This window comes from Cellulomonas sp. (assembly GCF_015234515.1).
Classification (GTDB): Bacteria; Actinomycetota; Actinomycetes; order Actinomycetales; family Cellulomonadaceae; genus Cellulomonas.
The window spans coordinates 1-47,714 of the sequence record NZ_JADGMY010000007.1; the positions used below are offsets into that span (position 1 = coordinate 1).

58 protein-coding genes and 1 pseudogene are annotated in these 47,714 nt (G+C 71.2%); 3 read left to right on the plus strand and 56 right to left on the minus strand.

Going from position 1 to position 47,714, the window contains the following annotated elements:
* Positions 1-82 precede the first annotated feature (82 nt).
* Positions 83-439, minus strand: a complete 357-nt coding sequence (locus IR158_RS01615) for a holo-ACP synthase (protein ID WP_291808608.1) — start codon at positions 437-439, stop codon at positions 83-85.
* 25 nt (positions 440-464) lie between these two features.
* Positions 465-2,321, minus strand: coding sequence for a glutamine--fructose-6-phosphate transaminase (isomerizing) (glmS, locus tag IR158_RS01620; RefSeq protein ID WP_291808609.1), 1,857 nt, complete (start codon positions 2,319-2,321; stop codon positions 465-467).
* A 66-nt stretch (positions 2,322-2,387) separates the two neighbouring features.
* Between glmS and coaA the strand changes: the two genes are divergently transcribed.
* The gene (coaA, locus tag IR158_RS01625; protein WP_291808610.1) at positions 2,388-3,353 is read left to right on the plus strand and encodes a type I pantothenate kinase; all 966 of its coding nucleotides are present in this window, start codon (positions 2,388-2,390) and stop codon (positions 3,351-3,353) included.
* Positions 3,354-3,377: 24 nt separating this feature from the next.
* Here coaA and IR158_RS01630 read toward each other — a convergent pair whose 3' ends face one another.
* The 8 genes from IR158_RS01630 to IR158_RS01665 all read right to left on the minus strand — a co-directional run bounded on the left by IR158_RS01630 (position 3,378) and on the right by IR158_RS01665 (position 10,880).
* Positions 3,378-3,923, minus strand: a complete 546-nt coding sequence (locus IR158_RS01630) for a hypothetical protein (protein WP_291808613.1) — start codon at positions 3,921-3,923, stop codon at positions 3,378-3,380.
* 210 nt (positions 3,924-4,133) lie between these two features.
* Positions 4,134-4,850, minus strand: coding sequence for a DedA family protein (locus tag IR158_RS01635; protein ID WP_291808615.1), 717 nt, complete (start codon positions 4,848-4,850; stop codon positions 4,134-4,136).
* A gap of 91 nt (positions 4,851-4,941) precedes the next feature.
* Positions 4,942-5,736, minus strand: a complete 795-nt coding sequence (locus IR158_RS01640; RefSeq protein WP_291808618.1) for a glutamine amidotransferase — start codon at positions 5,734-5,736, stop codon at positions 4,942-4,944.
* The gene (locus tag IR158_RS01645; protein ID WP_291808620.1) at positions 5,733-6,428 is read right to left on the minus strand and encodes a peptide deformylase; all 696 of its coding nucleotides are present in this window, start codon (positions 6,426-6,428) and stop codon (positions 5,733-5,735) included. Before IR158_RS01645 ends, IR158_RS01640 begins: the two co-directional genes overlap by 4 nt.
* Before the next feature lie 43 nt (positions 6,429-6,471).
* Complete coding sequence (gene glmM / locus IR158_RS01650; protein ID WP_291808624.1) at positions 6,472-7,821, minus strand: phosphoglucosamine mutase; 1,350 nt, start codon at positions 7,819-7,821, stop codon at positions 6,472-6,474.
* 171 nt (positions 7,822-7,992) lie between these two features.
* Positions 7,993-8,481 (minus strand): 30S ribosomal protein S9, encoded by a 489-nt coding sequence (gene rpsI, locus IR158_RS01655; RefSeq protein ID WP_227576109.1) that lies wholly within the window; start codon positions 8,479-8,481, stop codon positions 7,993-7,995.
* A 44-nt stretch (positions 8,482-8,525) separates the two neighbouring features.
* A complete protein-coding gene (gene rplM / locus IR158_RS01660; protein WP_191782414.1) occupies positions 8,526-8,969 on the minus strand; it encodes a 50S ribosomal protein L13 in 444 nt (147 codons plus the stop codon).
* A 234-nt stretch (positions 8,970-9,203) separates the two neighbouring features.
* On the minus strand, positions 9,204-10,880 hold the full coding sequence (locus IR158_RS01665; RefSeq protein ID WP_291808635.1) for an ATP-binding cassette domain-containing protein: 1,677 nt from the start codon (positions 10,878-10,880) through the stop codon (positions 9,204-9,206).
* A 99-nt stretch (positions 10,881-10,979) separates the two neighbouring features.
* On the opposite strand from IR158_RS01665, the gene IR158_RS01670 reads away from it, so the two are divergent.
* Positions 10,980-11,471, plus strand: coding sequence for a DUF5709 domain-containing protein (locus tag IR158_RS01670; RefSeq protein ID WP_291808637.1), 492 nt, complete (start codon positions 10,980-10,982; stop codon positions 11,469-11,471).
* Positions 11,472-11,534: 63 nt separating this feature from the next.
* Here IR158_RS01670 and truA read toward each other — a convergent pair whose 3' ends face one another.
* Positions 11,535-12,455 carry a tRNA pseudouridine(38-40) synthase TruA gene (gene truA / locus IR158_RS01675; RefSeq protein ID WP_291808638.1) on the minus strand — a complete coding sequence of 307 codons (921 nt, stop codon included), beginning with the start codon at positions 12,453-12,455 and terminating at the stop codon, positions 11,535-11,537.
* A gap of 34 nt (positions 12,456-12,489) precedes the next feature.
* Between truA and IR158_RS01680 the strand changes: the two genes are divergently transcribed.
* A complete protein-coding gene (locus IR158_RS01680) occupies positions 12,490-13,263 on the plus strand; it encodes an ROK family protein (protein WP_291808642.1) in 774 nt (257 codons plus the stop codon).
* Positions 13,264-13,374: 111 nt separating this feature from the next.
* Here the strand turns inward: IR158_RS01680 and IR158_RS01685 are convergent.
* The 45 genes and pseudogenes from IR158_RS01685 to IR158_RS01905 all read right to left on the minus strand — a co-directional run.
* A pseudogene (locus tag IR158_RS01685) lies at positions 13,375-13,992 on the minus strand (alpha/beta hydrolase); the annotation flags it as partial.
* A 111-nt stretch (positions 13,993-14,103) separates the two neighbouring features.
* Complete coding sequence (rplQ, locus tag IR158_RS01690; RefSeq protein ID WP_227579485.1) at positions 14,104-14,649, minus strand: 50S ribosomal protein L17; 546 nt, start codon at positions 14,647-14,649, stop codon at positions 14,104-14,106.
* Positions 14,650-14,729: 80 nt separating this feature from the next.
* Positions 14,730-15,743, minus strand: a complete 1,014-nt coding sequence (locus IR158_RS01695; protein ID WP_227576114.1) for a DNA-directed RNA polymerase subunit alpha — start codon at positions 15,741-15,743, stop codon at positions 14,730-14,732.
* Positions 15,744-15,959: 216 nt separating this feature from the next.
* Complete coding sequence (gene rpsK / locus IR158_RS01700; RefSeq protein WP_291808651.1) at positions 15,960-16,361, minus strand: 30S ribosomal protein S11; 402 nt, start codon at positions 16,359-16,361, stop codon at positions 15,960-15,962.
* A 93-nt stretch (positions 16,362-16,454) separates the two neighbouring features.
* Positions 16,455-16,835 (minus strand): 30S ribosomal protein S13, encoded by a 381-nt coding sequence (gene rpsM / locus IR158_RS01705; RefSeq protein WP_046528974.1) that lies wholly within the window; start codon positions 16,833-16,835, stop codon positions 16,455-16,457.
* Positions 16,836-17,006: 171 nt separating this feature from the next.
* Positions 17,007-17,120: a 50S ribosomal protein L36 gene (rpmJ, locus tag IR158_RS01710; RefSeq protein WP_013117849.1), complete on the minus strand. Its 114-nt coding sequence runs from the start codon at positions 17,118-17,120 to the stop codon at positions 17,007-17,009.
* 68 nt (positions 17,121-17,188) lie between these two features.
* Positions 17,189-17,410, minus strand: a complete 222-nt coding sequence (gene infA / locus IR158_RS01715; RefSeq protein WP_012867920.1) for a translation initiation factor IF-1 — start codon at positions 17,408-17,410, stop codon at positions 17,189-17,191.
* A 211-nt stretch (positions 17,411-17,621) separates the two neighbouring features.
* The gene (map, locus tag IR158_RS01720; protein ID WP_291808675.1) at positions 17,622-18,455 is read right to left on the minus strand and encodes a type I methionyl aminopeptidase; all 834 of its coding nucleotides are present in this window, start codon (positions 18,453-18,455) and stop codon (positions 17,622-17,624) included.
* Between the two features lie 10 nt (positions 18,456-18,465).
* Positions 18,466-19,044 carry an adenylate kinase gene (locus IR158_RS01725; protein ID WP_291808677.1) on the minus strand — a complete coding sequence of 193 codons (579 nt, stop codon included), beginning with the start codon at positions 19,042-19,044 and terminating at the stop codon, positions 18,466-18,468.
* On the minus strand, positions 19,041-20,336 hold the full coding sequence (secY, locus tag IR158_RS01730) for a preprotein translocase subunit SecY (RefSeq protein ID WP_291808680.1): 1,296 nt from the start codon (positions 20,334-20,336) through the stop codon (positions 19,041-19,043). The genes IR158_RS01725 and secY overlap by 4 nt, the downstream gene beginning before the upstream one ends.
* Positions 20,337-20,411: 75 nt before the next feature.
* On the minus strand, positions 20,412-21,218 hold the full coding sequence (locus IR158_RS01735) for a hypothetical protein (protein ID WP_291808683.1): 807 nt from the start codon (positions 21,216-21,218) through the stop codon (positions 20,412-20,414).
* Positions 21,215-21,958 carry a hypothetical protein gene (locus tag IR158_RS01740; protein ID WP_291808685.1) on the minus strand — a complete coding sequence of 248 codons (744 nt, stop codon included), beginning with the start codon at positions 21,956-21,958 and terminating at the stop codon, positions 21,215-21,217. The genes IR158_RS01735 and IR158_RS01740 overlap by 4 nt, the downstream gene beginning before the upstream one ends.
* A complete protein-coding gene (locus IR158_RS01745; RefSeq protein WP_291808688.1) occupies positions 21,955-22,593 on the minus strand; it encodes a hypothetical protein in 639 nt (212 codons plus the stop codon). Before IR158_RS01745 ends, IR158_RS01740 begins: the two co-directional genes overlap by 4 nt.
* Positions 22,590-23,249 carry a signal peptidase I gene (locus IR158_RS01750; protein ID WP_291808691.1) on the minus strand — a complete coding sequence of 220 codons (660 nt, stop codon included), beginning with the start codon at positions 23,247-23,249 and terminating at the stop codon, positions 22,590-22,592. Before IR158_RS01750 ends, IR158_RS01745 begins: the two co-directional genes overlap by 4 nt.
* 85 nt (positions 23,250-23,334) lie before the next feature.
* Complete coding sequence (locus tag IR158_RS01755; protein WP_291808694.1) at positions 23,335-23,967, minus strand: alternate-type signal peptide domain-containing protein; 633 nt, start codon at positions 23,965-23,967, stop codon at positions 23,335-23,337.
* A 109-nt stretch (positions 23,968-24,076) separates the two neighbouring features.
* Positions 24,077-26,290 carry a CshA/CshB family fibrillar adhesin-related protein gene (locus IR158_RS01760; protein WP_291808697.1) on the minus strand — a complete coding sequence of 738 codons (2,214 nt, stop codon included), beginning with the start codon at positions 26,288-26,290 and terminating at the stop codon, positions 24,077-24,079.
* A 407-nt stretch (positions 26,291-26,697) separates the two neighbouring features.
* Positions 26,698-27,408 carry a 50S ribosomal protein L15 gene (gene rplO / locus IR158_RS01765; RefSeq protein WP_291808700.1) on the minus strand — a complete coding sequence of 237 codons (711 nt, stop codon included), beginning with the start codon at positions 27,406-27,408 and terminating at the stop codon, positions 26,698-26,700.
* Positions 27,409-27,410: 2 nt separating this feature from the next.
* Complete coding sequence (rpmD, locus tag IR158_RS01770) at positions 27,411-27,593, minus strand: 50S ribosomal protein L30 (protein ID WP_191782373.1); 183 nt, start codon at positions 27,591-27,593, stop codon at positions 27,411-27,413.
* Positions 27,593-28,231, minus strand: a complete 639-nt coding sequence (gene rpsE, locus IR158_RS01775) for a 30S ribosomal protein S5 (RefSeq protein ID WP_191782370.1) — start codon at positions 28,229-28,231, stop codon at positions 27,593-27,595. The genes rpmD and rpsE overlap by 1 nt, the downstream gene beginning before the upstream one ends.
* Before the next feature lie 34 nt (positions 28,232-28,265).
* A complete protein-coding gene (gene rplR, locus IR158_RS01780; RefSeq protein WP_291808707.1) occupies positions 28,266-28,637 on the minus strand; it encodes a 50S ribosomal protein L18 in 372 nt (123 codons plus the stop codon).
* A gap of 2 nt (positions 28,638-28,639) precedes the next feature.
* Positions 28,640-29,179, minus strand: a complete 540-nt coding sequence (rplF, locus tag IR158_RS01785) for a 50S ribosomal protein L6 (protein WP_227576128.1) — start codon at positions 29,177-29,179, stop codon at positions 28,640-28,642.
* 25 nt (positions 29,180-29,204) lie between these two features.
* Positions 29,205-29,603 (minus strand): 30S ribosomal protein S8, encoded by a 399-nt coding sequence (gene rpsH, locus IR158_RS01790; protein WP_191782362.1) that lies wholly within the window; start codon positions 29,601-29,603, stop codon positions 29,205-29,207.
* A 90-nt stretch (positions 29,604-29,693) separates the two neighbouring features.
* Positions 29,694-29,879, minus strand: coding sequence for a type Z 30S ribosomal protein S14 (locus tag IR158_RS01795; RefSeq protein WP_046528982.1), 186 nt, complete (start codon positions 29,877-29,879; stop codon positions 29,694-29,696).
* A 1-nt stretch (position 29,880) separates the two neighbouring features.
* A complete protein-coding gene (rplE, locus tag IR158_RS01800; RefSeq protein ID WP_227576129.1) occupies positions 29,881-30,453 on the minus strand; it encodes a 50S ribosomal protein L5 in 573 nt (190 codons plus the stop codon).
* Positions 30,453-30,794, minus strand: coding sequence for a 50S ribosomal protein L24 (rplX, locus tag IR158_RS01805; RefSeq protein WP_203671262.1), 342 nt, complete (start codon positions 30,792-30,794; stop codon positions 30,453-30,455). Before rplX ends, rplE begins: the two co-directional genes overlap by 1 nt.
* 2 nt (positions 30,795-30,796) lie before the next feature.
* Positions 30,797-31,165, minus strand: a complete 369-nt coding sequence (rplN, locus tag IR158_RS01810; protein ID WP_013117868.1) for a 50S ribosomal protein L14 — start codon at positions 31,163-31,165, stop codon at positions 30,797-30,799.
* Between the two features lie 163 nt (positions 31,166-31,328).
* A complete protein-coding gene (gene rpsQ / locus IR158_RS01815; protein ID WP_227576130.1) occupies positions 31,329-31,619 on the minus strand; it encodes a 30S ribosomal protein S17 in 291 nt (96 codons plus the stop codon).
* Positions 31,620-31,626: 7 nt separating this feature from the next.
* Positions 31,627-31,863, minus strand: a complete 237-nt coding sequence (gene rpmC / locus IR158_RS01820; RefSeq protein ID WP_227576131.1) for a 50S ribosomal protein L29 — start codon at positions 31,861-31,863, stop codon at positions 31,627-31,629.
* On the minus strand, positions 31,863-32,279 hold the full coding sequence (gene rplP / locus IR158_RS01825; protein ID WP_291808727.1) for a 50S ribosomal protein L16: 417 nt from the start codon (positions 32,277-32,279) through the stop codon (positions 31,863-31,865). Before rplP ends, rpmC begins: the two co-directional genes overlap by 1 nt.
* Positions 32,280-32,282: 3 nt before the next feature.
* Positions 32,283-33,116, minus strand: a complete 834-nt coding sequence (rpsC, locus tag IR158_RS01830) for a 30S ribosomal protein S3 (protein ID WP_227576132.1) — start codon at positions 33,114-33,116, stop codon at positions 32,283-32,285.
* On the minus strand, positions 33,116-33,484 hold the full coding sequence (rplV, locus tag IR158_RS01835; RefSeq protein ID WP_013117873.1) for a 50S ribosomal protein L22: 369 nt from the start codon (positions 33,482-33,484) through the stop codon (positions 33,116-33,118). Before rplV ends, rpsC begins: the two co-directional genes overlap by 1 nt.
* A gap of 55 nt (positions 33,485-33,539) precedes the next feature.
* Complete coding sequence (rpsS, locus tag IR158_RS01840; protein ID WP_013117874.1) at positions 33,540-33,821, minus strand: 30S ribosomal protein S19; 282 nt, start codon at positions 33,819-33,821, stop codon at positions 33,540-33,542.
* A gap of 15 nt (positions 33,822-33,836) precedes the next feature.
* Positions 33,837-34,673, minus strand: a complete 837-nt coding sequence (gene rplB, locus IR158_RS01845; protein ID WP_291808730.1) for a 50S ribosomal protein L2 — start codon at positions 34,671-34,673, stop codon at positions 33,837-33,839.
* A gap of 25 nt (positions 34,674-34,698) precedes the next feature.
* The gene (gene rplW, locus IR158_RS01850) at positions 34,699-35,001 is read right to left on the minus strand and encodes a 50S ribosomal protein L23 (RefSeq protein WP_227576135.1); all 303 of its coding nucleotides are present in this window, start codon (positions 34,999-35,001) and stop codon (positions 34,699-34,701) included.
* Positions 34,998-35,684: a 50S ribosomal protein L4 gene (gene rplD, locus IR158_RS01855; RefSeq protein WP_208195833.1), complete on the minus strand. Its 687-nt coding sequence runs from the start codon at positions 35,682-35,684 to the stop codon at positions 34,998-35,000. Before rplD ends, rplW begins: the two co-directional genes overlap by 4 nt.
* A 5-nt stretch (positions 35,685-35,689) precedes the next feature.
* Positions 35,690-36,349, minus strand: coding sequence for a 50S ribosomal protein L3 (gene rplC, locus IR158_RS01860; protein WP_191782349.1), 660 nt, complete (start codon positions 36,347-36,349; stop codon positions 35,690-35,692).
* A 25-nt stretch (positions 36,350-36,374) separates the two neighbouring features.
* The gene (rpsJ, locus tag IR158_RS01865; protein ID WP_013117879.1) at positions 36,375-36,683 is read right to left on the minus strand and encodes a 30S ribosomal protein S10; all 309 of its coding nucleotides are present in this window, start codon (positions 36,681-36,683) and stop codon (positions 36,375-36,377) included.
* A gap of 305 nt (positions 36,684-36,988) precedes the next feature.
* Positions 36,989-37,732, minus strand: coding sequence for a hypothetical protein (locus IR158_RS01870; RefSeq protein ID WP_291808742.1), 744 nt, complete (start codon positions 37,730-37,732; stop codon positions 36,989-36,991).
* Positions 37,733-37,874: 142 nt separating this feature from the next.
* A complete protein-coding gene (tuf, locus tag IR158_RS01875; protein WP_227576136.1) occupies positions 37,875-39,068 on the minus strand; it encodes an elongation factor Tu in 1,194 nt (397 codons plus the stop codon).
* A 121-nt stretch (positions 39,069-39,189) separates the two neighbouring features.
* A complete protein-coding gene (fusA, locus tag IR158_RS01880; protein ID WP_291808745.1) occupies positions 39,190-41,292 on the minus strand; it encodes an elongation factor G in 2,103 nt (700 codons plus the stop codon).
* A gap of 93 nt (positions 41,293-41,385) precedes the next feature.
* On the minus strand, positions 41,386-41,856 hold the full coding sequence (gene rpsG, locus IR158_RS01885) for a 30S ribosomal protein S7 (RefSeq protein ID WP_227576138.1): 471 nt from the start codon (positions 41,854-41,856) through the stop codon (positions 41,386-41,388).
* A 5-nt stretch (positions 41,857-41,861) separates the two neighbouring features.
* Positions 41,862-42,230 carry a 30S ribosomal protein S12 gene (gene rpsL, locus IR158_RS01890; RefSeq protein ID WP_013117883.1) on the minus strand — a complete coding sequence of 123 codons (369 nt, stop codon included), beginning with the start codon at positions 42,228-42,230 and terminating at the stop codon, positions 41,862-41,864.
* A 412-nt stretch (positions 42,231-42,642) separates the two neighbouring features.
* Positions 42,643-42,957 carry a hypothetical protein gene (locus tag IR158_RS01895; protein WP_291808749.1) on the minus strand — a complete coding sequence of 105 codons (315 nt, stop codon included), beginning with the start codon at positions 42,955-42,957 and terminating at the stop codon, positions 42,643-42,645.
* Between the two features lie 147 nt (positions 42,958-43,104).
* Positions 43,105-43,458: a hypothetical protein gene (locus IR158_RS01900; RefSeq protein ID WP_291808751.1), complete on the minus strand. Its 354-nt coding sequence runs from the start codon at positions 43,456-43,458 to the stop codon at positions 43,105-43,107.
* Between the two features lie 173 nt (positions 43,459-43,631).
* On the minus strand, positions 43,632-47,501 hold the full coding sequence (locus tag IR158_RS01905; RefSeq protein WP_291808752.1) for a DNA-directed RNA polymerase subunit beta': 3,870 nt from the start codon (positions 47,499-47,501) through the stop codon (positions 43,632-43,634).
* Positions 47,502-47,714: the final 213 nt, after the last annotated feature.

Below are 47,714 nucleotides of genomic sequence, written 5' to 3' on the forward strand. Positions count from 1 at the left end.
AGAGGTGACTGGATTGCACTCTCACGCCTCACAGGGGTGACTGGATTGCACTCTCACGCCTGGTGGGGTCGGCCTGGTGGGGTCAGGTGTCGCGCTCGGCCACGACGACGGCCGAGGCGATGCCTGCGTCGTGCGAGATCGACAGGTGGAACCGGTCCACGCCCAGCTCCCGTGCGCGCGCCAGCACGGTGCCGACGATCTCGACGACCGGCTGCGCGCCCGCGACCCGCCGCACGGTCGCGTCCTGCCAGCTCATGCCCGGCGGCGCGCCCAGCGCCTTGGCGATCGCCTCCTTCGCGGCGAAGCGCGCGGCGAGCGACGCGTCGGGCAGGTCACGCTCGTCGGGCGTGAACAGCCGCGCGCGCAGCGCGGGCACCCGCTCGATCGTCGCGACGAAGCGCGCGACGTCGACGACGTCGATCCCGACGCCGACGATCACGCGGCACCGCCGACGGGCGCCCCGGTCACTCGACCGTGACGGACTTCGCGAGGTTGCGCGGCTGGTCGACGTCCAGGCCCTTGGCGTTCGCGAGCTCGGAGGCGAAGATCTGCAGCGGCACCACGGTCAGCAGCGGCGCCAGCAGCGTCGAGGTCTGCGGCACGAAGAACACCTCGTCGGCGTACGGGATGACGGCGTCGTCCCCGTCCTCCGCCACCACGAGCGTGCGTGCTCCGCGGGCGCGGATCTCCTGGATGTTGGAGACGACCTTCGAGTGCAGCGTGTTGCGGCCCCGCGGCGAGGGGACGATGACGAACACGGGCTGCCCGGGCTCGATCAGCGCGATGGGTCCGTGCTTGAGCTCGCCGGCGGCGAAGCCCTCGGCGTGGATGTACGCGAGCTCCTTGAGCTTCAGCGCACCCTCCATCGCGACCGGGAACCCGACGTGCCGGCCCAGGAACAGCACGGACGGCGTGTCGGACATCCAGCGGGCGATCTCACGGACGCGCTCCGAGCGGTCGAGGACCTGCTGGATCTTGTCCGGCATCTCGCGCAGCTCGGTGAGCGTCGACGCGACCTCGTCCGCGAACTTGTTGCCGCGCAGCTGTGCCAGGTAGAGACCGAGCAGGTAGGCCGCGGTGATCTGCGACAGGAACGCCTTGGTCGACGCGACCGCGATCTCCGGGCCCGCGTGCGTGTAGAGCACGGCATCGGCCTCGCGCGGGATCGTCGAGCCGTGCGTGTTGACGATGGCGAGCGTCGTGGCGCCCTGCTCGCGCGCGTGCCGCACGGCCATGAGAGTGTCCATCGTCTCGCCGGACTGCGACACCGCCACGACCAGCGTGCGCTCGTCGACGACCGGGTCGCGGTACCGGAACTCGTGCGCGAGCTCGACCTCGACGGGGATGCGGCACCAGTGCTCGATGGCGTACTTGGCGACGTGCCCGGCGTACGCCGCGGTGCCGCACGCGACGACGACGATCTTGTCGACCGAGCGCAGCACCGACTCGTCGATGCGCATCTCGTCCAGGACGAGCTTGCCGGACAGGTCGAGCCGGCCCAGGAGCGTGTCCGCGACCGCGTGGGGCTGGTCGTGGATCTCCTTCTCCATGAAGGACCGGAAGCCGCCCTTCTCGGCGGCGGCGGTGTCCCAGTCCACCGTGTACGGCTTGGCCGCCACCGGGGTGCCCGCGAAGTCGGTGATCGTCACGGACGTCGGGGTGATCGTCACGATCTCGTCCTGGCCGAGCTCGAGCGCCTCGCGCGTCGAGCCGATGAAAGCCGCGACGTCCGAGCCGAGGAAGTTCTCGCCGTCGCCCAGGCCCACGACCAGCGGCGAGTCGTGCCGCGCACCGACCACCGTGTCCGGCACGGCCGCGTGCACGGCCAACAGGGTGAACGTCCCCTCGAGGCGTCGCACGACGGACCCGAGCGCGGCCGTGAGGTCCTTCGACTCCTCGTACGCGCGGGCCACGAGGTGCGCGACGACCTCGGTATCGGTCTCGGACAGGAACTCCACGCCTGCGGCCAGCAGCTCGGCCTTCAGCGGGGCGAAGTTCTCGACGATGCCGTTGTGGATGACCGCGACCGGACCCGAGAGGTGCGGGTGCGCGTTGGCGTCGGTCGGGCCGCCGTGCGTCGCCCACCGCGTGTGCCCGATCGCCGCCGTCGCGGGCGGCAGCGGGCGCTCCGCCAGCTCCTCGACCAGGTTGGCGAGCTTGCCGGCCTTCTTGGCCACCGCCAGCTCGCCGCCGGGCACGACCAGCGCCACACCGGCGGAGTCGTACCCCCGGTACTCCAACCGCCGCAGACCCTCGAGCACCACGTCCAGAGGACGCTCGCTCGGACCGGCGCTGCCGACGTACCCGACGATTCCGCACATGCCCCCGATCCTACGTGGCAGCGACGCCACCACGGTGCGGCCCCGTCGGCACGTTGCACGGCCACGATGCGGAACAATCGTCGGGTGCCGTCCCTGGTCCCCGCCACGCCCTACGTCGACCTCGACCGCGACGCCTGGACCCGGCTGTCCGCCTCGACGCCGCTGCCGCTGACCGACGCCGACGTCGACCGGCTGCGCGGCATGGGCGATCCCATCGACCTGGCCGAGGTCGACGCCATCTACCGGCCCCTGTCGCGGCTGCTCGACCTGTACATCCAGGCCACGCGCGGCCTGCACCACGCGACGAGCACCTTCCTGCGCGAGGACGTGGGCCGCACGCCGTTCGTCATCGGTGTCGCCGGCTCCGTCGCCGTCGGCAAGTCCACGACGGCCCGTCTGCTGCGCGAGCTCGTCGCACGCTGGCCGGCGACGCCGCACGTCGAGCTGGTCACGACCGACGGGTTCCTGCACCCCAACGCGGAGCTCGAGCGGCGCGGGCTGCTGCAGCGCAAGGGCTTCCCCGAGTCGTACGACCGGCGCGCGCTGCTGCGCTTCGTGTCGAAGGTCAAGGCCGGCCGCCCCGAGGTGTCCGTCCCCGTGTACGACCACCTGACGTACGACATCGTGCCTGGCGCGCACGTCGTGGTGCGGCAGCCGGACGTGCTGATCATCGAGGGGCTCAACGTGCTGCAGCCCGCGCGCCCGACGCTGGAGGGGACGTCCAACCTCGCGCTCAGCGACTTCTTCGACTTCTCGATCTACGTCGACGCCCGCACGTCCGACGTCAAGCAGTGGTACGTCGACAGGTTCCTGTCGCTGCGGGCCACCGCGTTCGCGCGCCCCGAGTCGTACTTCCACCGCTACGCGTCGCTGACCGACGACGAGGCGGTGGCCCGGGCGGAGAGCATCTGGGACAGCATCAACGCGCCGAACCTCGAGGAGAACATCCTGCCGACGCGCAGCCGCGCCACGCTGGTGCTCACCAAGGGCGCGGACCACGCCGTGCAGCGGGTCCGGCTCCGCAAGATCTGACGTCGCCCGCGCGGCCCGCGCCGCTCAGCCGGGCGTCTGCCCGCTGGACGTCTGCGCGAGCGCGGCGGGGTGCTCGGTGCGCTCGAGGACGTCGAGGTCGCCGAGCACCGCGGTGAGCTCGCCGTCGCACGCCGCGGCGCGTGGCAGCAGCACGGCGGCACCCAACGCGTCGACCAGCCAGACCTGCGCCACGACGCCGGCTCCGCAGGCGGCGGGTGTGCGCGTCGCGACACGCTCCAGCGGTCCGAGGTCACCCTCGAGCCGGGTCGCGGTGACGGCCCACCACGTGCCCGCCGAGTCGCGGAGCGTCTGGCCGCGGTCGCACAGCAGCGCGGTGTCCGCGACGAAGCCCGCCGGCGGCAGGCCGCGCGTGGTCGGTGCCGGCGCCCGGGTGCGCAGGGACGCGTCGAGCTCCAGGCCGAGCGCGTCGAGCACCTCGTCGTCCAGGCAGCTCGCGTCGGTGCGGACCTCCGCCGTCGTGGCGACCGGTTCCGCCGCGACGGTCTGCCCGCAGCCCGCGAGCGCGAGCACGGCGAGAACCGCCGCTGCACCGCGCGCTGCTGCCCGCACCGTCGTCCTCCGCCGTCTCGTCCCCGGTCGCACGGGACGGACCGCCGCTCGCGGCAGGGGCCTCGCGGTGGGCGGGGATCGCGACGTCGACGTCGCGTCCTCCGAGAGTAGGACGCGCGCGTCGGCCGGGCCCACCCGGGAGACGGGTTGATACCGGATCGTTGTCACAGGCCACACATCGTGAGGTCATCGTGACCTCCGACTCACCGGTCAGGCCGCGGTGTCCTCACCGCGGCGCGTCGTGGTCACCTCGGCGACGACCACGGACCGCGGCTCGCCGCGCGACTCGCCGTCCGCACCGTCCGGGGTCGCGGCCGACGCCGGCACCACGGCCGGGACGTCGATGTGCAGCCAGCGCCGCAGCACCCAGTCGACGACGAGTCCGATGACGAACCCCCCGAGCACCCCGACGACGACACCGACGAGGGGTGAGTGACCGAGGACGGTCCCCGTGCCGATCCCGATCAGCGTCGAGTACAGCGCCCACGTCACGGCGGCGATCGAGGTGAGGAGCACGAACCGGCCGCGCCGGAAGCCGAGCGCCCCGGCGGTCATGTTCACCGCGACCCGTCCGACCGGGATGTAGCGGGCGGCGATGATGAACGCCGCGCCCCGGTCACGCAGGGCACGCTCCGCCCAGTCCAGCAGCACCTGCCCACGCCTGCCGCGGAACCCTCGCAGCTCCCGGATGCGCAGGGACCTGCCGATCTGGAACGCGATCTGGTCCCCGGTGAACGCCCCGAGCGCCGCGAACAGGATGACCGGCCAGAGAACCGGGCTGCCCGTCGAGGTCGACAGGGACGCGAGGGCGATCACGAGCGACTCGCTCGGGATCGGCGGGAAGAACCCGTCGATCGTGGCGAACCCGAACAGCACTGCGAACACCCACGGCGACGCCGCAAGCTCCAGTGCCCACTGCTCGAGCACGTGTACTCCCCTCGTCGTGCCCACCCCGACGGGGCCGACGTGACCACGCTAGGTGCGCCGCACCCCCGCGTACATCGGGTAACCCCCCGAATCAGCCCTGAGGGACACCGATCTCGTCCCTCGGGATGGCGCCGTCCCGACCGGTCTCCTTCCCGAGGTGGACGTACCGCTCGACGAACGCGCGCAGCACCGGCGGCACCGTGCGCACGCCGCTGGTCCGCGCGTCCGTGACGACCTGCGCGGCCTCGGCGGGGTCGAAGTAGCCGTCGTAGCGGTACGCCTCCACCCGCGTGGCGAGCCCGTCGGCGTCGAGCTCCGGGTGGAACTGCGTGGCGTACACGTTCCGGCCGACGCGGAACGCCTGCACGGGCGCCGTCGCGGAGCTCGCGAGCAGCACCGCACGCGCGGGCAGCACGCTCAGCGACTCCTTGTGCCCCACGAACGCCCCGAACCGGGCGGGGGCGACACCCATGACCGGGTCCTCGCGGCCGGCGGGCGTGAGCTCGACCGTGACGGCGCCGACGGGCTCGGGGTGTGCACGGTCGACCACGCCGCCCTGGTGCCTCCCGAGGGTGCCGATGCCGTAGCAGGCGCCGAAGAACGGGAAGTCGGCCGGGACGACCATGTCCAGCAGCCGCGCCAGGTCCGACTCGACCCGCCGCTGGACCGCCGACTTGTCCTCCTCGGCGTCGCTCACGCAGAAGGGACCGCCGCCGAGCACGATGCCGGACCACGCACGCAGGTCGACGTCGCCGAGCGGGGCCGCCTCGAGACGCACCCGACGCAGGGTCGCCTCGTCGAGGCCCGTGCACCGCAGCATCGCGGCGTACTCGTCGTCCGCGGGGGTGTCCTCGGGACGCACACCCAGGAACAGGAAAGGCCTCATGGCGTCTCCTCCCCGGCACCTTCCGGTGCCGTGCACGGCAGGTCGAAGCCGAGCGCCCGCGCGGCCTCGTGCGGGACCGGCTCCGACCCCCAGTGTGCCCCCCAGGCGTCCGTCGCGGACAGCGAGCGCGTCAGCGCCCGGTCCACGTACAGGGTGCCGCGCAGGTGGTCGGTCTCGTGCTGGACGATCCGGGCGGGCCAGCCGGTGAGGACCTCGTCGATCGCGGTCCCCGACTCGTCCTGGCCCGTGAGGTGCACGGACCGGGCACGCACGACCACCGCCTGGTACCCGACGACGCTCAGGCAGCCCTCGTAGAAGCCGACCTCGTCGTCATCGACCGGGGCGTACGCCGGGTTGACCAGCACGCGGCGGGCCAGTGCGGGTCGCTCCCGGACGCGGGCCGCCTCGTCGTCGCCCGCCCCCGGGTCCTCGACGACCGCGATCGCGAGCGGCAGCCCGATCTGCGGCGCGGCCAGCCCGACGCCCGGGGCGGCCCGCATCGTGCGGTGCATGAGCGCGAGCAGCTCGGTGAGCTCGTCCGCACCCAGCTGACCGTCGTACGGCCGGGCGACCGCGCGCAGGACCGGGTGCCCCGCCTGGACGATGGGTGCCACCGCGTCAGGCCCCGCAGCGCGCGCGGCCTCGAGAGTGCGCTCGACCAGCTCGCGCACGATCCGGTCGTGTCCGGACATCCGCTCCTCCTCCTCCACCGCGGTCGGCTCGGCTCCCGCCGACCTACGGCAGGGCCAGCCGCTCGCGGACGACGTCCGCCAGGTCGAGCGCGATGCGCTCGGCCTGGTCCTGGGTGCCCGCCTCCACCATCACGCGGACGAGCGGCTCGGTGCCCGACGGGCGCAGCAGCACGCGCCCGCTGTCACCGAGCGTGGCGGTCGCCGCGGCGACGGCCTCGGTGAGCACCACGTCGTCGGTGCGGGCACGGTCCACACCCGGGACGTTCACCAGGATCTGGGGCAGCCGCCGGACGAAGCCCGCCAGCTCCGCCAGCGGACGGCCGGTCTCGACGACACGGGCCGCGAGGTGCAGCGCCGTGAGCAGCCCGTCGCCGGTCGTGGCATGGGCCGCCATGATGATGTGGCCGGACTGCTCGCCGCCCAGGCCGAACCCGCCGGCGCGCATCGCCTCGAGCACGTACCGGTCACCGACGCCCGTCTCGACCGTCGCGATACCGGCCTCCCGCATGGCGATCCGCAGGCCGAGGTTGCTCATCACGGTCGTGACCAGGGTGTCGTGCGGCAGCTCGCCGCGCTCGTGCAGGGCGACCGCCAGCACGCCCATGATCTGGTCGCCGTCGACGAGCGCACCCGTGGCGTCGACCGCGAGGCAGCGGTCGGCGTCGCCATCGAACGCGACACCGAGATCGGCGTGCGCCGCCACGACGGCAGCCTGCAGCTGCTCGGGGTGGGTCGACCCGCACGCCTCGTTGATGTTGCGCCCGTCGGGCGACGCGTTGATGACCACGACGTCCGCGCCCGCCTCGCGCAGCGCTGCCGGCCCGACCTCGCTCGCGGCACCGTTCGCGCAGTCGACGACGATGCGCAGCCCCTCGAGCCGCGTGCTGATCGTCCCGACCAGGTGGTCCACGTACTGCTGGCCCGCCAGGCTCACGTCCATGCGGATCCGCCCGACGTCACCGCCCAGGGGCCGGTCCCAGTCCTCGCCCATGCGGGCCTCGATGGCCGCCTCGACCTCGTCGTCGAGCTTCTGGCCGCCGCGCGCGAGGAACTTGATGCCGTTGTCCGGCATCGGGTTGTGCGAGGCGGAGAGCACCACGCCGATGTCGACGCCGCGGGCGGCGGTCAGGTACGCGACCGCCGGGGTGGGCAGCACGCCGACGTTGTCCACGTCCACACCTGCGGACGCCAGCCCGGCGGCGACCGCTGCGGACAGGAACTCGCCGGACATCCGCGGATCACGGCCGATCAGCGCACGGGGACGATGCCCCGCGAAGTCCCCCCGTGAGGCCAGCACGTGGGCCGCGGCGACGGACGCGTCGAGCGCGACCTCCGCCGTGACGTCCCGGTTGGCGAGCCCTCGCACCCCATCGGTCCCGAACAGTCGACCCATGCCCGACTCCTTCGTCCTGCCGCCCGTCCACGTCCCCCGCAGGGGCGTGCGGGCGGCGCCGTGCCTGTCAGTTCCCGGCGTCGCGTGCTGCGTGCCGGCGCGTGCCGCCCCGGCATGCCGATGGCCCCGGTGGTCTGTCGACCTCCGGGGCCATCGGGCCGGAGCGCTGGGTCAGCGCTTCGAGTACTGCGGCGCCTTGCGGGCCTTCTTCAGACCCGCCTTCTTGCGCTCCACCACGCGTGCGTCACGCGTGAGGAAGCCGGCCTTCTTGAGCGCCGGGCGGTTGTTCTCCGCGTCGATCGCGTTGAGCGCACGGGCGATGCCCAGGCGCAGCGCGCCGGCCTGGCCGGAGACGCCACCACCGGTGATGCGGGCGACGACGTCGAAACGACCCTCGACGTCGACGAGCTTCAGCGGTGAGTTGACGAGCTGCTGGTGCACCTTGTTCGGGAAGTACTCCTCGAGCTCGCGCCCGTTGATCTTCCACTGGCCGGTGCCGGGCACCAGACGGACGCGGGCGACAGCCTCCTTGCGGCGGCCGAGCGCCTGGCCCGGTGCCGTGAGGGACTGCCCGCGGCCGGTGGGCGCAACGGTCTCGGAGGTGTAGCTGGTGGGCGTGTCGTCGCCCTCGTACTCGGTCTCGACGGTGGTCTGAGCCACGGGATCCTCGCGTTCTGGGTTTATCTGCCGCAGCAGCCGGTGGCTTACTGCGCCACCTGGGTGAGCTCGAACGGCTTCGGCTGCTGGGCCGCGTGCGGGTGCTCCGCACCGCGGTAGACCTTGAGCTTGCTGATCTGCCCGCGACCGAGCGTCGTGTGGGGCAGCATGCCGCGGACGGCCTTCTCGATCGCACGCTCCGGGTGCTTCTCGAGCAGGTCGACGTAACGGGTCGCCCGCAGACCACCCGGGTAACCGGAGTGGCGGTAGGCGAGCTTGGTCTCACGCTTGTTGCCGGTGAGCGCGACCTTCTCCGCGTTGATGACGATGACGAAGTCGCCGCCGTCGACGTGGGGAGCGAAGGTCGCCTTGTGCTTGCCGCGCAGCAGGGTGGCCACGTGGCTGGCCAGACGGCCGAGCACGACGTCGGTCGCGTCGATGACGTACCAGTTCCGCTCGACGTCGCCGGGCTTCGGGGTGTACGTGCGCACGGGGTGCCTCTGTCTCGTGATACGTGTCGTGGCCGGGCACGCAGGGGTGACCGGCCGAGGATGGCTGTCGGAGCATCCCGCCCGGCGAGTGGGATCGCACCAGGACGGCCATCGGCACTCGGTGGTGAGAAGCCACCGGTGCGCAACAGGGGACGCACAACGACGCACCAGACTACCTGGCGCGGGACCCCCAGGCAAAACGGGTGTCCCGTGTCACATGCGCGCGACCGGCTCTCACCGCACGCGCTGCACCCTCCCAGGATCCCACACCGGCGTCGGGGTCTCGACGACCGACCCGTCGGCGGCGAACAGCAGGTAGCGGTCGAACGTGCGCGTGAACCACCGGTCGTGCGTCACCGCGAGCACCGTGCCGTCGAACGCCGCCAGTCCCGCCTCGAGCGCCTCGGCCGAGTGCAGGTCCAGGTTGTCGGTGGGCTCGTCCAGGAGCAGCAGCGTCGCCCCGCCGAGCTCCAGCAGGAGGATCTGCAGCCGGGCCTGCTGGCCGCCCGACAGCGTCTCGTACGTCTGCTCGGCCGCCGCGACCAGCTCGTACCGGTCCAGTGCGCGGCTCGCCGCCTCGCGCCCCAGGCCCGCGCGGTGGCCGTCGCCACGGTGGAGGATCTCCAGGAGCGTGCGGCCGACCAGCTCGGGGTGCGCGTGGTTCTGCGCGAACCAGCCGGGCCGCACGCGCGAGCCCAGCACGACGGTCCCGGTGTGCGCGACGGGCGCGACCGGCACGTCCCCCGCAGGAGCGTGCTCCGGGTCGGACCCGCCGGCGGCGAGCAGCCGCAGGAAGTGCGACTTGCCGGAGCCGTTGGCCCCGAGGACGGCGACGCGCTCCCCGTACCAGACCTCGAGGTCGAAGGGCCGCATCAGACCGGTGAGCTCGAGCCCGGTCGCGACGACCGCGCGCTTGGCCGTCCGCCCGCCACGCAGCCGCACGCTCACCTGCTGGTCGCGCGTCACCACGGCAGGAGGGCCCGCCTCCTCGAACTTCCGCAGCCGTGTCTGGGCGGCCTGGTACCGCGACGCCAGGCCGTCGTTGAACGCGGCCTTCGTCTTGAGCGTGACGACCAGCTCGCGCAGCTGGGCGTGCTCCTCCTCCCAGCGCCGCAGGAGCTCCTCGTGACGCGCCCTGCGGTCCGCGCGTGCCTGCGCGTACGTCGCGAAGCCGCCACCGTGCACCCAGACACCCGCGCCCGCGGCGGTCGGCTCCAGGGTCGCGACGTGCGTCGCGACGCGCGCGAGCAGCTCGCGGTCGTGGCTGACGAACAGCACGGTGCGTCCGCTCGCCACCAGACGGTCCTCGAGCCAGCGCTTGGTCGGCACGTCGAGCGCGTTGTCGGGCTCGTCCAGGAGGAGGACCTCGTCGGGCCCGCGCAGCAGCGCCTCGAGCACCAGCCGCTTCTGCTCACCGCCGGACAGCGTGCGCACGTAGCGGTGCCCGGCGCGCTCGAACGGCAGCGACAGCACCGCGTCCGTCACGCGGTCCCACCCGACCTCCGCCTCGTACCCGCCGACGTCCGCCCAGTCCGCGAGCGCCTGCGCGTACCGCATCTGCGTCGGCTCGTCGTCGACCTCCATCATGGCCAGCTCCGCGGCCGCCAGCTCCGCCGCGGCCTGCCGGACGGCGGGCGGCGCGAGGCTCGCGAGCAGGTCGCGCACGCTGCGCTCGTCGTCGATGCGGCCGACGTCCTGGCGCATCACTCCCAGCCCGCCGCTGCGCTGCACCGACCCCGCGTGGGCCGCCGTGTCCCCCGTGACGATGCGCAGCAGCGTCGACTTGCCGACGCCGTTGGGCCCGACGAGCGCCACCCGGGCACCGTCCCCGACGCGGAACGTCACGTCCCGCAGCAGAGGACGCCCGTCGGGGAGCGTGTAGCCGACACCGCCGACGTCGAGATGACCCATGGTGCCCAGTGTGGGCCCCGGAGCGCGGTGGGCGGAAACGCTGTGACCGGCCACGGCGTCCTGTGGCGCGACGGTGCGAGCGGTGCTTGGGTCGTGGGCATGAGCGAGGACACCCCAGCCACCAGCACCGACCCGGCACTCGGCACCGAGGGCGACAGCAACCAGCTTCCGGGCGAGGACACGCTCGTCGAACGCGGCGTCGACGACCCGCTGGACGAGGGCATCGTCCCCCCGGAGCGCCCCCGCCCGGCGTCCGCGCACTTCGGTGAGACCCCGTGGGAGGAGGCCCGCGGCGAGACGCTCGACCAGCGCGTCGCCCAGGAGGAGCCGGAGGTCTGGGAGGTGCAGGCCCCGCCCCCGCCCGACCGCGACGAGCTGCGCGCCGGACGCCTGGTCGAGGACGACGACGCGGTCGAGGCCGGCGGCACCGACACGTTCGCCTTCGACGCGGGCGTGGACGGGGGCGCGGCATCGGCGGAGGAGGCCGCCGTGCACGTCATCGACGAGGAGGGTCTGGGGATCGGGGTCACCTCGGACGACGACGAGGTCACGTCGGAGGACGTCGGGGGCGAGGAGCTCGGCGCCGTCTGAGACCTGGCCTGCGACGCCGCGCGCCGACGGCGTGCGGGCTCCGTCAGCCGGGGAGCAGACCCGTCATCCGCAGCAGCCCGTGGACGGCGGGGCGCCGTCCACGTCGTGCTCGCTGCGGCGCGCACGGGTCTGCTCCGCGCGGCGCGCGAGCTCGTCACCCGTCGGGTACGCCACGTGCTCGAGCGTCAGGCCGTGCGCCGCGACGACGGTCGCGCCACCCTGCCGGACGCGCCCGTCCAGGAGCTCGCGCGGCCACGCGACCGGACGGCGCCCCTCCCCCACGGCGAGGCTCGCACCGACGAGGGCGCGCACCATCGAGTGGCAGAACGCGTCGGCCTGCACGTCGGCGACCACGAGCCCCGCGTCCGGTCCGGCGTCCGGGCGCGACCAGCCGAAGACCTCGAGCGTGCGGATCGTCGTCGCGTCGGGGCGCGGCTTGCAGTACGCCGCGAAGTCGTGGCGTCCGACGAGGGTGCGCGCCGCCGCGTCCATCGCCGCCACGTCGAGCGGTCGGCGGTGCCACAGGACCCAGCCGCGACGCAGCGGGTCGCGCGCGGCCTGCTCGTCGCAGACCCGGTAGGCGTAGCGCCGTCGCAGAGCCGAGAACCGCGCGTCGAAGCCGTCGGGCGCGCGGCGCACCGCGTGCACGACGAGGTCGCCCGGCAGCACGCCGGCGAGGCGCACGGCCAGCGCGTCGACGTCGTCCCTGTCCGACCGGCCACGGGTCGCCTCGAGCGCCTCCACGCCCACGTCGACGTGTGCCACCTGCCCGCGCGCGTGGACACCGGCGTCGGTGCGCCCCGCGACCGTCACGCGCGGTCGGGCCTCGCCCCGCGGACCGCTGCGCAGCACCGTCGCGAGCGCGTCCTCGAGCTCCCCCTGCACCGTGCGCAGACCGGGCTGGCGCGCCCAGCCGGCGAACTGGCCGCCGTCGTACGCCAGGTCGAGGCGTAGCCGCACCGAACCCGTCTCCTCACCTGTCACGGGCCCACCGTAACGGGCGGGATACCGTGGCACGGTGCCCCGCCCGTCCGAGCCCTACACGCTGGCCGTCGACTGCGGCGGCAGCGGCATCAAGGCGTCCGTGCTCGACGCCGCCGGTACGTTGCACGCCCCCGCCATCCGCGTGCCCACGCCCTATCCCCTGCCGCCGTCGCGTCTGGTGGACACCATCGCCGACATCGCGGCGCGGCTGCCCGTCGCGCAGCGCGCCACCATCGGGGTGCCCGGGATGATCCGCCACGGCGTCGTCGTCGCCACACCGCACTACGTGACCCGCTCCGGGCCACGCAGCGCCGTGCTCCCCGAGCTGCGCGCCGCGTGGGCCGGGTGCGACGTGCAGGCCCTGCTGGCGGAGCGCCTGGGCGTCCCGACGCTCGTGCTGAACGACGCGGAGGTGCACGGTGCCGGTGTCGTGTCGGGCACCGGTGTGGAGCTCGTGCTCACGCTCGGCACGGGCCTGGGGTCGGCCCTGTTCGACGGCGGACGGCTCGCACCGCACCTCGAGCTCTCGCACGCCCCGGTGCGGTGGGGGACGACCTACGACGCGTACATCGGCGAGCACGAGAGGGCGCGTCTCGGCGACGCGCTGTGGTCACGACGGGTCCGCAAGGTCGTCGAGGGCTTCCGGCCGGTGTTCCACTGGGACCGCCTCTACCTCGGCGGAGGGAACTCCCGCCGCGTGACGGCCCCGACGCTCGCGCGGCTCGGTGACGACGTCGTCGTCGTGCCGAACCAGGCGGGCATCGTCGGAGGCGCCCGCGCGTGGGACCTCGACGCCCCCGACGTCTGACGGCTCTGCCCGCGCCGCGAGCGTGTCCAGGACCTCCAGCAGCACCCGCGTGAAGCGGACCGGCTGCACGAGGCTCACCAGGTGCGTGGACCCCGGCACGACGACCAGGTGCCCGTCCCGGCAGGCCGCCAGGAAGCGACGCTCCTCCCCGCGGAAGTGGTCGTAGCGGCCGTTGACCAGCCAGACGGGGGCGTCGACCCGTGCGAGGTCGGACAGGGGCGTCGCCGCCCGCATCGCGCGCATGGTGTCACCGACCACGTCGAGGGCGAACCCGCCCGCCCCGACGTCGGCCGCCGCCTGCCGCGGCAGCGTGCGGTCGACCAGCGCCTGGTTGATGGCCGCCCCGCGGTCGGGCAGGCGCGCGAAGAACCCGTCCGCCGCCGCACCCCACGCGCGCAGGACGACCGGGTACGGCCGCGAGCTGCAGGCCGCCGCGACGAGACCGACGACCTGCTCGGGATGGCGCGCCGCGTGCGCGATGGCGACGTACCCGCCGAGCGAGAGGCCGACGACGAGCGCCCGTCCTCCCACGGCGTCGACACCGTCCCGCACGGCCTGCAGCGCGCCGTCCCACGTGAAGGTCTCCGCGATGCGCTCCCCGTGCCCGGGGAGGTCCACGGCGAGCGCGACGTGACCGGCGCCTTCGAGCGACTCGACCTGCGCCCGCCACATCGTGCGGGACGCCCGTAGGCCGTGCACGAGGACGACGGGTGGGGCGGGTCCGGGCATGCTCTCGACGCTAGTCCGCGCCGCGACGTCGGGCCCGCCGGGAACCAGCGGCGGATGCGACAGGGCCCGGACACCCTGCGGTGTCCGGGCCCTGTCGTGGTGCGGCGTGCGTCAGGCCTTGTCGCCCTCGGCGGGCGCGTCCTCGACGGGCGCGTCCTCGACCGGAGCGTCCTCGACCGGAGCGTCCTCGACCGGAGCGTCCTCGACCGGAGCGTCCTCGACCGGCTTCGCAGCCTTCTTGGGCGCGGCCTTCTCGGTGGCCTTGGTGGCCTCCTTGACGACGGCCTGCTTGGGCGACAGCGGCTCGAGGACGAGCTCGATGACGGCCATGGGGGCGTTGTCGCCCTTGCGCGGGCCGATCTTCGTGATGCGCGTGTAGCCGCCCTGACGGTCGGCGACGGCCGGCGCGATCTCCGTGAACAGGGTGTGCACGACACCCTTGTCGCGGACGACGGTCAGCACGCGGCGGCGCGAGTGCAGGTCACCGCGCTTGGCGAACGTGATGAGGCGCTCTGCCAGGGGACGCAGGCGCTTGGCCTTCGTCTCCGTGGTCGTGATCCGCCGGTGCTCGAACAGCGCCGTCGCGAGGTTCGCGAGGATGAGCCGCTCGTGCGCCGGGCTACCACCGAGCCGGGGACCCTTGGTGGGCGTGGGCATGGTCTCTACTCCTTGGGTTCTGCGATGAGGGCGACGTCCCGTGGCCGGCGCCTGGGCGCGCGGTCACGGGAGCACCTACGTCAGTACTGCTCGTCCTCGACGAAGTCGGTCTCGTCGTCCCCGTAGTAGCCGCCGGCGGCCGAGGGGTCGAAGTCCAGCGGGCTGTCCTTGAGAGTCAGACCGAGCTCGGCCAGCTTCTCCTTGACCTCGGTGATCGACTTCGCACCGAAGTTGCGGATGTCCAGCAGGTCCGCCTCGGACCGAGCCACGAGCTCGCCCACCGTGTGGATGCCCTCGCGCTTGAGGCAGTTGTACGAGCGGATCGTCAGCTGCAGGTCCTCGATCGGCAGGGCCAGGTCCGCGGCCAGGGCCGCGTCCGTCGGCGACGGGCCGATCTCGATGCCCTCCGCCTCGACGTTGAGCTCACGCGCGAGGCCGAACAGCTCGACGAGCGTGCGCCCGGCCGACGCGAGAGCGTCGCGAGGGCTAATCGCCGGCTTGGTCTCGACGTCGACGATGAGCTTGTCGAAGTCGGTGCGCTGCTCGACTCGGGTCGCCTCGACCTTGTAGGTCACCTTGAGCACCGGCGAGTAGATCGAGTCGATCGGGATGCGGCCGATCTCGGCGTCGAACGACTTGTTCTGGTTGGCCGACACGTAGCCACGGCCGCGCTCGACGGTCAGCTCGATCTCGAGCTTGCCCTTCTCGTTCAGCGTGGCCAGGTGCAGCTCGGGGTTGTGCACCTCGACACCGGCCGGGGGCACGATGTCCGCGCCGGAGACCTCACCGGCACCCTGCTTGCGCAGGTACATCACGACGGGCTCGTCGTTCTCCGAGGAGACGACGAGGTTCTTGATGTTGAGGATGATCTCGGTGACGTCCTCCTTGACACCCGGGATCGTCGAGAACTCGTGCAGCACGCCGTCGATCCGGATCGACGTCACAGCGGCGCCCGGGATGGACGACAGGAGCGTCCGGCGCATGGAGTTGCCGAGGGTGTAGCCGAAGCCCGGCTCGAGGGGCTCGATGGAGAACCGCGAGCGGTGCTCCGAGATGACCTCTTCGGTCAGGGTGGGACGCTGTGCGATCAGCACGGTGTGTTTCCTCTCCGCGAGCGTCCGCCATATGACGCTTTCGCAGGTGATGCGTGCCTGGACGTGCCTCGGTCTGCATGTCTGGGCGGGAGTGCGGGTGTGGTCCGACGTCGTGCCGTGCGCCCGTGTCCCCTCACGGGGCGACGTGCGTGGTCCGGGTCGGACACGCGAGGGCCGGGACGTGTGCCGTGCGGCACCGTCCCGGCCGTGCGTGACTCAGACGCGGCGACGCTTCGGCGGACGGCAGCCGTTGTGGGCCTGCGGCGTCACGTCCTGGATCGAACCGACCTCGAGGCCGGCAGCCGTCAGCGAGCGGATCGCCGTCTCACGGCCCGAGCCGGGGCCCTTGACGAAGACGTCGACCTTGCGCATGCCGTGCTCCTGCGCGCGACGCGCGGCCGCCTCGGCGGCGAGCTGCGCGGCGAACGGGGTCGACTTGCGCGAGCCCTTGAAGCCGACCTGGCCGGACGAGGCCCAGGCGATCACGGCGCCCGCCGGGTCGGTGATGGACACGATGGTGTTGTTGAACGTGCTCTTGATGTGCGCCTGGCCGTGGGAGACGTTCTTCTTCTCCTTGCGGCGCGGCTTGCGCACGGCGGTACGAGTCTTGGGAGGCATCTGCTTGTTCTCTCCGAGTTTCCAGGTGTGAGGTCGGTGTGTCCGACGCGTGGGCGACGGCGCGCGAGGCGCTGGCCGTGCCGGGCGCGCGGGCTACTTCCGGCCGGCCTTCTTCTTGCCGGCGACGGTGCGCTTGGGGCCCTTGCGGGTACGCGCGTTGGTCTTGGTGCGCTGACCACGCACCGGGAGGCCGCGGCGGTGACGCAGACCCTCGTAGCTGCCGATCTCGACCTTGCGGCGGATGTCGGCGGCGATCTCGCGACGGAGGTCACCCTCGAGCTTGAAGCTGCCCTCGAGGAAGTCGCGCAGGGCGACGAGCTCGGTGTCGCCCAGGTCCTTGACCCGGACGTCGGGGCTGATGCCCGTGGCGGCCAGGGCCTGGTGCGCACGCGTGCGCCCGACCCCGAAGATGTACGTGAGGGCGACCTCGACCCGCTTGTCGCGGGGAAGGTCGACACCGATGAGACGTGCCATGTGCCTGGTGGCTCCTGTACTGCACTCGGAGGTCTGCCGCACCGTCCTCCCGCAGTCCTTGCGGGCCCCAGCCTCCGAGCTGAGGGTTCGCCGTCACAGGGGCCCGGGGGCCGCGGTCACGGAGTGGCGGTGCGCTTGCTGCCCCGGCGAGGGGGCGGTGGTGCTTGCTGCTCAGCCCTGGCGCTGCTTGTGGCGCAGGTTCTCGCAGATCACCTGGACGCGACCGTGCCGGCGGATCACCTTGCACTTGTCGCAGATCTTCTTGACGCTCGGCTTGACCTTCATCGCGTTCGTTCCTCCGCCGCCGCGCCCGGGCCACGTGGGTCCGACCGACGGCGTCTCGATGGTGGTGGTTACTTGTAGCGGTAGACGATGCGCCCGCGGGACAAGTCGTACGGGCTGAGCTCGACGACCACCCGGTCCTCGGGGAGGATCCGGATGTAGTGCTGACGCATCTTGCCCGAGATGTGGGCGAGCACCTTGTGGCCGTTCGCGAGCTCCACGCGGAACATCGCATTGGGCAGCGCTTCGACAACGCTGCCCTCGATCTCGATCACGCCGTCCTTCTTGGCCATGTCCTCCGCTAACTGTCGTGCTCGACTTGTCCTGCCGGTGGTCGCCCCACCCCGCTGACCGTCCGGCGGACGCGCCGGACCCGCACGAGATCGTGCGGGCTGATCGAGGGGTGACTGGTCGCCGATCGAACGGCGCACACAACCAACGAACAATCATACGGCATCCCGGCGGCGCCCGGTACCGCGACCCGGGGGGCCTCCCCGGAGGGCGTCAGAGTGCCGCGACCTCGACACCGAGGGCGCGCAGCCGCGCCGCGCCGCCGTCGCGGGCCGTGAGCACGACGACGCCGTCCTCGAGGATCGCGACGGTGTGCTCCCAGTGCGCCGCCCTCGACCCGTCGTCGGTGACGACCGTCCAGTCGTCGGCCAGCGTGTGGTTCTCCTGCGAGCCGCGCACCAGCATCGGCTCGACGGCCACGCACAGGCCGGGACGCAGCTTGAGGCCGCGGTCGCGGGTGCGGAAGTTCGGGACGTCGGGCGGCTGGTGCATCGCGGTGCCGATCCCGTGGCCGACGTAGTCCTCGACGATGCCGAACGGTGCGGCGGACGCCCGCGCGGCCGCGGCCTCGACGACGTCCTCGACGGCCTCCCCCACCACGGAGAGCCGGTCGCCCGTGGCGAGCGCCGCGATGCCGGCCCACATGGCGTCCTCGGTCGTGGCGGCGAGCTCCACGTCCGCGGGGTCCGCGGGGTCCAGGACGACCGTGAAGGCGGAGTCACCGTGCCAGCCGTCGACGACCGCACCGCAGTCCACCGAGACGACGTCGCCGGGCTGCAGCACGCGAGCGCCGGGGATCCCGTGGACGATCTCGTCGTTGACCGAGACGCACAGCGATGCGGGGTAGCCGTGGTACCCCAGGAACGACGGGGTGCCACCGCGTGACGTGATGACGTCCTCGGCCACCGCGTCGAGCTGGGCGGTGGTCATGCCCGGCGCGAGCGCGTCACGCACGGCGTCGAGGGCGTCCGCGACGACCAGCCCTGCGCGCCGCATGACGGCGACCTGCTCCGGTGTCTTGTACTCGACGCGTTCACGCCCGAACACGACTACCCCCTCAGGAGGCTGACGGGCTCAGCACGGCCATGAGCCGTGCCGTGACCTCGTCGACCTCGCCCAGGCCGTCGACCTGCACGAGCAGGCCACGGGCCGCGTAGACCCGCGAGATCGGCGCGGTCTGCTCGGCGTACACGTCGAGCCGGTGCCGGACGACGTCCTCCGTGTCGTCCGCACGGCCCTCGATCTGCGCGCGCTTCGTCAGGCGGTCGACGACGACCTGCGGGTCGACCGTGAGCTCCACCGCGAGGTCGAGCTCGGTCCCCGCAGCGGCCAGGATCTCGTCGAGCGCTGCCACCTGGGCGACGTTGCGCGGGTACCCGTCCAGCAGGAACCCGTCGACCGCGTCGGCCTGCGCGAGCCGGTCCCGCACGAGCTCGTTCGTCAGCTCGTCGGGGACCAGCGCGCCGGACGCCGTGATGTCCTGCACGCGCCGGCCCAGCTCCGTGCCGTTCTTGATGTTCGAGCGGAAGATGTCGCCCGTCGAGATGGCCGGGACGCCCAGCCGCTCGGCCAGGCGGGCGGCCTGCGTTCCCTTGCCCGCACCGGGGGGGCCGAGCAGGACCAGACGTGAACTCAACGCAAGAACCCTTCGTAGTGCCGCTGCTGCAGCTGGGACTCGATCTGCTTGACGGTCTCGAGGCCGACACCCACGACGATGAGGATCGACGCCCCACCGAACGGGATGTTGGCGCCCACGCCCAGCACGATGAACGCGATCATCGGGATGAGCGCGACCAGTGCCAGGTAGATCGATCCCGGCGTGGTGATGCGGGTGATGACGTAGTCGAGGTACTCGGCCGTCGGTCGGCCGGCCCGGATGCCCGGGATGAACCCGCCGTACTTCTTCATGTTGTCCGCGACCTCGTCCGGGTTGAACGTGATCGCCGTGTAGAAGAAGCAGAAGAAGATGATCAGGACGATGTAGATCCCGATGTGCAGGGGGGCGGCCGGGTCGGCGACGTTCACGCTGATCCACTGCACCCAGCCCGCGGTCGCGTCACCGAACTGCGCGATCAGCGTCGGCACCGCGAGCAGCGAGGACGCGAAGATCACGGGGATGACGCCGGCCATGTTGATCTTGATCGGGATGTAGGTGCTCGACCCGCCGTACATGCGGCGCCCGACCATGCGCTTCGCGTACTGCACCGGGATCCGGCGCTGCGACTGCTCGACGAAGACGACGAGGCCGATGATCAGCACCACGATGGCCAGCACCGCGACGAACTTGCCGGCACCGTTGTTGCCACCGGCGATCGACCACAGCGCGCCGGGGAACGACGCGGCGATCGACGTGAAGATGAGCAGCGACATGCCGTTGCCGACACCGCGCTCGGTGATGAGCTCGCCGAACCACATGATCAGGCCGGTGCCCGCGGTCATGGTGATGACCATGATGAGGAGCGTCAGCGGCGTGTCGTCGGGGATGACCTCGAGCGTGCAGCCCTGGAACAGGTTGCCGCTGCGGGCGAACGTGATGATCGTCGTCGACTGCAGGATCGCCAGGCCGATGGTCAGGTACCGCGTGTACTGCGTGAGCTTCGCGGTGCCGGACTGCCCCTCCTTGTGGAGCTCCTCGAACTTGGGGATCACCACGCGCAGGAGCTGGACGATGATGCTCGCGGTGATGTAGGGCATGATCCCCAGCGCGAACACCGACAGCTGGAGCAGGGCGCCACCGCTGAACAGGTTGACCAGTCCGAGCAGGTCGTTGTCCGCGGTCTGCGCGATGCAGGCCTGCACGTTGGGATAGCTCACACCGGGGGTCGGCAGGAACGACCCGACACGGAAGAGCACCATCATCCCGATGGTGAAGAGCAGCTTGCGCCGCAGGTCGGGCGTTCTGAACGCCCGAGCGAATGCACTGAGCACCTGTCGTCCTCCTGCTGTGTGGGCCGTCCTCCGACCCCGTCGCCGTCGATGAGCGGGACGGACCGCCGGTAGAGACTACCCCGCGGACGGCCTGGTGCCGGACCCGATCGAGTGGTGGACGTCGCGGCGACGCCGCGCGACCCCCAGCAGGAGCGACCCGGCGCCGATCCCCACGACCGCGACGAGCGCCGCCCGCAGCACGTCGACGCCGGTGACCGCGAGCGCCCCGCTGCCTGTGCGAGCCCCGCCGACCGCCGTCGACGGCGCGCCGGCGCCCCCCGCCACCGTCGACGCCGAGGGGACGGCCGTCGGACCGGGGGCGGGTGTCGACGTGGGTCCGGGCGGAGCCGTGTCGCCCGAGATCTGGAAGCGGACGACGAACGACGCCGCGCGCTCCCCCACGGCGGCCCCGTTGCCGGAGGTGGCGGCGAGCGGCAGCCCGTACCCGACCTCGACCCGCGTGGACGCGCCCCGCGGCAGGTGCGCCTGCGCGATGAGCGTGTCACCCGCGACGTCCAGGGCGCGGAAGGAGGCGCCGTCCGACTGCGACACGGTGGTCCAGTCCAGGCGCAGGTCGTCGTAGAACCCGTCCCCGGCGCCCGGGTCCGCCTCGAGCAGGTCGACCTGCGTCACCCAGGCACGCAGCGTGCCACCCGTGGGCCCGTCGTTGCGGACGGTCACCGCACGCCGGGCCCGGTCACCGGGCACCGCCACGGGCAGGCCGACGAACGACAGCTCCGCGCTCGCCTGCGTGGACCCGTCCCAGGCGAGCGACAGCGTGGGCCCGTCCCAGGCGACGTCGACGGCCGCGGCGGGGACGGCCGGTGCGACGGTCATCAGCAGCGCGGCCGTCGCGACCGCGGCGAGCCGCGCGCGCCTCACGGCGCGCCGCCCGGCCGGGACGTGGAGAAGGTGAAGGTGAGTCGGTGCGTGGGCTCGGCGGACGGGACCAGCGTCTGGCGCGCCGTGGCGGTCCAGGAGTCCGTGGCGGTCAGCGGCGCCGGCGCGCCCGGGCCGGGGATGACGGGCGTGCCCGTGACCGTCGCCGTGTTGGTGTGGCTGCCGGTGACGGGCACGAAGCGCGCCACGAGGCACCAGTACTCGGAGACGAGGGTGGTGCTCGACGTGTACGCGGTCGTCCACGGCGTCGAGGACGTCGCCGCGGTGGCGGTCGTCGCGGTGGTGCAGGCGGCGGCCGAGGTGACCTTGTGCAGCGACCAGCGCGACGCGCCGAAGACGCCGCCCGTGATGCTCGGCGTCACCGTGTACGTCAGGCCGCGGTGCCCCTGCGCGAGGGAGTCGACCTGCACGGGGACCGCCACGGCCCCACCCGTCGACGCGTCGCCGTAGAGCGCGGCCGCCTGCGCAGGACCGAGCTCGAACGTGAGGGACTGCCGGTCGGCGGTCGCGTAGGTCGCGAGCGTGCCGGGCGTCGCGGGCGCACCGACGCCGAAGACCGTGACGCCCACCGGCATGCGCGCGGTGCCACTGACCTCGGCGCGCCACAGCGCGAGCGTGCTGCCCGTCCCGGCACCCACGAGGACGGCCACGAGCAGCACGGCGCCCGAGAGCAGCCACCCGTGCGGGCGGCGCCACGCGGCGCGCGTCGCGTCCTGGGTCATGAGAAGCCCTCTCCCTGACGCACCTGGGCCAGCTCCACGACCACCGTGCCCAGCGCGGTCACGGGTGCAGAGCCGACCGCGGTGGGAGCGACGACGACCGACGACGTGCCGGTGTACGCGAGGGTGACGGTCACCGACCAGGGCGTCGTGCCCCACGCCGCGACCTCCGCGGGCGTGATGTTGTCGGTGCCGGCGGGGACCGTGACGGGCGAGCCGACCGCCCGGGGTGCCGACGACGTGCCGTCGGGCATGGTCACGACGTACGTGGCGGTGACCCGACCGGCGGGCACGAGGTTCGGGGGGCTCGCCCAGCGCACGTTGACGTGCGCGGCCAGGTTGTCACCCGTGAGCACCGTACGGAACCGCTGGCGCAGCGTGAACGTGTCGCCGGGCGTCGCGAGGTGGTTCGCCGTCATCTGGTCGCCCTGCATCGCGAACGAGTGGGCGGGCGTGACGCCCGGGCTCGTCTCCGTCCAGGTCGGGGTGCCGACGAGCTCGAGCGCCAGGTTGCCCGAGCGGACGACCGGCATCGCGAGCGAGGCGTCCTCGCCCCACAGCGCATACGTGATCCCGGCCGTCGCACCCGCCACGACCAGGGCGGACGCCACCAGCGACAGCGTGCGGCGCGCCCTCATCGGCCGTGCTCCGCAGGCGGTGCGGCCACGGGTGCGGCGGCGGGTGCGGCGGTGGGTGCGGCGGCGGGTGCGGCCTGGGGAGGCGCGCCGGCGTCCGCCGCGGAGGCCTGCGACGTGCCGTCCGCCCGGCGCCGCTCCGGGCGCAGGACCATGACGGCGCCGTAGCCGAGCAGCGCCACGGCGACGCCGACCACCAGCAGCCCGCGCTGCTGCCCCAGGTAGAGGGACACGTAGCCGACCCACGGCACGTGGTACACGGCCTCGGCCTTGATCTGCGCGGGCAGCAGCGGGGCGTCGTCGGCGCTGTTGGCGTCACCGCGCGTGACGAACATCGTGCCCTCGGCCGTGAAGACCTTCCCGACCACGCGGTGCGTGATGAGCGTCGGGTCGTCGGAGACCGGCTGGAACGTCACGACGTCGCCGACCCGGACCTCGGCCGGCGCGTCCTTCACGCCACGCACGACCACCACGTCGCCGGGGTCGTACGTCGGCACCATCGAGCCGGTGAGCACCGTGAGCGCCGCACCGTCGAGGGCCTTGGGAACCACGGCGAGCGCCACCGCGGCGGCGAGGAGCACGAGCAGCGCGAAGGTCGCCAGCGCGGAGACGAGACCGGAGAACCAGCTGTCGCGCTGGGCGGCGGGCGTGGTGCTCACGGGGTCCTCCTCGGGTGGTCGACGTCGCGGGGTCGCGTGGGGCGGGGTCGGGCAGGACGGGCCGTGGGCCCGCCCTGCCCGGAGGTCAGGACGAGAAGCCCGCGCCCGTGCGGACCTGCGTCAGCGACACGCCCACGTTGCCCAGCGCGGTCGACGCGGTGACGTTGTTGCGGGCCTGGCCGGCACCCGTGTCCGTGAAGGTCGCCGTGACGACCACCGTGAGGGTCGTCGTGCCGTCCGCCCCCACGACGATCGTGCTCGGCGCGGAAGCCTCCTGGCTCGTCGCGTTGGCGGCGAAGCGGAGCGTGGCCGGTGCGCCGTAAGCGCCGGATGCCACGGGCGTGGTGGTGTCGCCCTCGGCGAACACCTCGTAACCGAGGACCAGGCCGTTGAGGGCGGAGGGTGCGACCGACGCGAGGTCGAGCCGGGCCGCCAGGTTGTCGCCCACGAGCGTGACGTCGACCGTCTGCGTGCCCTTGGCGACGTCACCGGGCACCATGCGCCAGGTCGCGAGGTCGATCGTGTGGCCCGCGTCCCCCCGGGGTGCCGACGCGTCGGTCCACGAGAGCGCCGCGTCCGCCACGACGTTCAGGTCGCCGTTGACGATCGTGCCGCCGGCGATCGAGTCCTGGGCGCTCCAGAGCGCGAACGTCGAACCACCGGTGAGCAGTGCGATACCGGCGACGCCGGCGATGATGCCCTTGGTCTTGCTCTTCATGGTCGTGCCTTTCTGAGGGTGGTCGCCCGGAGGGCGGAGCAGCGCGTCCGGGCGGGCGTCTGCGGGTTCCTGGGTGGGACGGGTGGGGCTGCGGACCGTGGTCCGTGCATCAGGGAGCCGGCACCACCGTCCCCGTGGCCGTGCAGGTGACCGTGGCACCGACCGCGAGAGTGCCGAGGTTCACGGACGTGCCCGGCGGACGGTCGGGACAGGTGAGGGTGGTCGTGCCACCGGTCGACGTGGGACCGTCGATCGTCGAGCGGGTCTGCGACCAGGCGTCGGAGACCACGACCCCGCTCAGCGGCACCGAGCCCGTGTTGCTCACGACGTAGCGCCACACGACCGAGGTGCCGGGCGCCATCTCGACACCGCTCGCGAGCTCCGTCGTGAGCGCCGTCGCGAGGTACGCCTGCTTGTCGATCGCGATGCCGGGTCGGTAGAGGTCGAGCCGCGCGCACTGGCCGGCCGCCTGCGCCGCGGAGCCTGCGACGCAGGTGACGCCACCGTTGACGGCCGCGGTGGACACCGCCACGACGTTGGTCAGCACCTGGTCGCCGGGACCGCCGACGCTGGACCTCATCGTCATGGGGTACGTCAGGGTGACCGAGCCGTTGGCGGGTACGGCGCCGCTCCACGTGAACCGGCCGGTGCCGTCGTCGGCGAAGGTCGAGCCCGCGGGGCGCGTCACCGCCCCGAGGGTCGCGTCGTCGATCGCGCCGGCGTAGTCGTCCACGACGTACGCCGTGACCGCAGCGGCCCCCGTGTTCGAGACCGTCACGGTGTACGTCACCACGCCACCCGCGGGCATGGTCGCGGCGTTCGCGGTCTTGGTGACCCGCACCGCGGCAGTCAGTGTGACCTGCCAGTCCTCGACCTCGCCGGCGACGATGGGCGTCGTGGCGGTCAGGAGCTGGACGTCCGTGGTGGCGATCGCGACGCGCAGCGTCCGCGGGCCGAGCTGCGGCGCGGTGACGGTCACGCCCGACCACGTGAGGGTGGCGGCGCCGGCCGTGCAGGCCGCGGTCCCCGTCGCCTCACCCGCGTCGAACGCGCCGTTGGCGTTCCAGTCGAGCCAGCCCCGGACACGTCCGCCCGTGCACCTCGCGGACAGGGAGTAGGTCGATGCGACCCCCACCCGCGCCGTGAGCGTGGGCGCAGCAGCGAACGCGTCCTCGTCGGGCGTGGCCGTCGTCGCACCGGTGGTGCCGTCGGGCACCGCCCAGCCGGTGTCACCGGTCGCGTCGACGCTCTGCGGCACCGTGCGGTTGGGGAACGCCTGGGCGCCGAGGCGCGTGGCCGGCGCGGCCATCGTGGCGAGCGTGAAGCCGGCGGCCAGCACGTTGGTGGCGGTCGAACCGACCGTCGTCCCCGCGGTCCACGTCGGCTCCACGACGGCAGGTCCGTGCCCGTAGGTCGAGGCCGCGTCGCCGTAGTCGGCGCCGAGGACGTACCCGACGGCCGCCGCGCTCTGCCCCTCGCTCCCGTCGAGGTGGATGTTGAGCGTCGTGGCCCCCTGTGCCAGCGCCACGGCGGTCGCCGAGTACTGCCCGGCCGGGCACTCCCCGCTCGCCGAGAACGTCAGGGCGTTGCCCGACACGGCAGCGCGGTACTGGGTGCCGCACGTCCCGGCGTAGCGGTCGATGACGCGCCAGGTGGTCGTCGTCGTGCCGGTCGCCCTCAAGGACTCGGCCGCCTTGGTCGACTCGGCGTCCGCGACCACGAGGCCGGCGAGCGGCACGGTCTGGACCGTGCGCGTCCCGGTGAAGCCGGCGGCGGCGTAGGTGGCCAGCTCGGCCCTGCACGACACGGTGACGTCACGGTCGGTGCCCAGGGGCGCCCTGACGCCGGAGACGAGGTTGTTGTCGACACCCTGCGCCGTCCGGTAGAGCTGCGGGAGCCCGTCGGCCGTCCACGTGCCGGGACGGTAGACGTCGACGTCGTGCTGGTACCCGCGGGTCATCGTGCACGCGACCTCCAGGCGGGCGTCGGCGCTGAGGTCCTGCCGGGTGGTGACCGTCGTGGTCGCGTCGGTGTACGTGTACGGCGGTCTGGCGGACCTGGTGCCACCCGGGAGCACCTGACCGGCGGTTCCCCAGTTGATCCAGACGATGCGGTCCTTGTAGCGCCCTGCGCCCTCGGTGGCCATGAGAGCGGACCCGCTGTTCGTGCTCGTGGTGAGATCACCGACCGCCGCCGCAGCGGGCGGCGCGGTCATGGCGTCGACGACCGGCGCGAGCCCGAGACCGAGCACGAGCGCGAGCGCTGCGCCGAGGGCGGCGCGACGTGCGCCACCACCACGCTGCTCGCGCGCGACTGCATGCATGACCGGCTCCCGGGTTCCCGTGGCGACCGTCGGCGTGCGCTCCTGGCGAGCGCACGCTCCTGGCGGACGACCGCGTGCGCCGCCAGTACGTCACCTGTGCTGGACGAGCGTCCATATGCACAGATCGGTCGAGATCGGTCACAACGGTGCCTAGGGCCACACAACGACAGGTGCTATCCCCCAGCCGCCCGACGACTTTCACCCGAGCGCCCGAAAGTCGAAAGTGTCTGCCCGCATGAGCGCCGCCCGGCGCTGCCTCGTCGACGTCGTCGTCGCGAGCCCCAGGTCGCGCGGCGCAGCCGCGCCGCCCGGAAGCACTCCCCCACAACGACGCAGCGGGCGGCCCCGGGATCTCTCCCGGGACCGCCCGCTGCGGGTGGTCCGACCGTGCGGACGCCTGCAGGGCGTCAGCCCTGCGCGACGCTCCCGCCGGCAGCCTCGATCTTGTCCTTCGCCGACGCGGAGTACGCGTCCACGTCGACGGAGACCTTGACGGTCAGCTCGCCGTCACCCAGCACCTTGACGCGCTGGCCCTTGCGGACCGCACCCTTGGCGACCAGGTCGGCGACCGTCACGTCGCCACCGTCGGGGTACAGCGCCGAGAGCTTGTCCAGGTTGACGACCTGGTACTCGACGCGGAACGGGTTCTTGAAGCCACGGAGCTTCGGCAGCCGCATGTGCAGCGGCATCTGCCCGCCCTCGAAGCGGTCCGGCACCTGGTACCGGGCCTTGGTGCCCTTGGTACCACGGCCGGCCGTCTTGCCCTTGGACGCCTCACCACGACCCACACGGGTCTTGGCGGTCTTGGCGCCCGGGGCCGGACGCAGGTGGTGCACCTTGAGGGTGCCACCGGCGCCGGGCTGGGCAGCGGCCTCGGCGGCAGCCTTCGCGGCAGCCGTCGGAGCCTTCTTCTTCGCCGGGGCCTTGTCGGCCTTCGCGGAGGACTCAGCCGTGGAGTCGGCCTTGGCGGACGAGGCCGCCTTGGTCTTCTTCTCCGCAGCCGGAGCGGACTCCGTCTTGGCGGCGGCCTTCTTCGCCGGAGCCTTCTTGGCAGCCTTGGGCGCCTCGGTCTCCGTCGTCTCGTCGGCCTTCTTGTCAGCCTTCTTGTCGTCGGCCATGGTCACTCGACCTCCTCGACCGCGACCAGGTGCGTCACCGTGTTGACCATGCCGCGGATCTCAGGGCGGTCCTCCTTGACGACGACGTCGCCGATCCGCTTCAGGCCCAGGGTGCGCAGCGTGTCGCGCTGGTTCTGCTTACCGCCGATGGCGGACCGGGTCTGGGTCACCTTGAGGCGGGCCATCATGCACCTGCCTTCGCCGACGCCGCGGCACGGCCCTCGGCCTGCGCGCGCAGCAGCGCGTGCGGCGCGACGTGGTCGAGCGGCAGCCCACGACGGGCGGCCACGGCCTCGGGCTCCTCGAGGGAGCGCAGGGCCTCGACCGTGGCGTGCACGATGTTGATCGCGTTGGTCGACCCGAGCGACTTGCTGAGCACGTCGTGGATCCCGGCGCACTCGAGCACCGCACGCACCGGACCACCGGCGATCACACCGGTACCCGGCGACGCGGGACGCAGGAAGACGACACCCGCGGCCTTCTCGCCCGTGACGGGGTGAGGGATGGTGCCCTGGATGCGGGGGACGCGGAAGAAGCTCTTCTTCGCCTCCTCGACACCCTTGGCGATCGCCGCGGGCACCTCCTTGGCCTTGCCGTAGCCGACGCCGACCGTGCCGTCGCCGTCGCCCACCACGACCAGCGCGGTGAAGCTGAACCGGCGGCCGCCCTTGACGACCTTGGCGACACGGTTGATGGTCACGACGCGCTCGACGAACGCGCTCTTCTCGGGGGCGTCACGCCGCCCGCCGTCACGACGGCCGCCGTCCCGGCGGTCGCCGCCGGTGCCACCGGCACCGGTGTTGCTGCGCTGAGGAGCAGCCATCAGAGAGTCCTCTTCTTCGATGCGGAGTTCGTCGTCACAGGTTCAGACCGCCCTCGCGTGCGCCGTCGGCGACCGCAGCGACCCGACCGTGGTACTTGTTGCCGCCGCGGTCGAACACGACAGCCTCGACGCCGGCGGCCTTGGCGCGGGCAGCGACGAGCTCGCCGACCTTCCGGGCCTTGGCCGTCTTGTCGCCGTCGTCCGCGCGCAGGTCGGCCTCGAGGGTCGACGCGTACGCGACCGTCTTGCCGATCGCGTCGTCCACGACCTGGGCGGTCATGTGCCGCGCGGAGCGCGTCACGACGAGGCGGGGACGAGCAGCCGTGCCGACCACCTTCTTGCGCAGGCGCAGGTGACGACGCCGACGAGCGACGGTCGTGCCCTTGCCTCTGATGCCGATAGCCATGGCTACTTCCCAGCCTTTCCGACCTTGCGGCGCACGTTCTCGCCCGCGTACCGCACGCCCTTGCCCTTGTAGGGCTCCGGCTTGCGGATCTTGCGGATGTTCGCGGCGACCTCGCCCACCTGCTGCTTGTCGATGCCCTGGACCGAGAACTTCGTCGCGGACTCGACCGCGAACGTGATGCCGGCCGGGGGCTCGACGACCACAGGGTGGCTGAAGCCGAGCGCGAACTCGAGGTTGTCACCCTTCGCCAGCACGCGGTAACCGGTGCCGACGATCTCGAGCTTCTTGGTGTAGCCCTCCGTGACGCCGGTGACCAGGTTGGCCAGCAGCGTGCGGGTCAGGCCGTGCAGCGAGCGCGAGTTGCGCTCGTCGTCGGGACGCGTCACCACGAGGGCGCCCGCGTCGTCGCGGTCCACCGTGAGGGGCGCCGCAACCGTGTGGCTGAGCGTGCCCTTGGGACCCTTGACCGTCACGACCTGGTCGTCGATGGCGACATCGACGCCTGCCGGCACCGGGACGGGGATCCTGCCGATTCGAGACATGGCTGTTCTCCTCTCCGTCTCGGACTTACCAGACGTAGGCGAGGACTTCCCCACCCACGCCCTTCTTGGCGGCCTGCTTGTCGGTCAGCAGCCCCGAGGACGTGGACAGGATCGCCACGCCCAGGCCGCCGAGCACCTTCGGCAGGTTGGTCGACTTGGCGTACACGCGCAGGCCCGGCTTGGACACGCGCTTCACGCCGGCGAGCGCACGCTCGCGGTTGGGGCCGTACTTCAGGGTGATCGTGAGGTTCTTGCCCACGGGCGCGTCCTCGACGGTCCAGCCGGAGATGTAACCCTCGGCCTGCAGGATCTCGGCGACGTGGCTCTTCAGCTTCGAGAACGGGATCGTCACCGTGTCGTGGTGCGCCGAGTTCGCGTTGCGCAGACGCGTCAGGAAGTCTGCGATCGGGTCGGTCATGGTCATCGGGCGTCAGCCCTTTCTCGCCGGGGTATCCGCGGCCCCGTACAGGGCCGCGGACCTACCGACGTCAGGAGGGTGTTGCAGGTGCTGGTGCTACCAGCTGCTCTTGGTCACGCCGGGGAGCTCGCCACGGTGGGCCATCTCCCGCACGCAGATCCGGCACAGGCCGAACTTGCGGTACACCGAGTGCGGGCGCCCGCACTTCTGGCAGCGCGTGTAACCGCGGACCGCGAACTTGGGCTTCGCGGCCGCCTTGTTGATGAGGGCGGTCTTCGCCATGTCAGTTCTCCTTGAACGGGAAGCCGAGGAGCTTGAGGAGCGCGCGGCCCTCGTCGTCCGTCGTCGCGGTGGTCACGATCGTGATGTCCATGCCGCGGACACGGTCGATCTTGTCCTGGTCGATCTCGTGGAACACCGACTGCTCCACGAGGCCGAACGTGTAGTTGCCGTGCCCGTCGAACTGCTTGGGCGACAGGCCGCGGAAGTCGCGGATGCGCGGCAGCGCCGTCGACAGCAGGCGGTCGAGGAACTCCCAGGCACGGTCGCCACGCAGCGTGACGTGCGCGCCGATCGGCATGCCCTCACGCAGCTTGAACTGCGCGATGGACTTGCGGGCCTTGGTGACCTGCGGCTTCTGACCCGTGATCTGGGTCAGGTCGCGGATCGCGCCCTCGATGAGCTTGGAGTCCTTCGCAGCATCGCCGACACCCATGTTGACGACGACCTTGACCAGTCGCGCCACCTGGTTGATGTTCTCGTGGCTGAACTGCTCGAAGAGCGCCGAACGGATCTCGTCGTTGTAGCGCGACTTGAGCCGCGGCAGAGCCGGGGCCTCGATGGTGGTCTCGGTCATCAGATGTCCTTACCGGAGCGCTTGGCGACGCGGACGCGCACAGTGCGCGTGCGCCCGTCGCGCTCGACCTGCTCGGTGCGGTAGCCGACCCGGGTGCCCTTCTTGGTCTCCGGGTCCACGAGCATCACGTTGCTGATGTGGATGGGGGCCTCGATCGTCTCGATGCCGCCGGTGCGGGTGCCGCGCGAGGTCTGGCCGGCCTTCGTGTGCTTCTGCACACGCTGGACGCCCTCGACGACGACGCGCTGCGTCTCGGGGAGGACCTCGAGCACACGGCCCTGCTGGCCCTTGTCACGACCCGAGATCACGAGGACGAGGTCGCCCTTCTTGATCTTCGCCATGGTCAGATCACCTCCGGAGCGAGCGAGATGATCTTCATGAACTTCTTGTCACGCAGCTCCCGGCCCACCGGGCCGAAGATGCGCGTGCCACGAGGCTCTCCGTCGTTCTTGAGGATCACGGCCGCGTTCTCGTCGAACTTGATGTACGAGCCGTCGGGACGCCGACGCTCCTTGCGGGTGCGGACGATGACCGCCTTGACGACGTCGCCCTTCTTCACGTTGCCGCCGGGGATGGCGTCCTTCACGGTGGCGACGATGACGTCACCGATGCCCGCGTACCGGCGGCCGGAGCCGCCGAGCACACGGATGCAGAGGATCTCCTTGGCACCCGTGTTGTCGGCGACACGCAGTCGCGACTCCTGCTGGATCATCTACCTACTCCTGTCGTCTGGCGGGTTCTCGCTCGCACGGCGGCGGCGAGCCTGGCCATCCGGATGGTTGCCGTGGTGCACACGCCGCGGGCGGGAGACCCGCCCGCGTCGTGGGCAACTGTCGTGGTGCTGTGCTGCCGGGGCCTCGCGGCCGTCGGCAGGGTTACTTGGCCTTCTGGTGGATCTCGACGAGGCGCCAGCGCTTGGCTGCCGACAGCGGCCGGGTCTCCATGATCTCGACCAGGTCGCCGACGCCGGCGGCGTTCAGCTCGTCGTGCACCTTCACCTTGCTGGTACGGCGGATGACCTTGCCGTACAGCGGGTGCTTGACGCGGTCCTCGACCTCGACGACGACCGTCTTGTCCATCTTGTCGGACACGACGTAGCCGCGGCGGGTCTTACGGTACGCGCGGGGGTCCGACGTCGCCGTCGTCTGCTCGTGCTTCGTGGTCATGATTGCCTCACTCCGCGCTCGGGGCGGTACGGATGCCGAGCTCACGCTCGCGCAGGATCGTGTAGATGCGCGCGATGTCGCGGCGGACGGCCTTGAGGCGCCCGTGGCTCTCGAGCTGACCGGTCGCGGACTGGAAGCGGAGGTTGAACAGCTCCTCCTTGGCCTTCTTCAGCTCGGCGACCAGCTTCTCGTCGTCGAAGGTGTCCAGCTCGGTGGGAGCCAGATCCTTGGTTCCGATAGCCATCAGTTACCACCCTCGCGCACGATGAAACGTGTCTTCATCGGGAGCTTGTGCTGCGCACGACGCATGGCCTCGCGCGCGAGCGGCTCCGGGACACCGGCGAGCTCGAACAGAACTCGGCCCGGCTTGACGTTGGCGATCCACCACTCGGGCGAGCCCTTGCCGGAACCCATGCGGGTCTCGGCGGGCTTCTTCGTGAGGGGACGGTCCGGGTAGATGTTGATCCAGACCTTCCCACCACGCTTGATGTGGCGGGTCATGGCGATACGAGCAGCCTCGATCTGCCGGTTGGTGACGTAGGCGGGCTCGAGAGCCTGGATGCCGAACTCACCAAACGAGATCTGCGTGCCACCGGTCGCGGCGCCGGAGCGCCCCGGGTGGTGCTGCTTGCGGTGCTTCAGCCTGCGCGGGATCAGCACGGCTCAGGCCTCCGTTCCGGACTCGGTGGGAGCGTCCGCCGCGGGCGCCGCCTCGGCAGCCGGGGCGGGTGCGTCCTGACGCTCCGGCCGACGTGCACCGGTGCGGGGACCACGGTCGCCACGGTCGCCACGGTCTCCACGCGGGCCGCCACGGGAAGGACGGGGAGCCTGCGAAGCCTGCTCGCGCGCCCACTCCTTCTCGGTCATGTCGCCCTTGTAGACCCAGACCTTCACGCCGATGCGGCCGAAGGTCGTGCGGGCCTCGAAGAAGCCGTAGTCGATGTTCGCGCGCAGCGTGTGCAGCGGCACACGACCCTCGCGGTAGAACTCCGTCCGGCTCATCTCCGCGCCGCCGAGGCGGCCGGAGACCTGCACGCGGATGCCCTTGGCACCCGCGCGCTGAGCCGACTGGATGCCCTTGCGCATGGCACGACGGAACGAGACACGGCTCGCCAGCTGCTCGGCGATGCCCTGGGCGACCAGCTGAGCCTCGATCTCGGCGTTCTTGACCTCGAGGATGTTCAGCTGGACCTGCTTGCCCGTGAGCTTCTCGAGCTCGCCACGGATGCGGTCGGCCTCCGCGCCACGACGCCCGATGACGATGCCCGGGCGGGCGGTGTGGATGTCGACGCGCACACGGTCACGCGTGCGCTCGATCTCCACCTTGGCGATGCCGGCACGCTCGAGACCCGTGCTCATCAGCTTGCGGATCTGCACGTCCTCGCGGACGTAGTCGCGGTAGCGCTGACCCGGCTTCGTCGAGTCGGCGAACCACCGCGAACGGTGATCGGTCGTGATGCCCAGGCGGTACCCGAGCGGGTTGACTTTCTGTCCCACTATCGGGCCCGTCCCTTCGTCTCACGCTCAGCGACGACCACGGTGATGTGGCTCGTGCGCTTGAGGATCTGGCTGGCCCGACCCTGTGCCCGCGGACGGAACCGCTTGAGCGTCGGACCCTCGTCGACGAAGACCTCCGAGATGAAGAGGTCTGCCTCGTCGAGTCGCTCGCTGTTGCGCTTGGCCCCCTCGACCGCATTGGCGACCGCGGACTGCACCGTCTTCAAGACGGGCTCTGCCGCGGCCTGCGGCGCGAACTTCAGCACCGCCACGGCCTCCGCCGCCTGCTTGCCACGGATGAGGTCCACGACGCGGCGGGCCTTCTGGGGCGTGACGCGGACGAACCGCGCCTTCGCCTTGGCTTCCATCGCTGTCCTGCTCTCTTGTCTCTGCCGTCAGGGCGTCACCAGGCTGACCCGGGGGTCAGCGGCGACGGCCCTTCCGGTCGTCCTTCTCGTGGCCGCGGAACGTCCGCGTGGGGGCGAACTCGCCGAGCTTGTGCCCGACCATCGACTCCGTCACGAAGACCGGGGTGTGCTTGCGGCCGTCGTGCACCGCGAACGTGTGGCCGAGGAAGTCCGGCGTGATCATCGAACGACGAGACCACGTCTTGATGACGTTCTTCGTGCCGGCCTCGTTCTGAGCGTCGACCTTCTTCTGCAGGTGGCCGTCGACGAACGGGCCCTTCTTGAGGCTGCGAGGCATTCTCTCGGGCTCCTATCAGCGCTTCTTGCCGGTGCGCCGACGGCGCACGATGAGCTTGTCGCTCGGCTTGTTCGGACGACGGGTCCGGCCCTCAGGCTGGCCCCACGGGCTCACGGGGTGACGTCCACCGGACGTCTTGCCCTCACCACCACCATGCGGGTGGTCGATCGGGTTCATCGCGACACCACGGACGGAGGGGCGCTTGCCCTTCCACCGCATGCGGCCGGCCTTGCCCCAGTTGATGTTCGACTGCTCGGCGTTGCCCACCTCGCCGACCGTCGCGCGGCAGCGCAGGTCGACGTTGCGGATCTCGCCGGACGGCATGCGCAGCTGCGCGTACGGGCCGTCCTTGGCGACAAGCTGGACCGAGGCGCCAGCCGAACGGGCGATCTTCGCGCCGCCACCGGGCTTGAGCTCGATGGCGTGGATGACCGTACCGGTCGGGATGTTGCGCAGCGGGAGGTTGTTGCCGGGCTTGATGTCGGCCCCGGCGCCTGCCTCGAGCATGTCGCCCTGCGACACCTTGTTGGGGGCGAGGATGTACCGCTTCTCGCCGTCCGCGTAGTGCAGCAGCGCGATGCGCGCGGTGCGGTTCGGGTCGTACTCGATGTGCGCGACCTTGGCCGGCACGCCGTCCTTGTCGTGACGACGGAAGTCGATCACGCGGTAGGCGCGCTTGTGCCCGCCGCCCTGGTGACGCGTCGTGATGCGACCGGTCGAGTTACGACCGCCGGTCTTGTGCAGCGGACGGACGAGCGACTTCTCCGGCTGCGAGCGCGTGATCTCGACGAAGTCGGCGACGCTCGAGCCGCGGCGGCCAGGCGTCGTCGGCTTGTACTTGCGGATTCCCATGAAAGTAAGTCCTCTTCGCTCTCGGTCAGCCGACCGGTCCGCCGAAGATGTCGATCGATCCCTCGCGGAGGGTGACGATCGCACGCTTCGTGTTCTTGCGGCGGCCGATGCCGAAGCGGGTCCGGCGGGCCTTGCCCTGACGGTTCGCGGTGTTGACCGACTCGACCTTGACGCCGAAGACGTGCTCGACGGCGATCTTGATCTCGGTCTTGTTGGCCCGGGGGTCGACGAGGAAGGTGTACTTCCCCTCGTCGAGCAGGCCGTAGCTCTTCTCCGAGACGACCGGCGCGATCAGGATGTCGCGCGGGTCCTTGCCGACGGCGGTCACTTCGTCTCCTCGTTGGCCTCGGACTCGGAAGCGACAGCCTTCGCGCCCTTGACGGGGCCGGCGAGGAACGCGTCGAGCGCGCCCTGCGTGAAGACCACGTCGTCCGAGATGAGGACGTCGTAGGTGTTGAGCTGGTCGGCGACGAGCAGGTGGACCCGCTCGACGTTCCGCAGCGACTTCCAGGTGATCTCGTCCTGACGCTCGACGACCACGAGGACGTGCTTGCGGCCGGAGAGGTTGTCGAGGACCGCGATCGCGGACTTCGTCGACGGGACCTCGCCCGGGGCGAAGCCCGTGACGACGTGGACGCGACCGGCACGCGCGCGGTCCGAGAGAGCACCGCGGAGCGCCGCGGCCTTCATCTTCTTCGGGGTCCGCTGCGAGTAGTCACGCGGGGTGGGGCCGTGGACGACGCCACCACCGGCGAACTGCGGCGCACGGGTCGAGCCCTGACGGGCGCGGCCGGTGCCCTTCTGCTTGTACGGCTTCCTGCCACCACCGCGGACCTCGCCGCGGCTCTTGGTGTCGTGGGTGCCCTGGCGCGCCGCGGCGAGCTGGGCGACGACGACCTGGTGGATCAGCGGGACGTTCGTCGTGGCGTCGAAGACGTCACCGGGCAGGTCGGCCGTTCCGGCCTTCTTGCCCTTCTCGTCGAGGACGTCGACGGTCAGCGTGTCGCTCATCGAGGTCACGCACCCTTCGCAGCGGAACGCACGACCACGACGCCGCCCTTGGGGCCGGGAACCGCGCCCTTGACGAGCAGCAGACCCCTCTCGACGTCGATCGCGTGCACGGTCAGGTTCTGGGTGGTCTGACGGGCGACGCCCATCCGACCGGCCATCTTGATGCCCTTGAACACGCGCGACGGCGTCGATGCGCCACCGATCGAGCCGGGCTTGCGGTGGTTGCGGTGCGCACCGTGGGAGGCGCCGACGCCGTGGAAGCCGTGACGCTTCATGACACCGGCCGTGCCCTTGCCCTTGGTGGTACCGGTGACGTCCACGACCTGGCCGGCCTCGAAGGCACCGGCCGTGATCTCCTGCCCGAGCGTGTACTCGGCAGCGTTGGACGTACGGATCTCGGCCACATGCCGACGGGGGGTGACCCCCGCCTTCTCGAAGTGGCCCTTGAGCGGCTTGGTGACCTTGCGCGGGTCGATCTGGCCGTAGGCCAGCTGGACCGAGCTGTAGCCGTCGCTCTCAGCGGAGCGGACCTGCGTCACGACGTTCGTACCCACGGCGACGACGGTGACGGGAACGAGGCGGCCTGCCTCGTCCCACACCTGCGTCATGCCGAGCTTGGTGCCGAGCAGCGCCGTGACGGGGCGCGCGTTCTGCTGGGTAACCATGAAGATCAGTCCCTTCCCAGCGGTTTCAGAGCTTGATCTCGATGTTCACGTCCGCAGGCAGGTCGAGACGCATGAGCGAGTCGACGGCCTTCGGCGTGGGATCGATGATGTCGATGAGCCGCTTGTGCGTACGCATCTCGAAGTGCTCGCGGCTGTCCTTGTACTTGTGGGGCGACCGGATGACGCAGAAGACGTTCTTCTCCGTCGGCAGCGGCACCGGACCCACGACCGACGCACCAGCGCGAGTCACCGTGTCGACGATCTTGCGCGCCGAGCTGTCGATGACCTCGTGGTCGTAGGACTTGAGCCGGATGCGGATCTTCTGTCCCGCCATGGCGTCGTCTACTTCTCTCTCTCGAAATACCGGTCCGTCCGACCCCCGCACTCGGGCGTGTCGCTCTGCGCGACGCGCCTCTGTGCTGCGTTCCGTTCCCGGAAAGGGGCCGTGGTTGTCGTCGAACGCTCCCCACCGGGTGACCCCGAGGTCCGAGCGCTCGCCACGTCTGTCCGCCCAGCCGATAGGCGCGCGTGAACGCACACCCCGGCGGGCAACCCCGACAGTCTGCCAGACCGGACGAGGAAACGGCAACTCCGCCCGCGTCACACCCGTCGCCGCCCCGGCAGAGGACGCGGCCCGGCTCAGGGAAGGCGCTCGACCGTGACGCCGCCCGCGCCCCCGGCGACCACGAGCTCCCAGTGGTCCGCCTCGGCGTCGAAGCCCGCCGTCGTCAGGGCGGCGCCCGCACCGAGACCACCCGTGCGGTCCCCGTCGAGGGCCACCCATCCCACGCCGGACTCCACCGTGACGCGCGCCGCGTCACCGCGTGCCAGGCGGAACCGCAGGTCGTCGGTCCCCGCGCTCACCTCGGCGCGGCTCGCACCGTCCGCCGGCGGCAGCGCCACGGCGAGCACCGCGGCCCCTCCTGCGACCTCGACCGCCTGCACGTCGAGCCCCGCGAGGTCCAGATCCGCGTCGTCCGCACCCACCGTCATGCGCAAGGTCCAGCGCACGTCGGGCGAGAGGCGGATCGTGGTGGTCGCACCCGTGACCCGGACGTCGTGCTCCCCCGCCGTCGCGGCGTAGGTGGCCGTCGCGTCGTCACCGGCGCCCCGTGCGTCGAGCAGGGCGCCGGCGGGGGCGTCCCCTGTCAGCAGCACGCGGCCCCCGCGGGCGTCCAGCACGAGCGTCGCGGCCCCACCGGCACCCCGCGGTACCCGCACGGAGTCGTCCCGGCGCGCCCCGCCGTCGCCCCACGGGCGGGCGACGAGCGCGATGGCGACAGCGACGAGCACGCCGCCCGCCACGACCGCCCATCCGATCCGTCGTTGCCGGTCCACGCCCAGGACCGGGGCCCGGTGCCGCTCTCGTCGCCGCTCGTCCACCGCGCGACAGTAGCGGCGCACGGTCCCGCGCGCCCGGGGACGACGCGGTGCCGGGGACGCGACGCAGGCGGACCGACGACGCAGGGCCCGGAAGCCGAAGCTCCCGGGCCCTGCGTGGTGGATCAGCCCCGAGGGGCGAGGATCACTTGGTGATCTTGGTGACGCGGCCCGAGCCGACGGTGCGGCCACCCTCGCGGATGGCGAAGCCGAGGCCCTCCTCCATGGCGATGGGCTGGATCAGCGTCACGGAGATCTCCGTGTTGTCGCCGGGCATGACCATCTCGGTGCCCTCGGGCAGCGTGATGACACCGGTGACGTCCGTCGTCCGGAAGTAGAACTGGGGACGGTAGTTCCCGTAGAACGGGTTGTGACGGCCACCCTCGTCCTTGGACAGGATGTAGACCTGGCCCTCGAACTCGGTGTGCGGCGTGATCGAGCCCGGCTTGACGACGACCTGGCCGCGCTCGACCTCCTCGCGCTTCGTGCCGCGCAGGAGCAGGCCGACGTTCTCGCCCGCCTCGGCGTAGTCGAGCAGCTTGCGGAACATCTCGACACCGGTGACGGTGGTCTTGATCGCCTTCTCCTTGATGCCGACGATCTCCACCTCCTCGTTCACCTTGAGCGAGCCGCGCTCGACACGACCGGTGACGACCGTGCCACGGCCGGTGATCGTGAAGACGTCCTCGATCGGCATGAGGAACGGCTTGTCGATCTCGCGGACCGGGTCCGGCACGTTCTCGTCCACGGCGTCGAGCAGGTCCTCGACGGACTTGACCCACTGCGGGTCGCCCTCGAGCGCCTTGAGGCCCGACACGCGGACGACCGGGGCGTTGTCGCCGTCGAAGTCCTGCGACGACAGCAGCTCGCGGACCTCCATCTCGACGAGCTCGAGGATCTCCTCGTCGTCGACCATGTCGGCCTTGTTGAGCGCCACGAGCAGGTACGGCACGCCGACCTGACGGGCCAGCAGCACGTGCTCACGCGTCTGGGCCATCGGGCCGTCGGTCGCCGCGACCACGAGGATGGCGCCGTCCATCTGCGCCGCGCCCGTGATCATGTTCTTGATGTAGTCGGCGTGACCGGGGGCGTCGACGTGCGCGTAGTGACGCTTCTCGGTCTGGTACTCGACGTGCGCGATGTTGATGGTGATACCGCGCTGCTTCTCCTCAGGCGCCTTGTCGATCTGGTCGAACGGCGTGAAGGGGTTCAGGTCGGGGTACTTGTCGTGCAGCACCTTCGAGATGGCCGCGGTCAGCGTCGTCTTGCCGTGGTCGACGTGGCCGATCGTCCCGATGTTGACGTGCGGCTTCGTCCGCTCGAACTTCGCCTTGCCCACTGGGTGTCCTCCTCAGGACTTGGTAGAGATTGCCCGACGGCAGCCACCTCACGGTACCTGCTCGACGTGCGGTCCTACGGGTCGGATGTGTAGCTGGAACTGCAGGGTTCGACCTGTGGGACTACTCGCCCCGGGTCTTCTTGATGATCTCTTCGGCAACCGCCCGAGGAACCTCGGCGTAGCTGTCGAACTGCATCGAGTACACGGCACGACCCTGGGTCTTGGACCGCAGGTCGCCGACGTACCCGAACATCTCGGAGAGCGGCACCTGAGCGCGGACGACCTTGACGCCGGTCGCGTCCTCCATGGACTGGATGATGCCGCGGCGCGAGTTGATGTCGCCGATGACCTCGCCCATGTACTCCTCGGGCGTGCGCACCTCGACGGCCATGATCGGCTCGAGGAGGGCCGGGTCCGCCTTGCGCACCGCCTCCTTGAGGATCATCGAGCCGGCGATCTTGAACGCCATCTCCGAGGAGTCGACGTCGTGCGCCGCACCGTCGAGCAGGATCGCCTTGACGCCGACCAGCGGGTAGCCCGCGAGGACGCCCAGCTGCATCGCGCTCTGGATACCGGCGTCGACCGACGGGATGTACTCGCGCGGGATGCGGCCACCGGTGACCTTGTTGTCGAACTCGTACAGCTCGCCCTCGGCAGGGTCCAGCGGCTCGAAGGTCATCTGCACCTTGGCGTACTGGCCCGAGCCACCGGTCTGCTTCTTGTGCACGTAGTCGATCTTGACGACGGCACGACGGATCGTCTCGCGGTAGGCCACCTGCGGCTTGCCGACGTTGGCCTCGACCTTGAACTCGCGACGCATGCGGTCGACGAGGATGTCGAGGTGGAGCTCGCCCATGCCGCCGATGACGGTCTGGCCGGTCTCCTCGTCCAGGCGGACGCGGAACGTCGGGTCCTCCTCGGCGAGCTTCTGGATGGCCGTGGAGAGCTTCTCCTGGTCGGCCTTCGTCTTCGGCTCGATCGCCACGTCGATGACGGGCTCCGGGAAGGTCATCGACTCCAGGATCACCGGCGCGCTCGGGTCGCACAGGGTGTCACCGGTGGTGACGTCCTTGAGACCGATGAACGCGTAGATGTGCCCGGCCTGCGCCTCCGTGACGGGGTTCTCCTTGTTGGAGTGCATCTGGAAGAGCTTGCCGATGCGCTCCTTCTTGCCCTTGGTCGAGTTGAGCACCGCGGCGCCCTGCTCGACCCGGCCGGAGTACACGCGCACGTAGGTCAGCTTGCCGAAGAACGGGTGCGTGGCGACCTTGAACGCGAGAGCCGAGAACGGCTCGGTCGCGTCCGGGTGACGCTCGACGACGAGCTCCGGGTCCTTGACATCGTGACCCGCGACCGCCGCGACGTCCAGGGGCGTCGGGAGGTAGTCGATGACGGCGTCGAGCATGGGCTGCACGCCCTTGTTCTTGAACGCCGACCCGCACAGCACGGGGTACGCCTGCGACGAGATGGTGAGCTCACGGATGCCGGCCTTGATCTCGGCGACCGTCAGCTCCTCGCCACCGAGGAACTTCTCGAGCAGCTCGTCGTTCGTCTCCGCGACGGCCTCGAGCAGCTCGGCCCGGTACTGCTCGGCCTTCTCCTGAAGGTCGGCCGGGATGTCCTCGACCTCGTACTTCTCGCCGAGGGCCGTCTCACCGCGCCACACGAGCGCACGCATCTCGACCAGGTCCACGACACCGATGAAGTCGTTCTCCGAGCCGATCGGCAGCTGGATGACCAGCGGCTTGGCCTTGAGCCGGTTCACGATGGTGTCGATGGTGAAGTAGAAGTCCGCGCCGAGCTTGTCCATCTTGTTGACGAAGCAGATGCGCGGGACGTCGTACTTGTCGGCCTGGCGCCAGACGGTCTCCGACTGGGGCTCCACGCCCTCCTTGCCGTCGAACACCGCGACCGCGCCGTCGAGGACGCGCAGCGAGCGCTCGACCTCGACCGTGAAGTCGACGTGGCCCGGCGTGTCGATGATGTTGATCTGGTTGTCGTGCCAGTAGCAGGTCGTCGCGGCGGACGTGATCGTGATGCCGCGCTCCTGCTCCTGCTCCATCCAGTCCATCGTCGAGGCGCCGTCGTGCGTCTCACCGATCTTGTAGTTGACCCCCGTGTAGAACAGGATCCGCTCGGTGGTCGTCGTCTTGCCGGCATCGATGTGCGCCATGATGCCGATGTTGCGGACCTTCGTGAGGTCCGTCAGCACGTCCAGTGCCACGTGGTAGCCCCTTGTCGGTTGGCTTAGAGGTGGGAGCCGTTCGCGTCGCCGCGGGCCTGCCTGTCACCAGGCGACCCGCGGCGAGCGCCGGGATCACCAGCGGTAGTGCGCGAACGCCCGGTTGGACTCGGCCATCTTGTGCATGTCCTCGCGACGCTTGACTGCAGCGCCCAGGCCGTTGGAGGCGTCGAGGATCTCGTTCATGAGGCGCTCGGTCATGGTCTTCTCGCGACGCGCGCGGGAGAAGTCCGTCAGCCAGCGCAGGGCCAGCGTCGTGGAACGCACGGGGCGCACCTCGATCGGGACCTGGTAGGTCGCACCACCGACGCGGCGGGACTTGACCTCGATGGCGGGACGCACGTTGTCCAGCGCGCGCTTGAGCACGACGACCGGGTCGGACTGCGTCTTCTCACGGACGCCCTCCAGGGCGCCGTAGACGATGGCCTCGGCGACGGTCTTCTTGCCGTCGAGGAGGACCTTGTTGATGAGCTGCGTGACCACCGGCGAGCCGTAGACGGGGTCGACGATCAGCGGCCGCTTCGGAGCGGGACCCTTGCGAGGCATCTGTCTCAGCCCTTCTTCGCGCCGTAGCGGCTGCGTGCCTGCTTGCGGTTCTTGACGCCCTGCGTGTCGAGCGCACCGCGCACGATCTTGTAGCGGACGCCGGGGAGGTCCTTCACACGGCCGCCGCGCACGAGCACGATGGAGTGCTCCTGCAGGTTGTGGCCGACGCCCGGGATGTACGCCGTGACCTCGATGCCCGAGGACAGGCGCACGCGCGCCACCTTGCGCAGCGCCGAGTTCGGCTTCTTCGGGGTGGTCGTGTAGACACGGGTGCACACACCGCGTCGCTGGGGGGAGCCCTTGAGGGCAGGCGTCTTCGACTTGTTCGTCTTCGCCTGCCGGCCCTTGCGGACCAGCTGCTGGATCGTAGGCACTACGTCTCCGTCTGTCGGTGTTCTCTGGTCTGACCGGCACCCGTCACCCTGGACGGCCGGCTCGGCCCGGATCGTCGCCCGTCGCGCGACTACCCCGGAGGTCTCGAGTCCCGAACCGACCCCCGCGCCCGGGCGTGTCGCCCCGGCCCTCCGCACGGCGACCATCCCACGAGGGGACCGTTCCGGTAGAGGTGGGGAACCACCCGGTGCATCCCGGCCGCACCCCGCCAACGAGGTGGTCCACCGAGTGCACGCGCAAGGGCCCGACGGCGCGGGCACGGTGTCCTACGCTACCTTCCGCCGCGGGAGGCGTCAAAGCCCGAGGTGCAGGGGGTGCCGTGCACCCCGCGGGCGGGTCAGGCCCGGCCGAGGCCGACGCCCGCCACCGACGACGGCCCGCGCCGCCGCCCGGTCACTCGGCGGGCAGCACCCACGCCTCGCCGGACTCCTCGACCACGTCGTCACCCGTGCCCTCGACCTCCACCTCGACGAGCTCGAAGCTCCGGCCCTTGACCTCACCGGACCGCCCGATGGTCAGGTCGACCGCGTCGTCGAAGTCCTTCCCGTCCGAGGCGATCAGGGAGATGCTGTCCTCGCCGAAGTTCGCGGCCGTGAGCGTCAGGCCGTCCACCTCGACGGGCTCGCCCGCCTTCAGGTGCACAGCACCCTCGGGCACGTCGGGCTCCTGCGCGCCGCACGCGGCGAGCAGCGCCACCACACCGACCACCAGAGCGGTCCGGACCGCTCGTCCACCTCGTCCCATCAGCGGGCCCCGTTCGTCTCGATGCAGCTCGATGTGCGGTGCACGTCACGTGCAGACCGCGCCCGATGCTAGCCGCTCCTGCCGGGCGCACCGACAGGCCGCCCAGCGTCGTCAGTCGTCGACGGGCAGCACCCAGGCGTAGCTCTCGGACCCGCCCGGCGCCGACGCGGCCGCGTGCTCGTGCACCGAGAGGAGCTCGAACGACCGGCCGTCGATCGTGGCGCGCTCCCCCACGGCCAGGGAGGCGCTCTCCGCGGCGCCGTCACCGTCGTCGACGGACAGCGCGATCGAGCCGTCCCAGATGTTGCTCGCGACCAGGCGCACGTCCCCGACGGGGGTCGGCTGGTTCTCCCGCAGCTGCACCGCGCCCTCCGGCCGCTCCACCGGGCCGTCCCCGCACCCGCTCAGGGCGAGGGCTGCCGTCACGGCGAGCACCCGGACGAGCGGCGACTGGACCCGCACCATCAGCTCACCTCGTCGACGTCGGCCTGGCGGAACTGCTCGGGACGGTCGACGTACCTTACGGCACCGTCATCGGGCCCCCCGCGATCCCCCACGGGTTCACGAGTCGCGGGACGCCCGAGGGGCCCGTCGGACGAACCGACGGGCCCCTCGGGGTCGTGCTGGGAGAACTGTCCTCAGCGGTAGTCGCCGAAGTCGATGTCCTCGAGCGGGATCGCCTCGCCGGAGCCCAGACCGAGCGCCGGGAAGTCGATCTCGTCGTAGCCGAAGGCCGGGTACAGCTCGGCCTTCGCCTCCTCGGTCGCCTCAACCGCCACGTTCCGGTACCGGGGCAGGCCCGTGCCGGCGGGGATGAGCTTGCCGAGGATGACGTTCTCCTTCAGACCCAGCAGCGGGTCCGAGCGGCTCGACATCGCGGCCTCGGTGAGCACCTTCGTCGTCTCCTGGAAGGAGGCCGCCGAGAGCCACGAGTCCGTCGCGAGCGACGCCTTCGTGATGCCCATGAGCTCAGGACGACCCGAGGCCGGCTGACCGCCCTCGGAGACCGCCTTGCGGTTGAAGTCCTCGAAGCGACCGCGCTCGGCCAGCTCGCCGGGCAGCAGGCCCGTCTCGCCGGAGTCGAGCACCGTCACGCGCCGCAGCATCTGCCGCACGATGACCTCGATGTGCTTGTCGTGGATGTCCACGCCCTGGGAGCGGTAGACCTCCTGGACCTCGTCCACCAGGTGCTTCTGCGTGGCACGCGGGCCGAGGATGCGCAGCACCTTCTTCGGGTCGACGGCGCCCACGACCAGCTGGGTGCCGACCGACACGTGGTCGCCGTCCTGGACCAGCAGACGCGACCGCTTGGTGATCGCGTAGCGGATCTCCTCGGAACCGTCGTCCGGGGTCAGGACGAGCGCGCGGGCGCGGTCCGTCTCCTCGATCGCGATCCGACCCGAGAACTCCGCGATGTGCGCCTCACCCTTGGGGGTGCGCGCCTCGAAGAGCTCCTGGACACGGGGCAGACCCTGCGTGATGTCGTCCGCCGAGGCCACACCACCGGTGTGGAACGTGCGCATCGTCAGCTGCGTGCCGGGCTCACCGATCGACTGGGCCGCGATGATGCCGACGGCCTCGCCGATGTCGACGAGCTTGCCGGTGGCCAGCGAGCGGCCGTAGCACTTGGCGCACGTGCCGACGCGGGACTCGCAGGTGAGCACCGAGCGGATCTTGAGCTCGGTGACGCCCGTCTCCAGCAGCCGGTCGAGCAGGACGTCGCCGACGTCGTCGCCCGAGCGGCCGATGATCTCGCCCTCCACCTCGACGTCGGTCGCGAGCGTCCGCGAGTACACGGACGTCTCGACCTTGTCGTGGCGGCGCAGCGTGCCGTCCGCCGCCGCCACGCCGATCGGCATGGTCAGGCCGCGCTCGGTGCCGCAGTCGTCCTCGCGGACGATGACGTCCTGCGAGACGTCCACCAGACGACGCGTGAGGTAGCCCGAGTCGGCGGTCCGCAGAGCGGTGTCCGCCAGACCCTTGCGGGCGCCGTGCGTCGCGATGAAGTACTCGAGGACGGACAGGCCCTCGCGGTAGTTCGCCTTGATCGGGCGAGGGATGATCTCGCCCTTCGGGTTGGCGACCAGGCCACGCATGCCCGCGATCTGGCGGACCTGCATCCAGTTGCCTCGCGCGCCCGAGCCGACCATGCGGAACACGGTGTTGCGGGGCGGGAAGTTGGCCTGCATCGCCTTGGCGACCTTGTCGGTGGCGTTGGTCCAGATCTCGATGAGCTCCTGACGACGCTCGTCGTCGGTGATCAGGCCCTTCTCGTACTGGCCCTGCACCTTCGCCGCGCGCGCCTCGTGCTCGTCGAGGATGTCCTGCTTCTCGGCAGGCGTCGCGACGTCGGAGATCGCGATCGTGACGCCCGAGCGGGTGGCCCAGCGGAAGCCGGCCTCCTTCAGGGCGTCGAGCGACGCGGCGACCTCGACCTTCGGGTACCGCTCGGCCAGGTCGTTGACGATGACCGACAGGCGCTTCTTGTCGACGACCCCGTTCTCGTACGGGTAGTCGACGGGCAGCAGCTCGTTGAACAGCGCACGGCCCAGCGTCGTCTCGAACAGGAGCGTCTGCCCCGGCTCCCAGCCCTCGGGCGCCTGCTCCTCGGAGAGGACCAGGTCGTCGAACCGGATCTTGACGACCGCGTTGAGGTCGAGCGAGCCCTGGTCGAACGCCATGATCGCCTCGGCCACCGAGCTGAACGACCGGCCCTGCCCCACCGGGTCCTCCTTGTCGGAGGTCAGGTGGAACAGACCGATGATCATGTCCTGCGAGGGCATGGTCACCGGGCGGCCGTCGGACGGCTTGAGGATGTTGTTGCTCGAGAGCATGAGGATGCGGGCCTCGGCCTGCGCCTCCGCGCTCAGGGGCAGGTGGACGGCCATCTGGTCACCGTCGAAGTCCGCGTTGAAGGCGGCGCAGACGAGCGGGTGCAGGTGGATCGCCTTGCCCTCGACGAGCTGCGGCTCGAACGCCTGGATGCCCAGACGGTGCAGCGTGGGTGCACGGTTGAGCAGCACCGGGTGCTCGGTGATGACCTCCTCGAGCACGTCCCACACGACCGGGCGCGCGCGCTCGACCATGCGCTTGGCCGACTTGATGTTCTGCGCGTGGTTGAGGTCCACGAGCCGCTTCATGACGAAGGGCTTGAAGAGCTCGAGCGCCATCTGCTTGGGCAGGCCGCACTGGTGCAGCTTGAGCTGCGGGCCGACGACGATGACCGAACGGCCCGAGTAGTCGACGCGCTTGCCGAGCAGGTTCTGGCGGAACCGGCCCTGCTTGCCCTTGAGCATGTCGGAGATCGACTTCAGCGGACGGTTGCCGGGGCCCGTGACGGGCCGGCCGCGGCGGCCGTTGTCGAACAGCGAGTCCACGGCCTCCTGGAGCATCCGCTTCTCGTTGTTGACGATGATCTCGGGCGCGCCGAGGTCCAGGAGCCGCTTGAGGCGGTTGTTCCGGTTGATGACGCGGCGGTACAGGTCGTTCAGGTCCGACGTGGCGAAGCGGCCACCGTCGAGCTGGACCATCGGGCGCAGGTCCGGCGGGATGACCGGGACCGCGTCGAGGACCATGCCCGTCGGCGAGTTGTTCGTCGTGAGGAACGCGTTGACCACCTTGAGCCGCTTGAGGGCACGCGTCTTGCGCTGCCCCTTGCCGTTCTTGATGGTGTCGCGCAGCGACTCGGACTCCGCCTCGAGGTCGAACGCCTCGAGGCGCTTCTGGATCGCCGCGGCGCCCATCGAGCCCTCGAAGTAGTTGCCGTACCGGTCCTGCAGGGCGCGGTACAGCATCTCGTCGCCCTCGAGGTCCGCGACCTTGAGGTTCTTGAACCGGTCCCAGACCTGCTCGAGACGGTCGAGCTCGGCGTCCGCACGCTTGCGGATCTGCGCCATCTCGCGCTCGGCGGAGTCGCGCACCTTGCGGCGCGCGTCGGCCTTGGCACCCTCGGCCTCGAGCTCGGCCAGGTCGGCCTCGAGCTTCTGCGCGCGGGTGTTGATGTCGTTGTCGCGGCGGTCCGAGATCTCCTTCTTCTCCAGGTCGATCTCGTTCTGGAGGTTCGGGAGGTCCTCCTGGCGACCGTCCACGTCGACCCACGTGATCATGTAGGCCGCGAAGTAGATGACCTTCTCCAGGTCCTTCGGCGCCAGGTCGAGCAGGTAGCCCAGCCGCCTCGGCACACCCTTGAAGTACCAGATGTGCGTCACGGGCGCGGCGAGCTCGATGTGGCCCATGCGCTCACGGCGAACCTTGGAACGGGTCACCTCGACGCCGCAGCGCTCGCAGATGATGCCCTTGAAGCGCACGCGCTTGTACTTGCCGCAGTAGCACTCCCAGTCCCGGGTGGGGCCGAAGATCTTCTCGCAGAAGAGCCCGTCCTTCTCCGGCTTCAGGGTGCGGTAGTTGATGGTCTCGGGCTTCTTCACCTCGCCGTGCGACCAGGCACGGATGTCGTCGGCCGTGGCCAGGCCGATGCGCAGCTCGTCGAAGACGTTGACGTCGAGCAAGGGGGTCCTACTTCCTTCGCTTGCCGGTTTCGAGAACCAGCGGAACGGAAATCGTGCTGAGGGGTGCGGGCGCCCGGTCCGGCATCACGGGTGTGTGCAGCCGGACCGGGGCTCGACGTCAGATCTCTTCGACGCTGCTGGCGTTCGGGCGCCGCGACAGGTCGATGCCGAGCTCTTCCGCAGCGCGGTAGACCTCGTCGTCGTTCTCCTTCA

Coding starts and splice junctions, on each gene's coding strand:
- IR158_RS01795 (WP_046528982.1), bottom strand. CDS start 29,879: ATGGCGAAGACCGCCCTCATCAACAAGGCGGCCGCGAAGCCCAAGTTC.
- rplQ (WP_227579485.1), bottom strand. CDS start 14,649: ATGCCCACGCCCACCAAGGGTCCCCGGCTCGGTGGTAGCCCGGCGCAC.
- rplF (WP_227576128.1), bottom strand. CDS start 29,179: ATGTCTCGAATCGGCAGGATCCCCGTCCCGGTGCCGGCAGGCGTCGAT.
- rpsE (WP_191782370.1), bottom strand. CDS start 28,231: ATGGCTGCTCCTCAGCGCAGCAACACCGGTGCCGGTGGCACCGGCGGC.
- coaA (WP_291808610.1), top strand. CDS start 2,388: ATGCGGAACAATCGTCGGGTGCCGTCCCTGGTCCCCGCCACGCCCTAC.
- IR158_RS01760 (WP_291808697.1), bottom strand. CDS start 26,290: ATGCATGCAGTCGCGCGCGAGCAGCGTGGTGGTGGCGCACGTCGCGCC.
- rplC (WP_191782349.1), bottom strand. CDS start 36,349: ATGGTTACCCAGCAGAACGCGCGCCCCGTCACGGCGCTGCTCGGCACC.
- rplV (WP_013117873.1), bottom strand. CDS start 33,484: ATGGAAGCCAAGGCGAAGGCGCGGTTCGTCCGCGTCACGCCCCAGAAG.
- rpsQ (WP_227576130.1), bottom strand. CDS start 31,619: ATGACCACGAAGCACGAGCAGACGACGGCGACGTCGGACCCCCGCGCG.
- rpsG (WP_227576138.1), bottom strand. CDS start 41,856: ATGCCTCGCAAGGGTCCCGCTCCGAAGCGGCCGCTGATCGTCGACCCC.
- rplD (WP_208195833.1), bottom strand. CDS start 35,684: ATGAGCGACACGCTGACCGTCGACGTCCTCGACGAGAAGGGCAAGAAG.
- rpmJ (WP_013117849.1), bottom strand. CDS start 17,120: ATGAAGGTCAAGCCGAGCGTCAAGAAGATCTGCGACAAGTGCAAGGTG.
- rpsS (WP_013117874.1), bottom strand. CDS start 33,821: ATGCCTCGCAGCCTCAAGAAGGGCCCGTTCGTCGACGGCCACCTGCAG.
- rpsM (WP_046528974.1), bottom strand. CDS start 16,835: ATGGCACGTCTCATCGGTGTCGACCTTCCCCGCGACAAGCGGGTCGAG.
- IR158_RS01745 (WP_291808688.1), bottom strand. CDS start 22,593: ATGAGGGCGCGCCGCACGCTGTCGCTGGTGGCGTCCGCCCTGGTCGTG.
- rplN (WP_013117868.1), bottom strand. CDS start 31,165: ATGATCCAGCAGGAGTCGCGACTGCGTGTCGCCGACAACACGGGTGCC.
- rpmC (WP_227576131.1), bottom strand. CDS start 31,863: ATGGCTATCGGAACCAAGGATCTGGCTCCCACCGAGCTGGACACCTTC.
- IR158_RS01740 (WP_291808685.1), bottom strand. CDS start 21,958: ATGACCCAGGACGCGACGCGCGCCGCGTGGCGCCGCCCGCACGGGTGG.
- IR158_RS01670 (WP_291808637.1), top strand. CDS start 10,980: ATGAGCGAGGACACCCCAGCCACCAGCACCGACCCGGCACTCGGCACC.
- rpmD (WP_191782373.1), bottom strand. CDS start 27,593: ATGGCCCGCCTCAAGGTGACCCAGACCCGGTCCGCCATCGGCGGTAAG.
- rplB (WP_291808730.1), bottom strand. CDS start 34,673: ATGGGAATCCGCAAGTACAAGCCGACGACGCCTGGCCGCCGCGGCTCG.
- IR158_RS01900 (WP_291808751.1), bottom strand. CDS start 43,458: ATGGTGCGGGTCCAGTCGCCGCTCGTCCGGGTGCTCGCCGTGACGGCA.
- glmM (WP_291808624.1), bottom strand. CDS start 7,821: ATGGGTCGACTGTTCGGGACCGATGGGGTGCGAGGGCTCGCCAACCGG.
- IR158_RS01665 (WP_291808635.1), bottom strand. CDS start 10,880: ATGGGTCATCTCGACGTCGGCGGTGTCGGCTACACGCTCCCCGACGGG.
- IR158_RS01645 (WP_291808620.1), bottom strand. CDS start 6,428: ATGTCCGGACACGACCGGATCGTGCGCGAGCTGGTCGAGCGCACTCTC.
- infA (WP_012867920.1), bottom strand. CDS start 17,410: ATGGCCAAGAAGGACGGCGTGATCGAGATCGAGGGCAGCGTTGTCGAA.
- rplX (WP_203671262.1), bottom strand. CDS start 30,794: ATGGCGAAGATCAAGAAGGGCGACCTCGTCCTCGTGATCTCGGGTCGT.
- rpsH (WP_191782362.1), bottom strand. CDS start 29,603: ATGACCATGACCGACCCGATCGCAGACTTCCTGACGCGTCTGCGCAAC.
- rpsJ (WP_013117879.1), bottom strand. CDS start 36,683: ATGGCGGGACAGAAGATCCGCATCCGGCTCAAGTCCTACGACCACGAG.
- rplO (WP_291808700.1), bottom strand. CDS start 27,408: ATGGCCGACGACAAGAAGGCTGACAAGAAGGCCGACGAGACGACGGAG.
- rplR (WP_291808707.1), bottom strand. CDS start 28,637: ATGGCTATCGGCATCAGAGGCAAGGGCACGACCGTCGCTCGTCGGCGT.
- IR158_RS01755 (WP_291808694.1), bottom strand. CDS start 23,967: ATGAAGAGCAAGACCAAGGGCATCATCGCCGGCGTCGCCGGTATCGCA.
- glmS (WP_291808609.1), bottom strand. CDS start 2,321: ATGTGCGGAATCGTCGGGTACGTCGGCAGCGCCGGTCCGAGCGAGCGT.
- rpsK (WP_291808651.1), bottom strand. CDS start 16,361: ATGCCTCCCAAGACTCGTACCGCCGTGCGCAAGCCGCGCCGCAAGGAG.
- IR158_RS01640 (WP_291808618.1), bottom strand. CDS start 5,736: ATGAGGCCTTTCCTGTTCCTGGGTGTGCGTCCCGAGGACACCCCCGCG.
- rplE (WP_227576129.1), bottom strand. CDS start 30,453: ATGACCGAGACCACCATCGAGGCCCCGGCTCTGCCGCGGCTCAAGTCG.